The following is a 57,671-nucleotide window of genomic DNA, read 5'->3' on the forward strand; positions in this document are numbered from 1 at the left end:
GCGGTTCCGGTCCTGACCAATATGTCGGCGCCACCGCTGATACCTCCGACCGGCACCTCCCCGCTCTTCGCCCGAGTGCTCGGACGGCTCGCCCCCCCCCCCCCCCCCCCCCCCCGGCCCCCCCCCCGCGCCCCCCCCCCCGCCCCCCCCCCCCCCCCCCCCCCCCCCCCCCCCCACCGGCGTATCCGCTTACGGTCGTCCCGCTGTGAGTCGCCGTCCCGACGGCGGCCGCCACAAGGGAGATCGGGGGTGTACTCGTGCGGATCGGACTCCTCACCGACGGTGGTTACCCGTATGCGACCGGTGAGTCCGGACTCTGGTGCGACCGTCTGGTGCGCGGACTCGCGCAACACGAGTTCGATCTCTTCGCGCTCAGCCACTCCGCCGAACAGGAGGCACAGGGCTGGGTCCCGCGCCCGACGCAGGTGGGCCGGGTGCGCACGGCACCGCTGTGGACGGCCGACGAGGACACTCCGGGCACCCGCGTCCCCAAGGGGCTGCTCGCCCGGATGGTGACGGGCGGGGGCGGTCGCTCGTACGGGCGGCGCGAACGGCAGCGGTTCGCGGCGCACTTCACGGCTCTCGTGACCGCTGTCTGCGCGGCGGGTGCGCCTGGTGCGCCGGGTGGTGACGGCGCGACCGCAGGCGCGGCAGCAGGTTCCGGTGAACGCGCCGACGAGGGGCGCGGGGCCGTCGGCGTCGCGGACACGCGGTTCGCCGAGGGCCTGTACGGACTCGCCGAACTGGCCCGCGAACACGGGGGGCTGCCCGCCGCACTCCGCTCCGAGACCGCCCTGCGCGTACTCGAATCCGTCTGCCGCGCCCCGGGCACCGGACGCATCGTCCGGACCGCCGCCGTCCCCGACCTCCTCGCCTTCGCCCGGGAGATCGACCAGGTGCTGCGCCCGCTCTCCCTCGACTGGTACGACGAGGAGAGCCTCGGGGCGGTCGACCTCTGCCACGCCACGTCGGGCGGGGCCGCGGCCCTGCCGGGACTGCTGGCCAAACACTTCTTCGGGGTTCCGCTGCTGGTCACCGAGCACGGCGTGCGGCTGCGGGAGCACTACCTCGCCATCAGCGACTCACCCCTGAGCGCGCCGGTACGCGCCCTGCTCGTCGGCTTCCACGGGCGGCTGGCCGGCGAGGTGTACCGGCAGGCCGCGATCGTCACCCCGGGCGACACCCACGCCCGCCGCTGGCAGGAACGGTGCGGTGCCGCACGCGAGAAGCTGCGTACCGTCCACGCCGGCATGGAGTCCGGCCGGTTCGCGGCGCTGGGGGAGAGCGGCGACAGCGGACCCGACGACACGCTGGTGTGGGTCGGCCGGATCGAGCCCGCCAAGGACCTGATCGCACTCCTGCACGCCTTCGCGGAAGTACGGAAGGCCGAACCGGACGCCCGGCTGCGGATCATCGGCGCGGCGGCGCAGGGCCCGGACGGCGCCGGATACCTCGCGCACTGCCGGGCGCTCGCCGCCCAGCTGTTCCCCGACGAGGCCACGGACGCACACGCCGTGGGCGACAACCCGGTCTCCTTCGAGGACATCGGCGGAGCCGAGGTGCGGGATCTGCCGGAGGCCTACGCGGCGGGTGGGGTCGTCGTCCTGTCCAGTGTGGCCGAAGGCTTCCCCACCGGTCTGGTCGAAGCGATGTTCTGCGGACGGGCCACGGTGTCGACGGACGTCGGCGCGGTGGTCGAAGTCATCGGCGGTACCGGGCTGGTGGTGCCCCCGCGCAATCCCAAGGCGCTCGCGGACGCCTGCCTCGCGCTGCTGCGCGATCCCGAGCGCCGCGCACGGCTCGGAGCGGCGGCGCGCGCCCGCGCGATCGAACTCTTCACCGTCGAGCAGAACCTCGCGGCATTCCGCGGCATGTACCTGGAGCTGATCTCGCGCGCCCCGGTGCACAGGGAGGCCGACGCGGTGGACGCCGACGGCGAACCGCGCCCGTTCGCCACCCCGCCGGAGGCGCAGGTCCAGGGCCCGTGGACGGTCATTGCCCCTGCCCCGGCCGCCGCAGCTGACCGCTCACCCGGCTGGGCCGTCGAGCCCAGGGCCGTCTGCGCCGGGGCGCGGGGAGCGGGTGGCGGCGATGCATGAACAGGAACAGGGGACGGCCGGTCCGGGCCGCGGCGGCGCCCCCGGACGGTCCGGAGCAGTCGGCGACGATGACGGAGGAATCACCATGGGCCGCCCGACCGGGGTGTCCGACGCACCCGTCGCACCGGCAGCGGGCGGAAGCTGGGACCTCCGCTCCCGGGCCCTGGTCTCCGAGCCCGTTGTGCCCGATGGGGCCGTCGTCGCGGAGGCAGTCGCCGGGGATGACGTCGGCACGGGGCGAGCCGCCGCAGCGCAGTCCGTCGACGTGCCGGGTGCCGGAGAACGGCCCGCCGGAGAGGAGACTTCCGGCGGGCAGCCCACCGGAGAGCCGGCTGCAGCCCCCCGCGCCCCCGAGGTCGTGAGCGCCGCTCCGGTGCGCAGGCTCGGCGCTTCGCGCCGCGGCCCCGCCGACCCCGTGAAAACGCTGATGCACCGCCATCGCGCGCTGTGCGAGCGGGCCGTCGATCCGCTGGAGATCGCCGCCGGGCTCGAAGCCCATGGCGTCACCGACCGGGCCGCCGCCCGCTACCGGCACCGCGATGTCTTCTCGCTCGCCGAGGAGCTCTTCGCCCGGGTACCCGCCGTCACGGGGGAGCCCGCAACAGGACTCCGCACGCCGGAGCGTGACACCGAAACACGCGCCGTCTGGACGCTCCGCGCGTTGGTACCGGGCGCTGCCTGCCTCGCGACCGCCGGAGCGCTGAGGCTCACGGAGGGTGCTCTCGGCGGCCAGGGACGGCTGGTGATCACCCTTATAGGAGCGGTTGTCGCACTCATCGGCCTCGTCCTCAGCCTGCGCAGCGGCCCCCTGCACGCCGGGAAAGGCTCCTCGGGCACCGCCCATGTCTACAGTTGCTGGCTCCTCGGCTACGTCCTCTACGGTGACGCGCTGCTCGGCCAGGTCCTCAGCGGCGGCCCCGAAGGCCCCTGGACGATCACCCCCGCACCGCTGCTGGGGCTGGCCCTCTCCGTCGCCCCGGCCGCCTGGTGCGCGCACCTCTTCTCCGTCCGCGCACACCGCAGACTCAACGGCAGTCGTGCGCTGCAGGAGTTCGCCGCAGGCGTGCGCCCCCTGCTGTTCGGGGCCGTCGTGCTCCACCTGGGCGCCCTCGCCGGGCTGTTGTACCTCGCCCACCTGGGATACGGGGGCGGCGGCTCCTTCGTCGGGGCGGCCGCGCTCGGGGTGCTGCTCCTGCTGGCCCGGCTGCTCAGCCGCCACGGCCTCCCCGGGCACGCCGCCGCCGGACTCGCCGCCGCCTGTGCCGCAGAAGCCCTGGCCCCCGCCCTGGTGCTGGCCGGGCGACTGCCCGGTCTGCACTTCCTCGCCCGCCCCGTCGACGTCCTCGTCGCGGCGGCGGGCACCGGAGCCGTACCCGCCGTCGCCTGTGGCGCAGCCGCGCTCGGGCTGCTGATCACCGCCACCGTCGCCCTCTCCCGGGCATCCGCCCACACCCCAGCCCACGCCGGCGACGAAACCCGCACCACCGCGTAACCACGCGACCGGAGCCGCACCACCCGCACGCCCCGCGGAGCCGACGCCGCGGGTCCTTGTCCCCGTACCGCACCTCACTTCCTCAAGGAGACACCGGACATGACCCCCCAATCCCCCGCACCGGCAGCCAGCCGTCGGCACCAAGGGGGCGCACGATGAGGGTGCTGCTGCTCGGAGCCAACGGATTCCTCGGCCGTTTCGTGGCCGACCGCCTGCTCGCCGACCCCGCCGTGCACCTCACGGCGCTCGGCCGCGGCGACGACGCCGACGTACGGTTCGACCTCGCCGGCGGCAGCCCCGGCGCGCTGACCCGCTTCCTGGACGCCGTCCACCCCGGAGTCGTCGTCAACTGCGCCGGTGCCACCCGGGGCGGGGCCCGCGATCTGACCCGCCACAACACCGTCGCCGTCGCCACCGTCTGCGAGGCGATGCGACGCAGCGGCTGTACGGCCCGGCTCGTCCAGGTCGGCTGTTCCTCGGAGTACGGGCCCTCGCAGCCCGGCTCATCGACCGCGGAGGACGCGATTCCGCGCCCTGGCGGCCCGTACGGCGTCAGCAAGCTCGCCGCCACCGAACTCGTCCTCGGCTCCGGCCTCGACGCGGTGGTGCTGCGGGTCTTCTCCCCGGTCGGCCCCGGCACCCCGGCCGGCTCCCCACTCGGCAGGCTCGCCGAGGCGATGCGCCGGGCCATGCAGTCCGGCGACGGCGAGCTGAAGCTCAGCGGCCTCGGCGTGCAGCGCGACTTCGTCGACGTACGCGATGTGGCGCGCGCCGTGCACGCCGCCTCGCTCTCCGCCGCGCAGGGCGTCGTCAACATCGGCACCGGCCGTGCCGTGCGGCTCCGGGACGCGGCCGCCGTCCTCGCCAGGGTCGCCGGATACGCGGGCGCGCTCCACGAGCTCGACTCGCCCCCGCCCCGGCTGCCCATCGGCGCCCCGCGCACCTCGACCGAGTCGGTCATCGAGCACCTCTCGGCGACCCCGTCCCCCTACCCCGACGGCTGCGGCGCCTGGCAGCAGGCCGACGTGCGCACCGCCAGGGACCGGCTCGGCTGGCGCCCCCGGATCAATCTGGAGGAGTCCCTCGCCGACATCTGGATGGAGGCGGCGTGCCGTATCTGACCCCCACCGGCACCGTCCGCCGGACCAGCGGCGCCGAACAGCTCGGCTTCGGCATCCCCGGATACGCGCATCCGCTGCTCGCCCCGACCGAGTGGGCCGAGCTGGTCCGCCCCGGCACCCCGCTGCACTGGGCGGTCCTCAACATCGACTCCGGCCCCGGCGCCCGCCCCGACCCGCACTGTCTGGAGGCCGCGGGCCGGCTCCGCAACGCACGGGAGCGGGCGGTGCACGGCGATGCCCCGCAGGACTCCGTGCGCGCGGCGGGCGGGCGGCTGCTCGGCCATCTCGATCTGGCCTTCGGCAGCCGCCCGTTCGGGGAGCTGATCGCCGACGCGCAGTCCTTCCTCGACTGGTACCGCGTCGACGGGTTCTATCTCGGCCGGTGCCCGGCCGAGCGTGCCGGACTCCCGGCGGTCCGCCGTCTCACCAGCACACTCGCCACGCTCCTCGAACACGGCGACCGCGGCGAGGGGATCGGTCCGCTGGTGCTGGGGCTGGGCACCCACCCCCACCCGGGCTACGCCGAGGCCGCCGACCAACTGGTCACCTTCTCCGGCCCCTGGACCGACTACCGCTGGTCGCAGGTGGCGGAGTGGACCGCCGCCTACCCGCCGGAGCGGTTCGCGCACTTCGTCCACGGAGTTCCGCGTACCCACCTCGAAGAGGCCATGCGCATCGCCCGCTGGCAGGGCGCGGGCACCATCTTCTTCACGGACCGAGGCGATCAACACGGACAAACAGACCCATTCGCGGCGCTGCCCAGCTACTGGGACGAAATCGTCTCGCGGATCGGACCTGGTATCTCGGAATGAGAAGGGGCGTGGCAGTGTTACCGGAAGAACAACCGTACGTAGATGAAGTACGTAACCGACCACCTGCATTGTTGAGGTTCCTGTGTCGCTGCCACCCCTGGTCGAGCCAGCTGCTGAGCTCACCGTCGACGAGGTCCGCAGGTACTCCCGCCACCTGATCATCCCGGATGTCGGGATGGACGGGCAGAAGCGGCTGAAGAACGCGAAGGTGCTCTGTGTCGGCGCCGGCGGTCTCGGTTCGCCGGCCCTGATGTACCTGGCCGCCGCCGGTGTCGGAACGCTCGGCATCGTGGAGTTCGACGAGGTCGACGAGTCGAACCTGCAGCGCCAGATCATCCACAGCCAGGCGGACATCGGCCGTTCCAAGGCCGAATCGGCCAAGGACTCGGTGCTGGGCATCAACCCGTACGTGAACGTGGTCCTGCACGAGGAGCGGCTCGAAGCCGACAACGTGATGGACATCTTCGCCCAGTACGACCTGATCGTGGACGGCACGGACAACTTCGCCACCCGCTATCTGGTCAACGACGCGGCGGTACTGCTGAACAAGCCGTACATCTGGGGCTCGATCTACCGGTTCGACGGCCAGGCGTCCGTCTTCTGGTCCGAGCACGGCCCCTGCTACCGCTGCCTCTACCCGGAGCCGCCCCCGCCGGGCATGGTCCCCTCCTGCGCCGAGGGCGGCGTGCTCGGTGTGCTCTGCGCCTCGGTCGGCTCCATCCAGGTCACCGAGGCCATCAAACTGCTCGCCGGCATCGGCGACCCGCTGGTCGGCCGGCTGATGATCTACGACGCCCTGGAGATGCAGTACCGCCAGGTCAAGGTCCGCAAGGACCCCGACTGCGCGGTCTGCGGCGAGAACCCGACCGTCACCGAGCTCATCGACTACGAGGCCTTCTGCGGCGTCGTGTCCGAGGAGGCCCAGGAGGCGGCCCTCGGCTCCACGATCACTCCCAAGCAGCTCAAGGAGTGGATCGACGCGGACGAGAAGATCGAGATCATCGACGTCCGTGAGCCGAACGAGTTCGAGATCGTCTCGATCCCCGGTGCCAGGCTGATCCCGAAGAACGAGTTCCTGATGGGCAACGCCCTCCAGGACCTCCCGCAGGACAAGCGCATCGTCCTGCACTGCAAGACCGGTGTCCGCAGCGCCGAGGTCCTCGCGGTCCTCAAGTCGGCGGGTTTCGCCGACGCGGTGCACGTGGGCGGCGGCGTGATCGGCTGGGTCAACCAGATCGAGCCCGAGAAGCCGGTGTACTGAACGATTGCCGTACCGGCACACACCTGCCGAAGGGGCCGGTCCGCGCGCTGCGGACCGGCCCCTCGGACGTGCACACGCCGCGCGTCACGAGCAGGTCTTGCCGTCCGCCGGAACCTTCCCGTCCAGGAAGTACGCGTCCACGGTCGCCGTCACGCACGCGCTCTCGCCGTACGAGCCGTGCCCCTCGCCCTTGTTGGTGAGCATGATGCCGACGCCCTTGCCCAGCTCGTGCGCCATCCTCCGGGCGCCCTCGTAGGGCGTCGCCGGGTCGCCGGTCGTACCGACGACCAGGATCGGACCGGCGCCGGGGGCGCTCGCCTCCGGATGGTCGTGCTCGCCCTTCACCGGCCACTGTGCGCACCAGCCGGCCGTGTCCCATGCCAGAAAGGGCCCGAACACCGGGGACAGTTTCCGGAACTCGGGCAGCAGGGCCCGCGCCTCGGCCGCCGTCGGCCGCAGCCTGCTGTCCGCGCAGGAGATGGCGCGCTGCGAGTGGTTCTGGGTGTCGTAGTGCCCCTTCTTGTCACGGCCGTTGTACGCGTCGGCCAGCTGCAGCAGCATGGTGCCGGTGCCGCTCTTCTCGGCCTCGTCCAGCGCCCGGGTCAGATACGGCCAGCTGCTCTTGGAGTAGAGCGGCATGACGATGCCGGTGAGGGCCAGCGACTCGTTGAGCTCACGGCCCGAGTTCGTCGGCAGCGGCTTCTTGTCGATGCGTTCCAGCAGCCGGGCGATGCGCTGCGTTCCGCTCTTCGGGTCCTGGCCGCGGTCCTTGAGGTAGTTCTCCAGTGCCCGCTGGAAACCGGTCGCCTGGTTGCGCGCGTGCCCGACCGCGTCCGCGGTCGGGTCGACGACGGCGTCCAGGACGGTCCGGCCGACGTGTTCGGGGAAGAGGTGGGCGTAGGTGCCGCCGAGTTCCGTGCCGTAGGAGATGCCGAAGTAGTTGAGCTTCTTCTCGTCCAGCACCTGACGGATCAGATCCATGTCCCGGGCCGCGTTGGCCGTACCGACGTACGGCAGTACCTTGCCGGAGCGGCGCTCGCAGCCGGCGCCGAAGTCCGCGCCGTCCTTCATGAACGCCGCCTCCTCCGCCGGCGTGTCCGGCGTCATGTCGACCTTCCGGTTGGCGTCCTCCGTGTCCTTGTCGGTACGGCAGTTCACTCCCGCGCTGGCCGCGACCCCGCGCGGATCGAAACTCACCAGGTCGTAACGGGTGTTGAGCTTGCTGTACGAGTCGGCGAGCCGCGGCAGCATCGAGACTCCCGAACCGCCGGGGCCGCCGAAGTTGAACAGCATCGCGCCGAGGCGCCGGGCCTCGCCCCGCGCGCTCTTGCGGATCACCGCGATCCCGATGGTGTCGCCGTCCGGCTTCGCGTAGTCCAGCGGCACCTCGACCGTGCCGCACTGCCAGTCGTCGCCTGGTTCGCTGCCGCCCGCAGGGGCCTTGCAGCTGTTCCAGTCCACCTGCTGGGAGGTGAGGGCCGCCGGCAGCCGGGGTGAGCCCGGCCGCCCGTCCGGCGTGGCGGACGAACCGCCGGACGTGGACGCCGCACCGGCGTCCGTCCGGTCGGCCGGTTTGTCGTCCGTACCGCTGTCACAGCCCGCGAGCAGGCCCGTCAGCAGAAGTGCGGCGCCGGCCAGAGCCCCGGCGCGTGCGTGTCCGACCACGTGTGCGTCCTCCCCGATGTGCGGGTTCACAACGACGTACAGAAAGTGCGTCCATGCTAGGCCGTGTGCGGTGTGGAGCCCGGACACCGCCACCACGCCGGAGGACTTCGCCTTTGATCAAGTCCTCCGTGTCGACGACGCTCGTGCCCCATGCATCCAGGGCGTCTCGGGCCGGTCGCTCACTTGCAGACGGCGCCGGCCGCCGGAACCGTACCGTCCAGCAGATAGGCGCTCACGGTCTTCTGCACACAGGCGTTGCCGCTGTTGTACGCGCCGTGCCCCTGGCCCTCGTACGTCAGCTCCACCCCCACACCCTTGCCCAGCGCGTCGGCCATCGCCTTCGCTCCCCCGTACGGGGTCGCCGGGTCACCGGTGTTGCCGATGACGACGATGGGGGGTGCGCCGGGGGCGCTGACGTCCGGGGTCTCCCAGGCGCCCGCCACCGGCCAGCCGGTGCAGGTCATCAGGCCCCAGCCCAGATAGTCGCCGAAGAGCGGCGAGGCGGCGCGGAACTCCGGAAGTCTCGCCTTGGTCTGATCCGCGGTGAAGCGTTGCTTGGAGTCGGCGCAGTTGATGGCGGCGTTGGCAGCCATCGAGTTGTTGTAGCGACCGTTCTCGGAACGGCCGTTCAGCGAGTCGGCGAGGGCGAGGAGCAGCGCGCCGTTCCCGCCGTCGGCCTCGTCCACACCCTGTTCCAGCAGCGGCCAGGTCTCCTTGGAGTAGAGGGCGGCCGCGATGCCGGTGGTGGCCAGGGTCTGTGTCAGCTGCCGGGACCCGAGCCCCGGGACCGGCTTCTTCTCCAGCCTGGCGAGAAGGCCGGAGATCCCCTGCTCGACCTCCTTCCCGGTGGCGCCGGGAAGCTTGCAGGCCTCGCCGCGGGCCGCGCAGTCCTTGGTGAAGTTGTCCAGCGCGAGCTGGAACCCCCTGGCCTGGCTGAGTGAGGACTGCTCATAGTTCTGGGTCGGGTTCACCACCCCGTCCAGCACCGACCTGCCGACGTTCTTGGGGAACAAGTTGGCGTAGACGCCGCCCAGTTCGGTGCCGTAGGAGATGCCGAAGTAGTACAGCTTCTTGTCGCCGAGCACCTGACGCATCAGGTCCATGTCGCGGGCGGCGTTGGTGGTGCCGACGTAGGGGAGTTCCTTGCCGGAGTTCTTCTTGCAGGCCAACGCGTACATCTTGGTGTCCTTGACGAAGGTATTCACCTCGGCGGCGGTGTCCGGAGTGCCGTCGCTCTCGTAGCGGACATCGAGTTGCTGGTCGGTCTCGCACTCCACGCCCGCGCTGCGGCCGACCCCGCGCGGATCGAAGCTGACCAGGTCGTAGCGGGAGCGAAGCTTTTCGTAGTCGGCGCCGAAGGCGGGCAGGGTGGCCACACCGGAGGCGCCGGGGCCGCCGAAGTTGAAGATGAGGGAGCCGATCCGCTTGTCCGTGTTCCTGGCCCTGGCCCGGATGAGTGCCAGCTCGATGGTCTCTCCGTGCGGCTTCGCGTAATCGCGCGGCACCCTCATGAAGGAGCACTCCCAGGGGGTCCCGCCAGGCAGCGGCGTCGGCGCATTCCCGCTGCCCTGTGCCGGGGACGGGGCAGGGCACGGCTTCCAGACGAGCTTCTGGGAAGCGAGGTCGCCGGAGGTGCTCGCGTCGGCGGCGTGCTCCGCGAGGGGAGAGCTCCGGGGCCCGTCCGGGCCGTCCTTGTCGCCGCTCTCCGAGCAGGCGGTGAGGGGAAGGAGCACGGTGACGGCGGCGGCGAGAGCGGCGGCACGCAGGGCGGGGGAGGTCCTCATGGCCCCATCGTGCGGCGGGAACCGGACCGGTGCACGGGGCACGGTCCAAGCGGGTGGCGGGTCTCTCGCCCGATCGGCCGACTGGTCTTGCGGATGTCGGACGCCGTCCCTGCGGACGTCCGACGGGGTCGGGGAGGGCGGACCGGGCTCGCGTCCGGCAGGGCAGGGCTTGCGGACGCCCGGCCGGGGTCGGGGAGGCCGACCGGGCTCGCGTCCGGCGGACCGGTGCCCCGGACGAGCCGTCCGGCCGCCGAGGGGCCGTCAGAGCTCGCCCTTGCGGGTCAGATGGTTGAAGCAGAGCCAGCCGGGCAGCACCGGCAGCCACAGCGTCAGCAGCCGGTAGAGCAGAACGGCCGGTGCCGCGACCTCCTTCGGCAGGCCGACCGCGATCAGCCCCAGCGTCAGCGCGCCCTCGACCGCGCCCATTCCGCCCGGTGTGGGCGCCGCCGACCCCAGCGCGTTGCCGGCCAGGAAGACCACCGCGATGCTCGCGTAACTGAGCCGCGGCACATCGGGACCGCTGAACGCCCGGACCGACGCGTCCAGACACATCACGAACACGCCGGTCAGCAGCAGCATCCCGCCGATGCCCGTCAGCAGCTTCTGCGGACGCTGCACCACGTCGAGCATGCGCGGCACGACTCCGGCGAACAGCGACCGCACCCGTGTCACCACGAACTTCCGCAGGAACGGAACCGCCGTCACCACCAGCACCAGCACCGCGACCGTCAGCAGCCCGGCGATCACCGTCCTGGACGGGGTGAGCGAGGACGGGGTCTTCTCCGTACCGGTCAGATAGCCGAACGCCGCCAGCAGCAGAATGTGGCAGCCGAGACCGAACAGCTGCGAGGCGCCGACACTCGCCACGGCGAGCCCCGGACGTACTCCCGCACGCTGCAGGAAGCGCGTGTTCAGTGCCACGCCGCCGACCGCGGCCGGGGCGACGAGCTTCACGAAGGAGCCGGCGACCTGTGCCAGCACGGTCTTGCCGAACGGCACCCGTTCCGGAACGAAGCCCAGCAGGCTCATCGCCGCCGCGACGTAGCTGAGGGCCGAGAAGCCGACCGCGGCCGCCACCCAGCCCCACTCCGCCTGCTCGACGACCGCGCCGAAGTCGGCCTGGGTGACCTGCGAGATGAGGAAGTACGCGGCGATCGCGCCGGCGATGCAGCTGAACAGGGTGCGTGCCTTGATGCGCTCCAGCCGGACCGGTTCGACCGGTGCCTGCGGCCGGATCAGCAGCACCTGCTGTCGCATCTGGGAGAGCAGATCCTCTTCGCGCGCCTCTTCCAGGGCGTCGTCCATGGCCCGCTTCTCGGCCTGCTTCTGGTTGCGCAGCGACTTCCGGGCGGCCTTGCGCGCGGCATGGTGGTCGGCCGCGCGGGCGGGCCCCGTACCGGCGGCGGCCGTGTCCTGGGCCGCCCCGTGTTCGAGCGCCCTGGCGCGCTTGGCCGCGTCCGACGCGTCGAGCACCGCCTCGCGCTCGCGCTGCGAGCGTTCCCGGGCGAGCCTGCGCAGGGTCGCCCGGGTGGAGCGGCTCAGCGCGATCGGCTGGAGCAGCGGCAGACAGTCCGCGACGGCATCAGGACCGAGCACCTCCAGCGCGCCGGCGACGGCCCGCTCGGCGCCCACCCGCAGGCCGGTGGTGGTGAGCAACTGGGCGACGTCCATCCGCAGGACCAGATCACCGGCCGCGATCTCGCCGCCGCGCAGATCGGTGACGAACACCTTGCCGCAACGGTCGACCAGGATGGCGTCCCCAGTGAGCCTGCGGTGCGCGATCCGCCGCGACTGGAGCGCCTTGACCTGGCGCCAGGCCCCGCGCACCAGTTCGTCGGTGATCTCGGAGTCCTCCAGCGCGTCCAGCGAACGGCCGCCGATGTGCTCGTACACCAGCATCACGGCGTCGGGCCCGAGTTCGGAGGTGGCGATCAGCTTGGGCGCGTTGGCCCCGGCGGCGATCGCCGCGTACGCGAGCAGCGCCTCCTGCTCCAGCGCCTGACGCAGCGACTGGATGGAGCGGCGCTGGGTGATGCCGCGCAGGGTGAGCCTGCGCCAGACCCGGTAGAAGAAGCCCTGGGCCTGTTGCTCACGGTCGACGACCGTCACATCCAGGGGTGGGCCGTCCTCCAGGGTGACCAGATAGCGGCGCCCCCGGTCGTTCTGGTCGCCGGAGTCGGGCGTGTCCTCGGCGCGCATCGCGGTGACCGGGTGGAAGCCGACATGGCGCAGTCCGGCCATCAGGTGCTGGCCGGTCGGCCGTACGTTCGGGGAGCCGACCGCGTACAGCGTGCCGTACGCCACGGTCCAGCCGATCAGCACGGTGAGGACGATCGAGAAGGGGGTCGTGTAGCCGCCGACCAGCATGGCGAACGCGTCGAGCAGCAGCACCACCCACAACACGACCCGCCAGCGCGGCCGTCTCGCCATCCCGACCGCCGTCATATAGGCGATCACGGGAGCGAGATAGCCGTGGACGGGATCGGTGAGCGCGTCACCGGGCTGCGGCTGGGTCAGGGCGTCCTGGATGGTGCCGGGTGCGGACTTCGCCACCCACAGATCGGCGGCGAGCGTGACGCCGTGCGCGAGCACGGCGGCGAGCACGCCGTCCGCGATCCGTAGGCCGTCGCGTTTGATCAGCCGCTCGATGGCGAAGGCGACGGGAACGAGGAGCACGGCGATGCTGGAGACCAGACCGGCCATCTTGATCAGGATGTCGGGTGCCTGGCCGGTGCCCTTGTTGATGTCCTGTTCGAGACCGGTGGTCGTGCCGTGGGCGAACGCGGCGATCGAGAACAGGACGACGATCGCCAGGACACCGATGAGGAGCCGCATGAGATCGGAGGGCCGGTGCACCCGGGCGGGGAGCAGAGGCTCGTCCCCCGAGACGCGCTCGGCCTGTTCCGCCGCGGTGGTCGAGAGCGTCGAGCCGGCCAGATGCCCGGGGAGTGCCTGCTGCCCCGCACCGGGCTTTCCCTGCCCCGCACGGGAAGTCTCCTGCTCCGCACGGGAAGTCTCCTGCTCCGCACCGGGCTCTTCGGCGGGCCCGTCGGGCGTGTCCGGGTGCGGTTCGGCATCAGGGGCGTCCGCCGCCTTCGGTGGCTGCACGCCCTGCTCCTTCGTCGCCTCTGATTGGTCTTCGTGTTCTCGTATCACCGGTCACCGCCCGCACGATGGTGGCACGGCCCGGCGACACAGGAGGGCATCAGGGTGCACTGCGCGGACATGCGAAGCGCAACATACGCTCCTTTGTCCCCGCACGCACGCCCCGTGAAATGACGCTCTCGGATCGCGCCGGACTGTCGGTGGAGTACGGCAGGATGAGCCGGATGAGCCAACACCGGACGAGCGGCGACGGGACGAGCGGCGACCGGACGATCCACGACCGGGCGATCGACGAAGGTGCGATCGACGGCGGTGTGATCGACGGCCGGGCTGTCGACGAGCTGCCCGAGTACGCGGAGCGGGTGCTCGATGTCACCGAGCTGATCCCGCCGGGCCGTGTCATGACGTATGGAGATGTCGCCGAGTGGCTGGGCGACGGGGGCCCGCGCCAGGTCGGCCGGGTCATGGCGCTGTACGGGGCCGCAGTGCCGTGGTGGCGCGTGGTGCGTGCCGACGGGGCACTGCTCCCCGGCCACGAACTGCGTGCGCTGGGCCACTACCGGGAGGAGAGCACCCCGCTGCGCGAGGCGTCGCGCAGCGCGGAGGGCCATCTGCCGCGGCTCGACATGAAGCGGGCACGCTGGGACGGCGTCACCGGCGGCGCGGACGCGGGCGCGGGCGCGGGCGCGAGCGCGGGCAGGGACAAGGGCGAAGGTGCTCACACCTGACAGCTTCGGCCATTCGGGGGCGCAACGGGCGGCGGCGGGCCCGACACGTGATGGGGAACACGACGCGATACGCGGCAGCACCCGTGAGGCGAAGCGTGCCGGGAGCGCCCTCGATACGGCGCGTGGCGACGGTTCCCGCGGCGTGGAGCGTGCCCACGGCGCCCGCGACCCGGCGCGTGGCGATCGCTCCCGCGGCATGGAGCGTGCCGAGGGCGTCGGTGACGCGGAACGTGACGAGGCACGCAGCGGACTCGCCCCGCATCGCGCCCCCGCTGGCGTAGCGTCGTCAGTTCGCGGCACGCACCGCACCCTCCTCACCCGTACACCCACCAGGACCGGCGAACCACGTGAGTTCCTCCTCCTTCACCCGGCACAGTCCGCACCGTCAGGCACGGCAGCGGACCGCGGGCGCGTACCGACTGGTGCGCACCCCGCCGGGCTCCGTGGCTCCCCCTCTTCTGGACGCGGCGCAACGTGCGGTGGTTGAACACGCCGGCGGCCCGCTCCTGGTGCTGGCCGGACCCGGCACCGGCAAGACGACCACGCTCGTCGAGGCGGTCGCCGCACGTGTGGCACGGGGCGGCGACCCGGCACGCCTCCTGGTCCTCACCTTCAGCCGCAAGGCCGCCGTGGAGCTGCGCGACCGGATGGCCGCCAGGCTCGGCGCCGCCCGCGGTCCGCAGGCCACCACGTTCCACTCCTTCTGTTACGCACTGGTGCGCGCCCATCAGGACGCCGACCTCTTCGCCGAACCGATGCGACTGCTCTCCGGACCGGAGCAGGACGTCACCGTCCGCGAACTGCTCGCAGGTCAGCTCGAACTCGACAGGGACGGCTTCGCGCACATCCGCTGGCCCGACGAGCTGCGGGCCTGTCTGACCACGCGCGGTTTCGCCGACGAGGTACGGGCGGTGCTCGCCCGCAGCCGCGAGCTGGGCCTGGGCCCGGACGCGCTGGCCGACTTCGCCCGCCGCACCGGCCGACCGGACTGGGGGGCCGCCGCCGAGTTCCTCGCCGAGTACCTGGACGTGCTGGACGCGCAGGGGGTGCTGGACTACGCGGAGCTGGTGCACCGGGCCGTGCTGCTCGCGGAGCGCCCCGAGGTCTCGGCGTCGCTGGCCGGGCGGTACGACGCGGTGTTCGTGGACGAGTACCAGGACACGGACCCGGCGCAGGTACGGCTGCTGCACGCGCTGGCCGGCAACCGGGGGAGCGGGCCGGGCGCCGGGGGCGGCCGGGACCTGGTGGCCTTCGGCGACCCGGACCAGTCGATCTACGCGTTCCGGGGCGCCGATGTGAACGGCATCCTCGACTTCCCGGAGACGTTCCGGCGGGCGGACGGCACCCCGGCCCCGGTCGGCGTCCTGACCACCTCGCGACGTTCCGGCGGACAGCTGCTGGCCGCCACCCGGCTGCTCACCCGCCGGATGCCGCTGACCCGGCTGCCCTCGGCGAAGGTCCGCGCCCACCGGGAGCTCGTCGCGGTCCGCGAGGGCGGCAACGTGGAGGCGTACACCTACCCGACCGCCTCCGCCGAGCTCGACAACATCGCCGACCTGTTGCGCCGGGCACATCTGGAGGACGGTGTCCCGTGGAACGAGATGGCGGTGCTCGTACGGGCCGGAGGCCGCACGATCCCCTCGGTGCGCCGGGCCCTGACATCGGCGGGCGTACCCCTGGACATCGACGGTGACGATCTCCCCCTGCGCCACGAACCGGCTGTGGCACCGCTCCTGACAGCCCTCCGTGCCGTCGCGACAGCGGCGCTGAGCCGAGGCGCGGAAACCTCCACGACGGAGACCTCTGTGGCAGACGCCCCCGTGACGGAGGCCCTTGTCCCGGAGGCCCCAGTGACGCAGGCTCCTGTCCCGGAGAGCGAGGAGGTCCCTGCTGCGGTGGCGGCGGAGGCATCGGCGGAGGCATCGGCGGAGGCGGAGACAGGGGTCCCCGAGCAGGACCTCGGCCGGGAACCCGATCCGGCTCCCGGCCGGGAACCCGATCCGGCTTTTGGCCGGGCCCCCGCCCCCGAAGCGATCTCCTGGCTGGACACCGAGACCGCCCTGACCCTCCTCGCCTCTCCCCTCGGAGCCATGGACGCGGCCGATCTGCGTCGGCTCGGCCGGGCCCTGCGCGACGAGGAGAGGTCCGCCGGGAACCGCGTACCGGCGCCCTCCGGCGACCTGCTGGCCCGCGCGCTCGCCGAGCCCGAACGGCTCGTCGCGCACGATCCGGCGTACGCCCGCGGCGCCCAGCGCCTCGGCGCACTTCTGCGCAAGGCGCGTGAGCTCCTCGAAGGCGGCGGTACCGCGGAAGAGGTCCTGTGGGAGCTGTGGTCCGGGACCCCATGGCCCGCGCGGCTGGAACGTGCCGCGCTGCGCGGCGGGGCGGGCGGCCGCAACGCCGACCGCGACCTCGACGCCGTCTGCGCCCTCTTCGACACCGCGGCCCGCGCCGAGGAACGCACCGGCGGGCGCGGCGCGCTCAACTTCCTGGAGGAAGTCGACGCCCAGGACATCGCGGCCGACACCCTCTCCAGGCGCGCCGTGCGCCCCGACGCCGTTCGGCTGATGACTGCACACCGGTCCAAGGGCCTGGAGTGGCGCCTGGTCGTCGTCGCGGGAGTGCAGGAGGGGCTCTGGCCGGACCTGCGCCGCCGCGGTTCGTTGCTCGAAGCGGACCGGATCGGCCGTGACGGCCTGGCCGAACCGCTCACCCCCGGCGCCCTCCTCGCAGAGGAACGCCGCCTCTTCTATGTCGCGGCGACCCGTGCCCGGGAACGTCTTGTCGTCACCGCGGTCAAGGCGCCCGCCGACGACGGCGACCAGCCGTCCCGCTTCCTCGCCGAGCTCGGCGTCGAACCGCGCGACGTCACCGGCCGGCCGCGCCGCCCGCTCGCCGTGGCCGCGCTCGTGGCCGAACTCCGCGCCACCACCGTCGACCCCGAAGCCTCCGACACCCTGCGCGAGGCAGCCGCCCGCCGCCTCGCCCGGCTCGCCGCGCTCACCGACGACGAGGGCCAGCCGCTCGTACCCGCGGCCCATCCGTATCGCTGGTGGGGCCTGTACGAGCCGACCCGTTCCACCGTTCCGCTCCGCGACCGGGACCAGCCCGTGGCCCTCTCCGGCAGCGCGCTCGACCAGCTCGCCAACACCTGCGCACTCCAGTGGTTCCTCGGTCGCGAGGTGAAGGCGGACGCCCCCGCGACGGCCGCACAGGGTTTCGGCAACGTCGTCCACGTACTCGCTGACGAGGTGGCGTCCGGACGCACCCCCGCGGACCTGGCCGTCCTGATGGAGCGGCTGGACTCGGTCTGGGACGGACTCGCCTTCGACGCCCCCTGGAAGTCCCGGCAGGAGAAGGAACAGGCCAGGGCCGCCCTGGAACGCTTCCTGCGCTGGCACGTCATGGACCGGGCCGGCCGCACCCCCGCCGCGAGCGAGCACGACTTCGACGTGACGCTGGCGGCGGGGGAGTACGAGGTGCGCATCCGCGGCTCCATGGACCGGGTGGAAGAGGACGCCGAGGGCCGGGCGTACGTCGTGGACTTCAAGACCGGCAAGCAGTCCCCGACCAAGGACGAGGTCACCCGGCACCCGCAGCTCGCCGTGTACCAGCTGGCCGTACGGGAAGGGGCGGTCGACGAGGTCTTCGACGGTCGGCGCCCCGTGCCCGGCGGCGCCGAACTCGTGCAGCTGCGCCAGCCCGCCCCCAAGAAGGAAGGCGGTGACACCCTCCCCAAGGTGCAGGCCCAGGAACCGCTCTCCGGGGAGTGGGTCTCCGATCTCCTGGCCACGGCCGCCGGCCGGGTCCTGGACGAACGCTTCACCCCCACGACCGGCCAGCACTGCACGCACTGCGCCTTCCGGGCCTCGTGCAGCGCACAGCCGGAGGGCCGCCACATCCTGGAGTGACTTTTCCGGCGTTCCCCGGACGGCTGCGGGCGACCACGACGTGGATGTTGATGCGGACCGGACCGGACCGGACCGGACCGGGCCGGGCCGGTGTCCGTGCCGTTTGTCGGTGCGCCCGGTTAGCCTCGGTCGGGTGTCCTCACGTATCACCGATCCCGAGCAGCTCAAGGAACTCCTCGGGATCCCGTTCACCCCGGAGCAGACGGCCTGCATCACGGCGCCGCCCGCCCCTCAGGTGATCGTGGCCGGGGCCGGGTCGGGGAAGACCACGGTGATGGCGGCCCGTGTGGTGTGGCTGGTCGGGACGGGACAGGTCGCCCCCGAGCAGGTCCTCGGACTCACCTTCACCAACAAGGCGGCGGGGGAGCTCGCCGAGCGCGTCCGCAAGGCCCTGATCGCGGCCGGGGTCACCGATCCGGACGCCATCGACCCGGACAACCCCCCGGGCGAGCCCAGCATCTCCACCTACCACGCGTTCGCCGGCCGGCTCCTCACCGAGCACGGGCTCCGGATCGGGCTCGAACCCACCACCCGCCTCCTGGCCGATGCCACCCGCTACCAGCTCGCCGCCCGCGTGCTGCGCGAGGCCCCCGGCCCGTATCCGGCCCTGACCAGGTCGTTCCCCACCCTGGTCAGCGATCTGCTGGCCCTCGACGCCGAGCTGGCCGAGCATCTCGTGCGGCCCGAACAGCTCGCGGAGTACGACACCGACCTCCTCCGCACGCTCGAATCGGCCCGGCTCACCAACGCCGAACTGCGCAAGATCCCCGAGACCGCGCAGGCCCGTCGTGAGCTGCTGCAGCTGACCCGGCGCTACCGCGAGGCCAAGAAGAGCCGTGACCTCCTCGACTTCGGTGACCAGATCGCGCTCTCGGCCGAGCTGGCCCTCACCCGCCCGGAGGTCGGCGCGATCCTGCGCGAAGAATTCCGGGTCGTCCTGCTCGACGAGTACCAGGACACCTCGGTCGCCCAGCGCCTGCTGCTCTCCGCACTCTTCGGCCGACGCCCCGGTTCCGGTTCCGGTTCCGGGACGGAGGCCACGGAGACGCCGACCGGAAGGGCGGTGGCGCGGACGGCGGAGACCGCGGCCGGCGCGCGGACCGCCGAAGCAGCGGGGGCCGGCCACGCCGTCACCGCCGTCGGTGACCCCTGTCAGGCGATCTACGGCTGGCGCGGTGCCTCCGTGGCCAACCTGGACGACTTCCCGGTCCACTTCCCGCACGCCGACGGAACGCCCGCCACCCGCTACTCCCTCGGCGAGAACCGTCGCAGCGGCGGCCGGCTCCTCCACCTCGCCAACGGCCTGGCCGCCCCCCTGCGTGTCATGCACGAGGGCGTCGAGGCGTTGCGCCCCGCCCCCGGCGCCGAACGGGACGGCACCGTCCGCTGCGCCCTCCTGCGTACCCACACCGAGGAGCTCGACTGGCTCGCCGACTCGATCGCCCACCTCGTCAGGACCGGAAAGGCGCCCGGTGAGATCGCCGTCCTGTGCCGCACCGCGGGCGACTTCCCGCAGATCCAGGCCGCGCTGGTGGCCCGTGACATTCCGGTCGAGGTCGTCGGCCTGTCCGGGCTGCTGCACCTGCCCGAGGTCGCCGACCTCGTCGCGGTCTGCGAGGTGCTCCAGGACCCCGGCGCCAATGCCTCCCTGGTCCGGCTGCTCACAGGCCCCCGCTGGCGGATCGGCCCCCGCGACCTGGCGCTCCTCGGCCGTCGTGCCCGCCTCCTCGTCCACCGCGCGGCCCACGGCGACGAGGACGGCTTCGACCCCGACCGCCGCCTCGCCGAGGCCGTCGAAGGCATCGACCCCGCCGAGGTGATCTCGCTCGCCGACGCACTGGACACCTTTCTCGAATCGGGCGGAGGAGAGGACGACGGCCTTCCGTTCTCCACCGAGGCCCGCATCCGCTTCGCCCGCCTGGCCGCCGAACTGCGCGACCTGCGCCGCTCGCTGGCCGACCCCCTCATGGACGTGCTGCACCGCGTCCTCGCCACCACCGGCCTTGAGGTCGAGCTCTCCGCGTCGCCGCACGCCCTGGCCGCCCGCCGCCGAGAGACCCTCGCCAACTTCCTGGACGTCGCGGCCCGCTTCGCCGCCGTCGACGGGGAGGCCACCCTCCTCGCGTTCCTGGGCTTCCTGCGGACCGCCGTCCAGTACGAGAAGGGCCTGGACAACGCCCTGCCCGGCGGGGAGAACACCGTCAAGGTCCTCACCGCCCACAAGTCCAAGGGCCTGGAGTGGGATGTCGTCGCGGTGCCGGGACTGGTCACCGGCCAGTTCCCCAGCAGCCAGTCCCGCGACGCCTGGACGTCCCAGTCCAAGGTCCTTCCGCACGCCCTGCGCGGGGACAGGGCCACCCTTCCCGTCATCCACTCCTGGGACGCCAAGGGGCTCAAGGGGTTCAAGGAGGAGATGAAGGAGCACCAGCACACCGAGGAGCTCCGCCTGGGATACGTCACCTTCACCAGGCCCCGCGGTCTGCTGCTCGGCTCCGGCCACTGGTGGGGCCCGACCCAGAAGAAGCCGCGCGGCCCGTCCGACTTCCTGCACGCGCTGTACGAGCACTGCGCGGCCGGACACGGCGAGATCGAGGCCTGGGCGGACGAACCGGCCGAGGACGAGGAGAACCCGGCGCTCGCCGAGAAGGAGACCGACCGGGCGTGGCCGCTTCCGCTGGACGGCATCGCGCTGACCCGCCGCCGGGCCGCCGCGGACACGGTGATGGCGCATCTGGAGGCACTGGCCGCGTCGGAGGGCGTGCCGGACGCGTACGAGGCGTCGCCCGACGTCCCGGATCCGTATGACGGGCCGTACGACGACGAGGCGTTCCCCGACGCCCCGTTCGTCGACGACGCCCCGTTTCCCGACAGCGAGGCGTTCCCTGACGACGCCGACGACTGGGACGCACTGTCGCCGGAGCCCCCACGGACCGCTGCCCGGCCCTTCCCGGCCCCCGTTCGTCTCCCCATCCCTCCACCCGCCCAGCCCCCCGCCCCCACATCACACGTCCCGGCGGCCCGCGCCCCCGAGCCCGCCGAGGACCGCCGCCTCACCCCCGAGGAGTCCCGCACGCTCGCCTCCTGGGACCGCGACCTCGACGCCCTCACCGGCGAACTGCGCCGCGCCCGCGCCACCGTGCGCGACGTCCTCGTACCCGCGTCCCTCTCCGCCACCCAGCTGTTGCGCCTGGCCGACGACCCCGACGGCTTCGCCCAGGAACTGGCCCGGCCCATGCCCCGGCCCCCGCAGCCCGCGGCCCGCCGCGGCACCCGCTTCCACGCCTGGGTGGAGTCCCGTTTCGAGGAGCTGCCACTGCCCATGCTCGGGCCGGACGAACTTCCGGGCGGAGACGAGAGCGATGCCGAGATCGCCGACGAGCGCGACCTCGCCGCACTCAAGGAGGCCTTCGAGCGCACCCCCTACGCCCGCCGCACCCCGTACCGCGTGGAGACGCCGTTCCAGATCACCCTGGCCGGCCGGGTGATCCGGGGCCGTATCGACGCGGTGTACCGCACCGGGGACACCTACGAGATCGTCGACTGGAAGACCACCCGCGCCCATACCGCCGACCCTCTCCAGCTCGCGGTCTACCGCCTGGCCTGGGCCGAACTGCACGGCCTCCCGCTCACCGATGTCACCGCCACGTTCCTGTACGTACGCAGCGGGCAGACCGTCCGCCCCGTCCGCCTCCCGGGCCGGGCGGAGCTGGAGCGGATCCTGCTGGACGAGCCGCCTCCCACGGGGTAGGCCGGGTCACCGCGGGCGGGCGGACCCCGCTGGGCGAGGCACTAGGCTCAAGGCCATGAGCGACACCCCGGACAGCGCCGTCCGTACGTACACCGAGCAGCACCGCACAGCCTTCCTCGACGACCTCGCCGACTGGCTGCGCATCCCGTCCGTATCCGCCCAGCCGGTCCACGACGGGGACGTGCGACGCAGCGCCGAGTGGCTGTCCGCCAAGCTCAGGGAGACCGGCTTCCCGGTCAGCGAGATCTGGGAGACGCCCGGCGCGCCCGCGGTCTTCGCCGAGTGGCCGTCCGACGACCCGGACGCCCCGACCGTTCTCGTCTACGGGCACCACGACGTGCAGCCCGCCGCACGCGAGGACGGCTGGGACACCGACCCGTTCGAGCCGGTGATCCGCGACGGCCGTATGTACGGGCGGGGCGCCGCCGACGACAAGGGGCAGGTGTTCTTCCACACCCTCGGTGTGCGGGCCCACCTCGCCACCACCGGCCGCACCACCCCCGCCGTCAATCTCAAGCTGTTGATCGAGGGCGAGGAGGAGTCCGGCTCCCCGAACTTCCGCGCGCTGGCCGAAGCACGGGCCGCCCGGCTCACCGCCGACGCGGTGATCGTCTCCGACACCGGCATGTGGGACGAGAAGACCCCCACGGTCTGCACGGGTATGCGCGGCCTCGCCGAGTGCGAGATCGAGCTGCACGGCCCCGAGCAGGACATCCACTCCGGTTCGTTCGGCGGCGCCGTCCCCAACCCGGCGACCGCCGTGGCCCGGCTCGTCGCCGCCCTGCACGACGCGGACGGCCGGGTCGCGATCCCCGGTTTCTACGACGGCGTGACGGATCTCACCGACACCGAGCGCGCGCTCTTCGCCGAACTGCCCTTCGACGAGGCCACCTGGCTGCGTACCGCCAGGTCCCGGGCGGCGTCGGGCGAGGCCGGCTACTCCACGCTGGAACGCGTCTGGGCCCGCCCCACCGCCGAGGTCAACGGCATCGGCGGCGGCTACCAGGGCGCCGGCAGCAAGACGATCATCCCCTCCTCCGCCCTCGTGAAGATCAGCTTCCGGCTGGTCGCCGGCCAGGACCCCGACCACGTCCAGCAGGTCGTACGAGCCTGGGCCGAGGCGCAGATCCCGGCCGGTGTCCGCCACCGCATCACCTTCGCGCCCGCCACCCGCCCCTGTCTGACACCGCTGGACCACCCGGCCCTGCAGGCCGTGGCCCGCGCCATGGGACGGGCCTTCGGCCAGAAGATCCTCTTCACCCGCGAAGGAGGCTCCGGGCCCGCCGCCGACCTGCAGGACGTGCTCGGCGCTCCCGTCCTCTTCCTGGGTATCTCCGTACCGTCCGACGGCTGGCACGCTCCCAACGAGAAGGTCGAACTCGACCTTCTGCTCAAGGGCGTGCAGACGACCGCCCACCTCTGGGGCGAGCTGGCCGTCGCACTCCGCTGAATCCTCTGAACACCCGATCCGTCCCGGGGGAGTAGGAAGCACCTTTGAGCACCTTCGACAACGCCACCGCAGACCGGCCCATCGGTCTCACCGCGCCCAGCGGCATCGACCGCGCGGCGCACCACCGCCTCGACGAGGCGTGGCTGTCCGCCGCCTGGAGCCACCCGACCACCCGTGTGTTCGTCGTCTCCGGTGGGCAGGTGCTGATCGACGACACGGCCGACGGCGGTACGGAGATCGTCATGACCCCGGCCTTCGAGGCCCCGGTCACCGAGACCCACCGCTACTTCCTCGGCACCGACGAGGACGGCGTCAGCTACTTCGCGCTCCAGAAGGACTCCCTGCCCGGCCGCATGGACCAGCCGGCCCGTCCGGCGGGTCTGCGCGAGGCCGGACTGCTGCTCGGCCCCCGCGACGCGGGCCTGATGGTGCACGCGGTGGCCCTGGAGAACTGGCAGCGCCTGCACCGCTTCTGCTCCCGCTGCGGCGAGCGCACGGTCATCGCGGCGGCCGGCCACATCCGGCGCTGCCCGGCCTGCGGCGCCGAGCACTACCCGCGGACGGACCCCGCGGTCATCATGCTGGTGACGGACGAGCAGGACCGCGCCCTGCTGGGCCGCCAGGTGCACTGGCCCGAGGGCCGCTTCTCGACGCTCGCGGGCTTCGTCGAGCCGGGGGAGTCGATCGAGCAGTCCGTGGCCCGCGAGGTCTTCGAGGAAGCGGGCGTCACGGTCGGCGAGGTCGAGTACATCGCCAGCCAGCCCTGGCCGTTCCCGTCCAGCCTGATGCTGGGCTTCATGGCGCGGGCGGCCTCCTCCGAGATCAATGTGGACGGCGAGGAGATCGAGGAGGCCCGCTGGTTCTCCCGTGAGGACCTGACGGCGGCCTTCGAGTCGGGCGAGATCATGCCCCCGTACGGCATCTCGATCGCGGCCCGCCTGATCGAACTCTGGTACGGCAAGCCGCTCCCGAAGCCGGGCGCCGTCGGCTGACGCGCCGGTCTGCATCGGCCGACCGACGGCTCACGAGATACGGGAACGCCCCCTCCGGCGCTGCTCGACCGGAGAGGGCGTTCCCGTACCGCGGAGCGGGTCAGGCGGCCAGTGCCTGCTTGACCTGGGCCAGGGACGGGTTCGTCATGACGGCCTCGATACCCGTGGAGCCGACCACCAGGACGGTGGGAACCGTCTGGTTGCCCCCGTTGGCCTTCTCGACGAAAGCGGCGGACTCCGGGTCCTGCTCGATGTTGATCTCGTTGTAGGCGATGCCCTCGCGGTCCATCTGGCCCTTGAGCCGACGGCAGTAGCCGCACCACGTGGTGCTGTACATCGTCACAGTGCCCGGCATGCTTCGCGCTCCCTTGTCTCATCAGTCTTCTCAGACCTGTCGTCTGACTCATCCATCTCATCCGTCACGCGGAGAAGCTGGAAAGTGCGTCGCCGCACGGAAAGGGAACGTACGCGAGCCGACCACCATTCCCGCTGCCGCCCCTCTGTCGCACGGCGGACCGGCCCCTGGCATCGAACCGTCACCTTCGTATCGAGGAGCACAACCTCGTACTTGGGGCCGCCACCTTCGTACCCCGCACCGCGACCCTCGTACGTCACCGCCACTTTCCTGCCCGGGACTGCGACCCCCGTACGGGACCCTCGTTCCCGCATGGGACCGCCACTCCCGCATTAGTACGACAGACGCTGCCCCCCTGTGGACAACCTTCGCACCGGCCTCTTGCGACCTGGCAGCATGGCGGGGTGACAGCAGCAACGCATTCCTCCCTCTTCCCGCAGGTCCCCGAGTCGGCCGACGCCGTGCTCGACGGCCTGGACCCCGAGCAGCGCGAGGTCGCCATGGCCCTGCACGGCCCGGTGTGTGTGCTGGCCGGAGCCGGTACGGGCAAGACGCGTGCGATCACCCATCGCATCGCCTACGGAGTGCGCGCCGGAATACTTCAGCCGACGAGCGTGCTCGCCGTCACGTTCACCAACCGGGCCGCGGGCGAGATGCGAGGACGGCTGCGCCAGCTCGGCGCGGGCGGAGTGCAGGCGCGGACGTTCCACTCCGCCGCCCTGCGCCAGCTCCAGTACTTCTGGCCGAAGGCGGTCGGTGGTGACCTGCCCCGGCTGCTGGAGCGCAAGGTCCAGCTGGTCGCCGAGGCCGCGGCCCGCTGCCGCATCCGGCTCGACCGCAACGAGTTGCGCGATGTCACCAGCGAGATCGAGTGGTCCAAAGTCACGCAGACCGTGCCCGCGGACTATCCGGCCGTGGTCGCCAAGATCCAGCGGGACGCCCCGCGCGACCCGGCCGAGATCTCCCAGATCTACGCGATGTACGAGCAGCTGAAGCGCGACCGCTCGGTGATCGACTTCGAGGACGTGCTGCTGCTGACCGTCGCCATCCTTCAGGACCGCCACGACATCGCCGATCACGTCCGCCGTCAGTACCAGCACTTCGTCGTCGACGAGTACCAGGACGTCAGTCCTCTCCAGCAGCGGCTGCTCGACCTCTGGCTCGGCGACCGGGACACCCTGTGCGTCGTGGGTGACGCCAGCCAGACGATCTACTCCTTCACCGGAGCAACCCCCGACCACCTGCTGAACTTCCGCACCCGCCACCCCAACGCGACGGTGGTCAAGCTGGTCCGGGACTACCGCTCCACCCCCCAGGTCGTCCATCTGGCCAACAGACTCCTCGGCCAGGCCCGCGGCCGGGCAGCCGAGCACCGGCTGGAACTGGTCTCGCAGCGCGAACCCGGCCCCGAACCCGTCTACACGGAGTACGCGGACGAGCCCGCGGAGGCGGAGGGCACCGCACGCCGCATCCGTGATCTGATCGCCGCGGGAGTCCCGGCCGGCGAGATCGCCGTGCTCTACCGGGTCAACTCCCAGTCCGAGGTCTACGAACAGGCCCTGGCCGACGCGGGCGTGCCGTACCAGCTGCGCGGAGCGGAGCGCTTCTTCGAACGGGCGGAGGTCCGCGAAGCGGGCGTCGCCCTGCGCGGCGCGGCCCGCGCAGGGGGCAACGACTCCCTGCTCGACGACGCGGAGGGGCTGCCGGCGGAGGTCCGCGCGGTGCTCTCCACCAAGGGGTGGACCACGGAGCCGCCCGCGGGATCCGGGGCGGTGCGGGACCGCTGGGAGTCCCTGGCCGCGCTGGTCCGGCTCGCCGAGGACTTCGAACAGGCCAAGCCGGGCGCGACGCTCTCCGATCTGGTGGCGGAGCTGGACGAGCGCGCCGCCGCCCAGCACGCCCCCACGGTCCAGGGGGTCACTCTCGCCTCGCTGCACTCGGCGAAGGGCCTGGAATGGGACGCGGTCTTTCTGGTCGGGCTGACCGAGGGCATGATGCCGATCACCTACGCCAAGACCGACGAGCAGATCGAGGAGGAGCGCCGACTGCTGTACGTCGGCGTCACACGAGCCCGCTTCCACCTCTCGCTGTCGTGGTCGCTGTCCCGCTCGCCCGGCGGCCGCGCCGGAAGGCGCCCGAGCCGTTTCCTCAGCGGACTGCGCCCCGGCTCCGTGCCGCTCGGTGCGCGCGGCACGGCTGGTGGCGGCGGAATCGAACGGGGCCCCGGCCCGGTCGCCAAGCGGGGTCGGCGTGGCCCTGCCCGGTGCCGGGTCTGCGGCAGGACTCTGACCGACGCGGGCGAGATGAAGCTGATGCGCTGCGACGACTGCCCCTCCGACATGGACGAGGCGCTGTACGAGCGGCTGCGCGACTGGCGGGCGGTCCGGGCGAAGGAGATCGGCCAGCCCGCGTACTGCGTGTTCACGGACAGGACACTGATGGCGATCGCCGAGGCGGTGCCGGGCAGCGCGGGTGAGCTGGCCGGTATCTCCGGCGTCGGCGCGCGGAAGCTGGACCGCTTCGGGACCGCGGTACTCGCCATTTGCGCAGGTGAGACGGTGGAGGACGAGCTTGCGGACGACGTTGACGAGGTGTGAGAAAAACTCGTCGAAAAAATAGTTTGCGCCCGCCCCAGTCATCACCATAGGTTCTTAACCACGGGAACAGCGACTTCTCTGAAGCCCTGGCCCTGTGCTGTACTTATCCGAATACGTAGGATCGGCCCGCCGGTCCCCCCGAGACGCCGAGAGGAGGCGATTGAAGTGATCAGCATCATCAAGACCAACAAAATGACCGATCTCTCGGTCGTCTCCGCCTGCTCGCTCGGCCTCGCCTGCTCTTCGAAGTCCTCGCTGCGTGGCACCGGTATGTCCGGCATTTCCGCCGTCAGCCCGCTGTCCCTGTCGAGCCTCCCCGTGCAGGAGCGCAATGAGCGACCGACCCAGGCACCGGCAGCAGCAGTAGCGAAGGGACAGGCCCAGGCCTATGCCTTTGCGGCCGTCGGTGCAGGAGCGGAATCCGGCGCCAAGAAGCAGATGACGCACCACACGATGTGGGCCTTCCGTGGGCCTGAACCCTGGAGTGATCCAGCCTGATTTATCGTCAGGCCGGCGCCTTCAGGGCCGCGGAACCCCACTCGGGATCCGCGGCCCTTTTGTTTTGTCCAAACGGACGAGACGGCGAGAAGGAGCCTCGGGACAAGCAACACCCGGTACCAGCCGCCCCCCGGCCAACAGGCCGGAACGACCAGACGAGGACACCACCCACCGTGCAACTCGAAGCGCACGCCCCGTCCGTACCGCCTTCCGACACGATCCCGCCGCCCGGCCTCACGGAGGACTCCGCCTTGACCCCCCTCACCGCGCTCACCGCGCTCGACGACGCCATCGAGAACCTCGGCGTGCCCGTGCCCTGCCGCTCCTACGACCCGGAGGTCTTCTTCGCCGAGTCGCCGGCCGACGTCGAGTACGCCAAGTCCCTCTGCCGCACCTGCCCGCTCGTCGAGGCGTGTCTCGCCGGCGCCAAGGAGCGCCGGGAGCCGTGGGGCGTCTGGGGCGGTGAGCTCTTCATCCAGGGCGTCGTCGTCGCTCGCAAGCGGCCGCGTGGTCGTCCGCGCAAGAACCCGGTCGCGGCGTGATCGCCGGACTGGGGGTCACGGCCCCCAAACCCATGAAGCGCGTCGGAACCATCGACCGTCCCCACACCCACGATCCCCGAAACCAGGCCCCGATGTCCGTCCCCACGAATGAGCCCGTCGGCTCCGCAACACCGAACGTCACCATCATCGGCGCGAACGACTCGCGTCAGAACAGGACCCGCGAGATGCAACTCATCCCAGAAGCCCTGGCGCGTGCGCATATGCACGACCGCCTGAGGGAAGCCGACACGCAACGCCAGGCCGTACGCCTGGTCGCCGCGCGCCGGATGCAGCGCCGGGCGGAGCGCGCCTCGATGCGCGCCCGCCGTGCGCTGGCCATGGCGGTCATGCACTAGTCAGGCCGAACTCCAGCAGCACCCGCTGCCGGGCAGCCGCTCTGCCCGGCAGCAGACAGTACCCACAGTCAGTACCCCTTCCGCGGGGCCGGTCCGGACGGACCGGCCCCGCGGTCGTGCTGTGTGGTGCCGCGCGGCACAGCGGCGACGGAGTTATCGTCACGAGGTGGACGAGGAGACTCATCACCGGATTCAGCACGTCGCACGCAGGGACGCAGCAGAGATCACGTGTGCTCTGTGCGACACCTCCGCCGACAGCGAGACCGCACCGCCGACCTGGATCTGCTCCGTGGAGAACGGCAGGCGCCAGTACTTCTGCGAGAAGTGCGCCCGCACCCACATCAGAGCCATCGAGAGCCGTCTCGACTCCGCCTGGTGGTGACGCCGGGTGGTGACAGCCCAAGGGGTGTCGCTCAGGGAGGGGACCGCCGGGCGACACAGCCGGGCAAGGAGCCCGAATCAGTCATGCGACGGCGTGATGCCCCGGGCTCCGCGCCAGGTGCCCGACCGCCTACGCGCCGATGGCCCCGTCGCCCGCCAACTCCTCGATCACGGACCCGTCCTGATCTTCGATCAGGAATCCCGGGAGCCAGGATTCGAGTTCGTCACGCAGCCGTACCGTCGCACCCAGCTGGCACAGCACCCCGATCGTGCTCAGCGTCACCCGATGTATCAGCAGATAGGCGGGCGGCAGATTCAGCTGCTTGCCCAACTGATGGGCGGGGGAGCGGGGGTCGGCGATCCGCGCCGCCTGATTGCGCATCCAGCTCCGGGTGAAGGTGAACTCCTCCACCTGAGCCGGCTCGATGATCGGGAGGAGGTAGTCGAGCACCGCATCCGGGTCGAGGTCGATCGAGTCCTTGACGAATCCCTCCCCGCGCAGGAGCTCGTACACCGTCACCGCCTCACCCGCCAGCGTCAGCCGCAGAGAGTTCCCGATGATCTGCGGCAGGCCGCCCGGCAGCCGGTCCACCGTGCCGAAGTCCATCACTCCGAGCCGCCACTGCCCGTCCTCGCCGGCCTCCGCGTCCGGAGGCAGCAGCCGGAAGTTGCCCGGATGCGGGTCCGCGTGGAGCAGACCGGTGCGCGCGGGCCCCGAGAAGAGAAAACGCGCCAGCAACTGACCGGCCCGGTCCCGCTGCTCCGGCGTGCCGTCCGCGATCACGTCGGCGAGCGGAACACCGTCCATCCACTCCGTCACCAGCACCTGATCGGACTGGTGCACCACACCGGGGATCACGACATCCGGGTCGGCGGCGAACTCCTCGGCATGGTGACGCTGCGACCGTGCCTCCTGTTCGTAGTCCAGTTCCTCCGCGACCCGGTCGCGCAGCTCCGTGATGAGCGGCTTGATGTCCATACCGGGGACCAACGGGCCGAGCAGCCGTGCGAACCTGCTGAGTTGAGTCAGATCCGAGAGCAGCGCCTCTCCGGCGCCCGGATACTGCACCTTCACCGCCACGTCCCGCCCGTCGTGCCACACCGCCCGGTGCACCTGGCCGATCGAGGCGGCGGCCGACGGCTTGTCCTCGAATTCGAGGAACAGTTCCTGCCAGTCCTCGCCGAGCCGTTCCTCCAGTACCGCGTGCACCGTGGCGCTGGGCAGGGGAGGTGCGGCTTCCTGCAGTTTCGTCAGCGCCGCCCGGTACGGTCCGGCGACCTCCTCCGGCAGTGCCGACTCGAAGACGGACAGGGCCTGACCCAGTTTCATCGCCCCGCCCTTCAACTCGCCCAGGACCTTGAAGAGCTGATCCGCGGTGCGCTGCTGCACCTCCCGGGCCACCAGCTCCGCCGACTTCCCACCGATCCGCTTGCCCAGACCCCACGTGGCGCGGCCGGCGAAGCCCAGTGGCAGGGCGGCCAATTTGGCGGTACGGGTGACCGCTTTCCGGGGAAGATCAGACATGAGCCCCTCCAAATCCCAGACTGCCGTACCGCGTGCGGCGGTTACCCGGCCATTGTGTCGTGCGCCGCGTCGACCGCGGAGGCGCGCTCCCTCTCAGTGTGCCCAGCCGCTCCGCAGGAGCAGTCGAGGTGCGCCGGGATCCGCTCGGACCGCCAGTCCAACAGAGGCAGCGCCGCTTCCCACCGGGTGCCCGTACTGGCGGGCAGCTCCCCGTCCAGAAAGGACAGCGCATGCGAGGCCGCGAGGCCTGCCACCGCCGTCGCCAGCGCCAGATCGCAGGCCTGCACGGCGGTGCGCCGCCCGGACTGCCACTGGGACAGCATCCTGGTCCACTGCTCGTCCCCATCCGCACGATCCAGCGCCAGACAGCCCGCGCATGCCGTACCCCCGGGCAGGACCAGGGGCCCGACCACTCCCGTCGCCTCCATCACTCCGGCATAGAGATGGGGTGTTCCCGAAGTGATCCAGGGTTCGGCCGTGCGCGGGTCGGGGACGTACACCCCGAGCCCGTCGCGAGGGGCGACCACGATCAGCGAGAGACCCGGCTCGCCACCCGCGGAGGAAGCCGCCGCTTCCGCTTCCCGAGGAGCCGAACCGGCGGCGGCTCTGCGCACCAGTTGCCGGGCTGCGGTGTCCCTGCGTTCCCCGACCGCTGCCGGTGGCAGTCCGCCGGGTGAGACGTCCCACGCCTCCGTGTGCCCGCCGTCCAGCACCTCCACCCGGCCCACTCCGGAACCGGACAGCACCGCCGCGATCGCGGCACCGACCCGCCCGGCGCCCCGGACCTGGACCCGCATCGCCCGGCGGGCGGCCAGCCGCCGCATCCCGCCGCCCGGCTCCGGATGCACGACGGAGAGCGACGCCAGATCGGGGCGGTGCCGCTCCAGGACACCGGACCGCTTCCGTAGCGCATCGATCTCGGGGCCGGCGGGCCGCACGTCGTCGATCAGGCCGGCCGCCGTCAAGCGCCCGACCAAAGTGTCCATTTGATGGTCCGACAGGTTCAGTGCCCGCGCTTCTTCGCGCAGCAGCGGAAGACCGCGCGTACCGTCGAGCAGTTCCAGAAAACAGCCCGTGGCGATATCCATCGGACCGAGCTTGACCGCATGAGCGGGTGTCACCCCGAATTGCACGGTGCCTTGGCCGCGCCAGGCGCGGCGCAGTGCGGGCTTCAACATCGGATGCACGGCTTCCCCCGGTCTGTGTTCCTTGATCTCTGTGCGTGGGCTGTGTCCGGATCTTCACGAGATCCGTTGTCAGAATGCAGGCAGCCGTCGAAGTGTGCAGAAAGTTATCCACAGGTGTGGGGTATTAGTCGTTCAAATGGTGCATGCCGCCGAGCGGATCACGCGCGAACCGTCCCGGAGGCGGGACTTCCCCCACTGACAACGGGTAACGTCGTGGCGTGCCCGCCGACCCGTCACCCGGAATCGCCGGGGAGTCCCGCGCGCGCAGCGCCGGAACCCATCAGCGCAGCGCGGCAGACCGTCCGCCCCGCGCCTCGGCAACGAGCGCGGTCGAGGTCCGCAGGAGCGACCGCCGCAGCAGAACGGTCTCCGCGTACCGGGAGGGGAACCGCACCATCGTGCTCATCCCCGCCCGGATGTCGGCGGCCGAGGAGCAGCGGTGGGTGAACGTGATGCTCGACAAACTCGCGGCCCAGGAGAGCAAACGCGTACTCGGCGACAGCGAACTCGCCGAGCGGGCCGAGCGGTTGTCCGCCCAGTATTTCGAGGGCCGGGCCAGACCCGTATCGGTGCGCTGGGTGACCAATCAGAACACCCGGTGGGGGTCCTGCACCCCGGCGGAGGGCAGCATCCGGCTGTCGCACCGGCTGCAGGGCATGCCCGAGTACGTCGTCGACTACGTACTGGCCCATGAACTGGCCCATCTGCTCGTCCCCGGCCACGGTCCACGCTTCTGGCGGCTGCTGGAGGCGTATCCGCGCACCGAACGCGCCCGCGGCTACCTGGAGGGCGTGGTGGCGGCCGACCGGCTGCCGCATCTGCCCGCCGCACGCGGTGAGTGACGTTCGGCGATTCTGTACCGGGTGTGTACCGGCTTGGCCCAACGTCGGAGATTGCGGTTAGCCTGGCGCGACGCATTCACATTCGGGATGGGGGACGGTCGTTACGCATGGCCAGGGAATTCCAACGCGGCCACAAGGCCAAGATCAGCGATCTCACACCGGGGACGGACCTGTACGTAGGTGTGCAGATCGCCGGCCCGGGACTGACCTTTGACATCAGCTGCTTCGGGCTCGATGCCAATGAGCAGCTCTCCGACGACCGGTATTTCATCTTCTTCAATCAGCCTAAATCGCCCGAGGAGTCCATTCAGCTCCTCGGCGCCCAGGCCGGTGACACCGAGTCGTTCCGCGTCACCCTGGACCGCATTCCGGCGAACATCCACAAGCTGTCGTTCACCGCCACGGTCGACGGCGCGGGTCAGATGTCCCAGGTCGGTCCCGGATACATCCGAATCGTCGCGGGCGGCGAAGAAGTCGTCAGGTACGCCTTCACCGGTTCGGAGTTCACCACCGAGCGCGCGGTGATGCTGGGCGACTTCTATCTGAAGGACGTCTGGCGGTTCGCCGCCGTCGGGCAGGGTTTCGACGGCGGTCTGGAAGCGCTGCTGAAGAACTTCGGTGGCGAGGTCGCCGAGGAGGAGCCGGCCGCACCTCAGCCGCAGGCCGCCGTCCCGTCGTTCGCGCCGCCCGCCCAGACCGCCGCACCGGCGCCCGCCCCGTCCTTCGGTGCTCCCGCCGCACCGCAGGCGCCCCAAGCTCCGCAGCCGGCCCCGTCCTTCGGCGCCCCCGCCCCCGCCCCGCAGCAACAGATCCACAACGCGCCGACGATAGCGGCACCGATGGCCCCGATGGCCCCGCAGGGCGGCACCGTTCCACCGCCCGCACCCGCGCCCGCGCCGTACGGACAACCGGGCGGGCAGCCGCAGTTCGGTCAGGTTCCCGGCCGACCCGCGCCGGCGGCACCCTATGGCCAGCAGACTCCCGCCCCGTACGGCCAGCCGGCTCCCGCGCCCTACGGCCAGCCGGCTCCGGCTCCGTACGGGCAGCAGTCTCCCGGCATGGCCCCGGGGGTTCCGCAAGGCGTGCCGCAGTCCGGTGGCGGGCTTCAGGCGGCCGTCAACCTCTACAAGGAGGTGCCGACGGGCCGGCGCTGGACGGCGCAGAACAAGCAACTGGTGCGTGTCGACCTCGGGGAGGACGGCGCCCCCGTCCTGGCCCGTCAGGGCAGCATGGTCATGTACCAGGGCAAGGTCGACTTCGGCTACAAGGGAGCGGGCTTCGCAGGCCGGATCGTCGGGAACGCCACGGGCCAGGAGATGCAGCTCATGCGCTGCACCGGCCGCGGCCAGATCTTCCTCGCGGAGGACAGCGCCCATCTGCACCCCATCGAGCTGCAGGGCGACAGCATCTGCGTCTCCGCCGAGCGTGTCCTCGCCTTCGACGAGTCCCTTCAGTACGAGGTGCGGAGGATCGAAGGGCACGGCATCCCGGGCGGCGCGCTGTTCACGATGCTCTTCCAGGGAACCGGCACGGTCGTGGTGATGACGCACGGCACTCCGGTCGTCCTGCCCGTGACGCCCACGACCTTCGCCGACAGCGACGCGATCGTGGCCTGGTCCGCCGCATCGCAGGTCATCGTCTCCAGCCAGGTGCGGCTGCGCTACAACGCCTACCCGGGACACAGCGGGGAGTCGGTGAACCTTCAGTTCCGGGGCGCCCCGGGCAACTTCATCGTCGTTCAGCCGTACGAGGTCTGAGGAAGCCGAGGAATGAACCAGCAGCTCGCGGGGTACGCCCCCGCACCTGTCACAGCCCGTATGGAGAATCACGGCAGCGCCATGCTGAAGGTGGCCATGGCCACGGGGCAGGACCTCCTCGCCCGGGTGGGCTCGATGGTCGCGTACGAGGGATTCATCCAGTACGAACCGAATCCGCCCGCCGTACGTCAGATCGCCCGTGACTGGATCACCGGTGAGGGTGCCCCGCTCATGAAGTGCAGCGGGGACGGACTGCTGTACCTGGCCGACTACGGTGCCCATGTCGTCGTCGTTCACCTCAACGATGAGGCGCTGTCGGTCAACGGCACGAACGTCCTCGCCTTCGACGCCCAGCTCCAGTGGGGCGTCGAGCGCGTCAAGGGGATGGCCAAGTTCGCCGGCCAGGGCCTGTGGAACGTGTCCGTCTCGGGCACCGGCTGGGTCGCCCTGACCTCGCGCGGAACCCCTGTCGTCGTCAACTGCGGCAGCGGCGAGGACGAGACGTATGTCGACCCCGACGCGCTGGTGGCCTGGTCCCCGAACCTCAAGGTGAAGGGCAAGCGCAGCTTCAAGGCGGCCTCCTTGATCGGCCGCGGCAGCGGCGAGGCATTTCAGATGGCCTTCTCCGGTCAGGGCATCGTCGTCGTACAGCCGAGCGAGGACAGCACCGACCGCCTGCGGGCCCGGGGCTGAGGGGAGCGAGAAGACACCATGCAGAGTCCGCTTTTCCACCACACCGAACAGCAGTCCGCGGACCGCTACGTCCTGCAGAACGAGCAGATGCTCCGGGTGACGCTGGGCGGTCACGACGACATCCTGGCCCGCAAGGGCAGCATGGTCGCGTACCAGGGACTGGTCGAGTTCGACGGGGAGTACCAGTCACGGGGCCAGAGCCACTCCCGCGCCCACACCGGTGAAGGCCTCGATCTCATGCGGTGCTCCGGCCAGGGCACCGTCTTCCTCGCCAACCTCGCGCAGTACGTGCACGTGGTGGACGTCGACCACGACGGGCTGACCGTCGACAGCGCCTATGTCCTCGCACTGGACTCGGGGCTGCATCACGAGGTCATCGCGGTGGACAGTCAGTACGGCATCGCCGGCACCGGCAAGTACCAGCTCAACATCTCCGGGACCGGCAAGGTCGCCCTGATGACCTCCGGTCAGCCGCTGATGATGCAGGTCACGCCGGACAAGTACGTCAACGCCGACGCCGACGCGATTGTCGCCTGGTCCAGTTCTCTGCGGGTGCAGATGCAGGCCCAGACGCACTCTTCGGGCGTCTGGCGGCGGCGCGGAAACACCGGCGAGGGCTGGGAGCTCAGCTTCCTCGGCCAAGGCTTCGCCCTGGTCCAGCCGAGCGAGGTGCTGCCTCCGCAGAGCGCCCAGATCGGCCAGGGAATCCGTGCGCAGTACGGGATGGGCCAGCAGGGCGCCCACGGCCAGAACCAGAACAACGCCTGGAACTGACCACGAACGACGCACCGGTACGGGCGAGGGGCGGTCTCCGTGGAGACCGCCCCTCGCCCGTACCGGCATTTCGTCGCTACCGGCGCTGCTCCAGCGCGGCGCGGGCCCGCGTCATCAGCTGTACGACCGAGGTGTCGGCCACCGACGCGACCTCGTCGTACGCGAACCAGCGCAGGTCCAGCGACTCGTCGCTGATCTGCTCCGTCGCACCCGTCGGTGCCACCGCCGCGTACTGCACGTCCAGATGCCAGTGGCAGGGCGCGGGGATCCGATGGCGGTCCAGCGTCACCGGGCCGCCCGCCAGCAGGGTGAGGCCGCTGATACCGGACTCCTCGGTGGCCTCGCGCAGCGCCGCGGCGGCCAGCGTGGTGTCCTGTCGTTCACAGTGGCCGCCCAGCTGGAGCCACATCCGCAGCTTGCGGTGCAGGGTGAGCAGCACGCGCCCGCGCTCCGGGTCGACGACCAGTGCGCTGGCTGTCAGATGTCCGGCTCCGCAGGCCTTCCACATGCCGTCGGGATGCTCTGCCAGATGGTCCAGATAGACCTGGCGCAGTGCCTCCTGGGCCGGATCCAGCGGGTTCTCGTACCCCTTCAGTACGAGAACGGCGTCGTCGTACAGGCTCACCGGTCGCTGTCGCCCTTGCCTTCGCTTTCATGGTCGCCGGTTCCCTCGGCGCCGGGCCCGTCCGTGTCGGCCCCGGGCTTCTGCGGACCCTTCGCGGCCTCGCCGAGCATCTTGTCCAGCTCGGAGAAGTCCAGCTGCTCGTGGTGCACAAACCCGTCCGGATCGTCCAGGTCCTGGGCGGTCGGCAGCATGTCGGGGTGCTCCCACAAGGCGTCACGCCCGTCGAGACCGCGGGCGTCCGTGAGCGACGCCCACAGGCGCGAGGCGTCGCGCAGCCGCCGCGGACGCAGCTGAAGGCCGATGAGCGTGGCGAACGTCTGCTCGGCCGGCCCACCGGAGGCGCGGCGCCTGCGCATGGTCTCGCGCAGCGCGTCCGCCGAGGTCAGACGGGACTTCGCGGCCTCGTGCACCACAGCGTCCACCCAGCCCTCGACCAGTGCGAGCGCCGTCTCCAGCCTGGCCAGGGCGGCCTTCTGCTCCGGTGTGTCCTCCGGCTGGAACATGCCCTGTTGGAGGGCGTCCTGCAACTGCTCGGGCTGTGACGGATCGAACTGGCCGACCACGTCCTCCAGCTTGCTCGTGTCGACCTTGATACCGCGGGCGTATCCCTCGACGGCGCCGAACAGATGGGAGCGCAGCCACGGAACATGAGCGAAGAGCCGCTGGTGGGCGGCCTCGCGCAGGGCGAGATACAGCCGCACCTCGTCCTGCGGCACGCTGAGGTCCTTGCCGAACCTCTCGACGTTCAACGGAAGGAGCGCGGCCTTGCCCGCCGGGCCCAGCGGCAGCCCGATGTCGGTCGAACCGACCACCTCGCCCGCAAGCACGCCGACGGCCTGCCCGATCTGCTGGCCGAACATCGCGCCGCCCATCGACCGCATCATGCCGATCAGCGGGCCCGCCATCGCCTGCATCTCCTCGGGCAGCACATCGCCCATGGCCAGACCGACGCGCTCGGCCACCGGGTCGACCAGCTTCTGCCAGGCGGGGAGGGACGCCTCGACCCACTCCGCGCGGCTCCACGCCACGGTGGAGACCGAACCGGAGGGCAGCGACGTCACACCGTCCAGCCAGAGGTCGGCCAGCCGCAGCGCCTCGTCGACCGCGGACCGCTCCGACGGGCCCACGCTCGCGTCCTTGGTGCCGTCCGGTGTGCCCTGCGAGACCGTCTGGCGGGCGATCTGCTTGGCCATGTCCCAGTTCACGGGGCCGCCCTCGTAGCTCAGCATCTGGCCGAGTTGCTGGAAGGCCGCCCCCAGGTCGTTGGGGTTCATCGTGCCGAACATCGCCGCGAACGGGTTGTCCGCGCCCGCGCCCGGACCGAATCCGAACGGGTTCGCCGGCCCGCCCGAACCCTGCCCACCTCCGGTGGGGTCCTTCTTCTTGCCCTCGTCGCCGTGCTCCGGCTCCTCCGGCGGAAGGCCGAATCCGAATGGGGTGTCACTCACGGGTTTCCTCGGCTCGTAGGGCCGCCGGCTCGAACCGACGGCGACTGCCCGACATCACCATCCAGCGTAGACACCAAAACTCCGCTCGGGGCCTCGGTGCTCCGCCGGCTCCCGGCCTGCGGCAGGATGGACGCCACCTGGTACGTACGCGTCATTCGGGTACGTACTGAAGACAACCGCTGGAGACGCCCGGTGAGTTCCCCAGATCCTCAGGTTCGCGCAGCGCGAAACCTGTCCGACCCCTCGACCGCGGACAAGCCCGCAAAAAGCCGCTCCAGGAACCGTGGCCCCGTCGTCGCGGTCACCGGTGCCGCGGGCGGCGTCGGTGAACTGCTCACCGCCCGCCTCGCGGCATCCGAGGAGATCAAGCAGGTCATCGCCATCGATGAACGCCGCGGAGACGTCTCCGAGGCGACCTGGCACATCCTCGACGTCCGGGACCCCGCGATCGCGGAGAAGCTGCGTGGCGCAGATGTCGTGGTGCATCTGGCACTCGATCTCGACCTGGAGACCGACCCCGCGGCCCGTACCGCCTACAACGTCCGCGGCACCCAGACCGTGCTGACGGCCGCCGCGGCCGTGGGCGTCCACCGGGTCGTGCTGTGCACCTCGGCGATGGTCTACGGAGCGCTGCCCGACAACGACATCCCGCTCGCCGAGGACGCCGAGCTGCGCGCCACGGCCGAGGCCACAGGCGTGGGCGACCTCCTGGAGATCGAACGGCTCGGCCGTCGCGCCCCCCGTGCCCACCCGGGGCTCAACGTGACCGTGGTCCGGCCGACCGTCCTGGTCGGCGGCACCGACACCGCGCTGACCCGCTATTTCGAGTCGCCCCGCCTCCTGGTCGTCGCCGGATCCCGGCCCACCTGGCAGTTCTGCCACGTCGACGACCTGGTCACGGCCCTGGAGTACGCGGCGCTGGAGAAGATCGACGGCGAGTTCGCGGTCGGCTGCGACGGCTGGCTGGAACAGGAGGAGGTCGAGGAGCTCAGCGGCGTCCGCCGGATGGAGCTTCCCTCCGCCGTGGCCCTCGGCGCCGCGGCCCGGCTGCACCGGATCGGCCTCACCCCGTCCCCGGCGGGTGATCTGGCATACACCATGCACCCCTGGGTGGTGAGCGTGAGCCGGCTGCACGACGCGGGCTGGCGCCCGAGCTGGACCAACGAGGAGGTGCTCGCCGCGCTCCTCGAGGAGGTCGAGGGCCGGCACACCGTTGCTGGGCGTCGTCTCGGCCGCAAGGACGCCACGGCGGCGGGCGCCGCCGGGGCGACCGTGGCGCTGCTCGGCACCGCCGCCCTGGTCCGCCGCGCCCGCAAGGCCCGCCGCCGCATCTGAGGCAGTCCCGCGCTCCCTGAAGGATCGGCCCGCGGAGCCGGATGCCGTGCGGCACAAAGCGCAGGAGCGTCCTCCTGCCGGGCGCGGCCGGACGGCCCGACGCCTCGACGGGCTGCCGCGGCCGTCGTCGTACGCCCGCCGGAGATCAGGGACGGCCCCGGCGGGAGCTCGGGACGTCTGTAGAAGGCTCCAAGGTCAGGGGCGGTCCGCCGGTGGAAAACGCTATTCCGGGATGTCGGTGCGGTACGGCACCATGGGCCCATGGCTCCCACCCACGACCACCCCGGCGAGCAGGCGGCGATCGACCCCATCCGGCTGCTGGCCATCCGCGACACGCCGTTGTCGGTCGACGAGATCTTCCGGGCCGTCGGGGACGACGCCGCGGGCGGCACCGCGCTCTTCGTCGGCACGGTCCGCAACCACGACGGTGGTCAGGACGTCGGTGCGCTCGGCTACTCCTGCCATCCCTCGGCGCAGGACGAGATGCGCCGGGTGGCCGAGAAGGTGGTAGCGGAATTCCCGGTCCGGGCGCTGGCCGCCGTCCACCGAGTGGGTGACCTCCAAGTGGGCGATCTCGCCGTGGTCGTCGCCGTCTCCTGCCCGCATCGCGCGGAGGCGTTCGAGGCGTGCCGCAAGCTCATCGACGACCTCAAGCACGAGGTGCCGATCTGGAAGCACCAGCGTTTTTCGGACGGCACCGAGGAGTGGGTCGGAGCCTGCTGAGTGCAAGCCGATCGGGTGGTCATCCGCCCCGATTTGCGTAACCGCCCCCCTGCCGTGAGCGTTGATCCTGCAGATGGTTAATCTGCTGATCGGTCAGTTGCGGTCGCTCACGGGGTAGGGAGGTCGTAATGGCAGCACTCGCCTGGTTGCTGATTCCGCTTTTCGCTGCGCTCGGTGCCGCGATATGGGGAAGCTGGGCCGCCCGTAATCGCACGGCCGGTGATGGTTCGGAACTCGCCGGGTATGCCCGGTTCCGTGAGGCGATGGAGAAGTCGCGTTCCGGTTCCGATGTTGTCTGACCCTCCTTCGAACGTACGCAGTCGCCAATCCGCAACGCGCCGCTGAGCGCCGACGCCCCCGGCACGGCTCCGGGTCCTCCTTCCCGCCTCGCCTGGACGGGCCCCGACGGGGCACTTACGTACCCTTCCCGTACTGTCGTTCCATGCCACGCCGCACCGCGACGATGCTCGCCTCCACCCTGATCCTCATCGCGCTGCTCTGCGCAGGCGTGCTGATCAAAGTGCCGTATTCGGAGATGTCTCCCGGGCCGACCGTGAACACTCTCGGCAAGGTCGACGGTGAACCCGTCCTGCAGATTTCCGGGCACAAGACGTATCCGACGTCCGGCAATCTCAATATGACGACGGTCAGAGTCACCGGGGCCGACTACCGGATGAATCTCGTCGAGGCCGTCTACGGCTGGCTGGCCCACGACAGTGTCGTCGTACCGCACGACACCCTTTACCCCGACGGCAAGACCGAGAAGCAGTCGACGCAGGAGAACGCCGAGGAGTTCAGCCAGTCCCAGGAGAGCGCCAAGGTCGCCGCTCTGAACGAGATGGGGATCACGGTGCCGTCGCGCGTCGTGGTCTCCACGGTCATCAAGGGCAGTCCGGCCCAGGGCAAGCTGCACGCAGGCGACGTGATCAAGCAGGTCGACGGTACGGCGGTCAAGCAGCCCGAGGACGTCGCGAAGCTCGTCACCCGCCACAAGCCCGGCGAGGAGGTCACGTTCACGATCATCCCGGCGAAGACGGCGCGGGCGGCGGAGAAGTCCGGCAAGGAGCCGGAGGGCACCCGGAAGATCGCCATCACCACCGCGAAGGCGCCCAAGGAGAACCGGGCGATCGTCGGCATCCAGGCCGGGACGGACCACACGTTCCCGTTCAAGATCGACATCAAGCTCGCCGACGTCGGCGGTCCGAGCGCCGGGCTGATGTTCTCCCTGGGCATCATCGACAAGCTGACGCCCACCGACCTCACGGGCGGCAAGTTCGTCGCAGGCACCGGCACGATCGACGACAAGGGCAAGGTCGGCCCGATCGGCGGCATCAACATGAAGCTGGTCGGCGCGCGCGACGCGGGCGCCCGCTACTTCCTGACGCCGGCCGAGAACTGCAAGGCCGCTGCCTCCGACACCCCGAGCGGACTGAAGCTGGTGAAGGTCAGGGGGATCGACGACGCGAAGAAGTCGCTGGAGAAGATCCGGGCGGGGGACACGGCCGACCTGCCGAGCTGCTCGGCAGGCTGACCGCGTCCCCCGTGGGGTGGCGGGACTCAGGCCTCGAAGGTCGCGGCCAGTGCGTCGGCCAGGCCGGGTACCAGACCGGCGCCCGTCCGCACCTCGCTCGGGGAGTCCTTCTCGCGGAGCCGTACGGCCGCCTCGCGCGTACCGTCCCGGAGGACGGCCACGGTCATCCGCACCTCCTGGCGCTCCGGGTGCTTGGCGACCCACTTCGTCAGCTGGGCGTCGCTGAGCCCCTCCGGCACGGAGGCCTCGGCGGACGGCGGCAGCATCAGCCGCTCCACCGTCATCGCACACCCGATCACCGCGTCGGGCCAGGCGATCGTGGCGAGGAACTCGTCCAGGGCGGTGCCCGGCGGCAGCTCCTCCTGCTCGATGGGGGTGAGTGAGGCGGTCGGGGAGTCTGCGCTGTCGAGACCGAGCTGGGCGGCGAGGCCGGGCTCCTGGGCGCGCAGCCTGGCCGTGTCGACGAGAGCGAAGAGCCGGGCCGGCTGGTCCCAGCCGAGGCCGGAGATGTATGCGTCGATTTCGAGGACGGCGACGGTGAGAGGGCTCGCGGCCATCGGGGGGCCTGAGGGGGAAACGTTGGGCATGGCCAATATCCTGCCTCCTTCCGCCCCGGGAACGGGAACTAGGTAAAGCCTCAGTAAGTTGCATAGGTGGGCCCTACGATCGCTGGGCCCGCTCCACACGACCCGCGAACTTCGAGGTGCGCACGTTGGCTTTCCAGATGCCGGACCGCGGCGGAGGCCCGACCGGGCCACGGATCAGAGTCGGCCGCCCGTCCCGGCGCGCCCGTACCCTGCTCATGACACTGGGCGTCCTGGCGGTCCTCGCCATGGCGTTCGTCATGTTCGCCGGGTTCTGGACGGACTGGCTCTGGTATCGGTCGGTCGCGTATTCGTCCGTCTTCACCACCACTCTGTGGACCAAGATCGGGCTGTTTCTCGTCTTCGGACTGCTGATGGCGATCGCCGTCGGTCTGAACATCTGGCTCGCGTACCGGCTCCGGCCGCCGCTGAGCGCGATGTCGCTGGAACAGCAGAGCCTGGACCGCTACCGGATGGGTCTCGCCCCGTACAAGAAGTGGGTGCTGCTCGCGATCACCGCGCTCGTCGGACTGATCGCCGGAGCATCCGCCTCCGGCCAGTGGCGTACCTGGCTGATGTATGTGAACGGCGTGGCGTTCCACCAGAAGGACCCCCAGTTCCACCTGGACGTCTCCTTCTACGCGTTCGACCTGCCCTGGTACCGCTTCCTGCTCGGCTTCGGCTTCGCGGCAACGGTGCTCTCGCTGATCGCCGCCGCGCTGACCCACTACCTGTACGGCGGACTCCGCATCACCAGCCCCGGCGCGCGGGCGACCGGCGCGGCCACCGGCCATCTGTCGGTGCTGCTCGGTGTCTTCGTCTCGCTGAAGGCCGTGGCGTACTGGCTGGACCGCTACGGTCTGGCCGTGAAATCCAGCGACTTCAAGGCCACGGACAACTGGACCGGCCTGCGGTACGTCGACGCCAACGCCTACCTTCCGGCGAAGACCATTCTTTTCTGCATCGCCGCGATCTGTGCTGTGCTCTTCTTCGCGACGCTCTGGCGCCGCACCTGGCAGCTCCCGATGATCGGCTTCGGCCTGATGGTGCTCTCGGCGATCCTGATCGGTGGGCTGTACCCGGCGATCGTGCAGAAGTTCCAGGTCCAGCCGAACGAGCAGGCCAAGGAAGCCCCGTTCATCCGGAAGAACATCGAAGCGACGCGTGACGCGTACGACATCGACAACGCGCAGGTGCACGACTACTCGGGCAAGAGCACGACGGACGACGACGCCAAGCTGCGCGCGAGCGCGGACGACGCCGCCAGTTACCGGGTGATGGACCCCAACGTCGTCTCCCCGGCCTTCCAGCAGCTCCAGCAGAAGAGGAACTACTACCAGTTCCCCAAGACGCTGGACGTGGACCGCTACAAGGACGCCGCAGGCAAGGACCAGGACACGGTCATCGGTCTGCGTGAGCTCAACCTCGACGGCATCCCCAAGCGCAACTGGATCAACGACCACTTCACCTACACCCACGGCTACGGGGCCATCGCGGCCCGGGGCACGACGACCGGCAAGAACCCGAAGGGTTCCCCGGACTTCACCGAGGCCGGTCTGCCCACCACGGGCGATCTGGGCACGTACGAGCAGCAGATCTACTACGGCGAGAAGACCGAGCAGTACTCCATCGTCGGTGGGCCCCAGAAGGAGCTCGACTACGAGGAGGACGGCGAGAAGACCACCAGCTATCAGGGCAACAGCGGGGTCAGTCTCTCCAACGCCTTCAACCGCGCCGCCTACGCGGTCGCGTTCAGCGAGCCGCAGATCCTCTACTCGGGGGCCATCGGCGACGGCTCCCGGATCCTCTACAACCGCACGCCCAAGGAGCGCGTCGAAGCGGTCGCCCCCTGGCTGACCATCGACGGCGACGCCTACCCGGCCGTGGTGAACCACCGCATCCAGTGGGTCGTCGACGCGTACACCACCACCAACGGCTACCCGTACGCCTCGCGTACGACGCTCGGCGACACCACGGCCGACTCGCTGACCACCAACCAGCGTGCGGTCGTCGCCCAGCAGAACCAGGTCAACTACATCCGCAACTCGGTGAAGGCCACCGTCGACGCGTACGACGGCACGGTCAAGCTCTACGAGTGGGACACCAAGGACCCGGTCCTCAAGACCTGGCGCAAGGCGTTCCCGGGGACCGTGCAGCCCAGGGCGGACATTCCGCAGCAGCTCATGGACCACCTGCGGTACCCGCAGGACCTGTTCAAGGTGCAGCGCGAGCTGCTCACCCGTTACCACGTCACGAACCCCGCCCAGTTCTACAGCGGCAGTGACGCGTGGCAGGTCCCGGACGACCCGACCAACAAGGAGTCCGGCGCCGTCCCGCCGTACTACCTGAGCATAAAGATGCCGGACCAGCCGGCCCAGAAGTTCTCGCTGACCACGACGTTCACCCCGAAGGGGCGGCCCGACCTCGGCGCGTTCATGGCGGTGGACGCGGACGCGGCGAGCAAGGACTACGGCACGATAAGGCTGTTGAGAGTCACCACCACGGTGAAGGGTCCCGGTCAGGTACAGAGTGAGCTCAACGGCAACGACGACGTGGCCGAGTTCGTGAGGAACCTCAAGGGGACCGACTCCGACATCGAGTACGGCAACCTGCTCACCGTGCCGCTCGAAGGGGGCTTCCTCTACATCGAGCCGGTGTACACGCGCGGTGGCACGCAGAACTATCCGCTGCTGCGCAAGGTCGCCGCCTCGTACGGGTCGAAGACCGTCTTCGAGAACAGTCTCGGGGAGGCGCTCAACTCGGTCTTCGGCGTGACGGGCTCGGGCACCACCCAGCCACCCGCGGAGACCACCCCGCCACCGGGCACCACGCAGCCACCGGCCACCGGTGACGCGGCGCTGAAGAAGGCGATCGCGGACGCGCAGAAGGCCTACGCGGAAGGCGAGGCAGCCCTGAAGAAGCAGGACTGGGCCGCCTACGGCAAGGCCCAGGCGGATCTGCAGGACGCGCTGCAGCGTGCGGCGGCCGCCCAGCCCAAGCCGGGCTCCACGAGCGATACGGGTAATTCCAGCAAAACGGATAAACCATCCGGAGCCGGTGATGGCTGAGTAACGCGGTAAAGGCTCATCCCCGTGTCGTGGTACGGTTTCACCACAACGACGCGGGGTGGAGCAGCTCGGTAGCTCGCTGGGCTCATAACCCAGAGGTCGCAGGTTCAAATCCTGTCCCCGCTACTGAAAGACGAAGGCCCGGATCCTTTCGAGGATCCGGGCCTTCGTCATGTTCTTGCGACTTTCTTGTGCGGGGTGCGTGAAGGGCGGTTCGCGGGGCACGAGTTGGGTCCGGGCGTGTTTGACTTATCTCTCTGTGGGCATGTCGACAAAACGCTGAAGTGACCTCACTGGCCGCGGTATACGAGCTGTACGCGGGTTGCAGGTGGTGCGACGATGGTATTTATGGGGGACAGGGCAACTCTGTTGGAGACAGGGCGGTTTGTGCAGCGTCGCGTTCATCGGCCGGATAGCGTGATGAATGAGGCTTTTGGTGTTGCCGCCGGGGAGAACAGCGAGACCGCCGAGAACACTGGGATCATCGGGACGACCGAGACCGCCGAGACTGCGGGGTGTGCCGCGACCGTCGAGAGCACAGAAAGCACGGAGAGCGCGGAGAGCGCGGGGAACGCCGTGACCACCGGGAGCGCCGGGTCCATCGGGGCCGGGGACGGCCCGGGGGTCCAGGAGACTTCCGAGAGCCCGGAGAGCGCCGAGAGCGAGGAGCGTCACCGTCGCGCAGCCGACGCCGGGGACACCACGGCGATGAGCGTCCTCGGTGCCCTGCTGCTGCGACGCGGCGATCTGGACGGGGCCGAGCCGTATCTGCGCGGGGCCACCGCCGACGGCGACCGGGCCGCGGCCAACAACCTGGGTGTCCTCCTCCACCAGCGCGGATACACGGACGACGCGGCCGGCTGGTGGCGTATCGCGGCCGTCGCCGGTTCCGCCGCCGCCGCGCACGCCCTCGGCCGCCACTACCGGGAGCGCGGTGACGAGCCCGGTGCCGAGTACTGGCTGCGGCAGTCCGCCGAACAGGGCCACGCGCTGGGCGCCTACGCCCTCGCCGATCTGCTGGAACACCGCAGCGACGTCGGCGCCGAGCGGTGGCTGCGTGCCGCCGCCGAACAGGGACACCGCGAGGCCGCCTACCGCCTCGCACGCATGCTGGACCGCAACGCGGCCGACGACCCGCACGACGCCTTCGGCCGCCCCGGGCTCAGCCCCGGCCCCGGCGCGGGCACCGAGCGCCCGGGTGCGGTCGGCCGGTCCGGGGCGCGCAAGGACGACGGCCCCGTGGAGGGTCCGGCGACCGGGCGCGTGGGCGAGGCCGAGCAGTGGTACCGGCAGGCCGCCGCGCGCGGCCACCGGCGGGCCGCCCTGCACCTCGGCGCCATCCTCGAACAGCGCGGCGAGCCCAAGGAGGCCGGCCGCTGGTACCTGATCTCCGCGAAGGCCGGGGAGGCGCGGGCCGCCTGCGCGCTCGGATTCCTGCTGCGCGACGCCGGTGACGAGGAGAGCGCCGCCGTGTGGTGGCTGCGTGCCGCCCAGGACGGCGACGGGAACGCGGCCAACGCCCTGGGCGCCCTGCACGCCGCCCGCGGTGAGCAGCAGACCGCCGAGCGCTGGTACCGCGCCGCCATGGACGCGGGCGACGTCAACGGCGCCTACAACCTGGGGCTGCTCTGTGCGGCGCAGGACCGTACGCCGCAGGCCGAGCAGTGGTACCGCCGTGCCGCATACGCGGGTCACCGCGAGGCCGCCAACGCGCTCGCCGTGCTCCTGCTTCAGGCGGGCGACGCGACCGGCGCCGAGCCCTGGTTCTCCAAGGCCGCCGAGGCGGGCAGCGTCGACGCGGCGTTCAACCTCGGCATCCTGTACGCCGGGCGGGACGAGGACCGTACGGCACTGGTCTGGTACGAGCGCGCCGCGGCTGCGGGGCACACCGAAGCCGCGCTCCAGGTCGGCATGGCCCTGCTGCACCACGGCGAGGAGCAGGAGGCCGAGCGCCATCTGCGCTGCGCGGCGGGCGGCGGCAGCGCCGAGGCCGCCTTCCGGCTGGCCGGGGTGCTGGATTCGCGGCAGCCGCCTCCCGGCCCTCCGGCGCTCGGCGAGCCGATGCCGGAGAAGACCGAGTGCGAGGAGTGGTACGAGCGGGCCGCCGAGCAGGGACATCGCCGTGCCCAGGTGCGCGTCGGGATGCTCGCGGCGGCCCGCGGCGACGTGGACAGCGCGGCCCGCTGGTACCGCGAGGCCGCCGAGTCGGGCAGCCGCAACGGTGCCTTCAACCTCGGACTGCTGCTCGCCCGTGAGGGCAGCGAGCGGGAGGCCGCGCTGTGGTGGAGCCGCGCCGCGAACGACGGGCACGGGCGGGCCGCCCTGCGCCTCGCCCTGCTGGCCGCCCGCCGCGGCGAGCTCACCGAGGGGCAGCGCTGGTGCGCGCGGGCGGTCGAGCTGGGTCCGGCGGAGGTCGCCGAGCGGGCCGCCCGGCTGCGGGAGGCGCTGCACCAGGAACTCACCGCGTAGGCGGGGCGGGGCGTCGTCGTAGCGGCCCCCGGCGCCCGCGCGTGGGGCTGGCGGAACCGATTTGCGCTGGTCCGGAGCGGTGACGTACGGTGGGGAACACAACGACGCGGGGTGGAGCAGCTCGGTAGCTCGCTGGGCTCATAACCCAGAGGTCGCAGGTTCAAATCCTGTCCCCGCTACTGAAGGCGGAAGGCCGGATCCTTTGAAGGATCCGGCCTTCCGTGCATCATCCGTCCGGGCTCCGCGCTCAGAGTCTGTGACCCACCGCCTCCGAGTACATCGCCCGGTCGACGGCCTTCGCCTCCGGCACCGCGGCACCCTTGAAGACCCCCGCGTCCGCGTACGCCTTCTGCAACCGGTCCGTCGTGCCTTTGCGTATCTCCCAGTCCATCCGCATCGACGGCGTCGCCCGCAGGGTGGCCTCGTCGGTCTTCATCAGCCTCGCCAGCTCGGTGACGAACGCGGGGTCCGCCTTGTAGTCGCCGGCGAAGTAGGTGTTCACCGTCCGGATGTAGGCCCGGAGGAAGGCGACGCCCGCGTCCGGGTCCTTGTTCAGCAGCGTCGGGCCGAAGAGCAGACCGCCGAGCGGTTCGCCGAGCGGCTGGCCGCCGAGGAACGCGTACTTCCGGTCGCCGTCCACCTTGCGCCAGACCGGGTCGAGCAGCCAGGCCGAGTCCACGCCGCCGTTACGCAGCGCGGTCAGCACGTCCGCGGAACCGAGCTGCTGGAAGCTGATCCTGTCGAGGCCGCCGCCGTGCTTCTTCAGGGAGGTGTCCATCGGGTACGCGATGACCGAGCCCTTGCCGATCATCGTGCCCATCTTCCGGCCCGCCATCTCGACGTGATCGGCGCTCTCGCCGTTCTTGAGCCGCACCCACAGGCCGCTCTTCGAGGTGGGGTCGGGGGAGAAGTTCCCCGCCACCCACTTGATGTCGAAGCCGCCGTTGATGCCGTTCATCACGGCCGCCTCGGGCGCCGCCCACTGGGCGTCCACATCGCCCCTGGCGAGCAGTGGCAGGGCGTCCGGGGTGGGCAGCACCTTCAGTTCGACGTCCAGCCCCTCCTTCGCGAACTCGCCCTTCGCCACCGCGACCTGGAGCGGAGCGACGTACTCCGCGCTCAGGGTGCCGGTGGCGACGGTGAGCTTCCGTTTCTTCGCCAGGGGGCGGGGGCCCGGCGCGCCCTTGTCGCAGCGGGCCGGTTTCCGGTCGGCGGCGAGGTCGGCCGGGTCGGTCCAGGCGGCGGAGCCGCAGCCCGCGACGGGCTTGACGGTCCGCGGCGCGGCAGGGGCGTCGCGGTCGCCGGCGGAGTCCTTCCCGGCACAGCCCGCCGCGCCGAACAGGGATGCGGTGACGAGTACGACAGTGCAGGTGAAAGGGGTACGTGTACGCACAGTGCCTCCGTACGAGGAACGAGGGGAGCCGTTCAGGACCGGCCGCGATCGCGCGGGGCCCACGGTGTGAGCAACCGCCCGGCGACGCGTACCACTTCGGAGAAGACGACGCCCAGGAGCGCGACACACACGATGCCGACGAACATCACGTCGTTCTGGAACAGCGCCCGGGAGTCGAAGATCAGATGCCCGAGCCCGTCGGCCGCCGCGATCTGTTCCGAGGCGACGATGACCAGCACGGCCACTCCCGCCGCGATCCGCGCCCCGACCAGGACGGCGGGCAGCGACGCCGGCAGCAGCACATGGCGGAACATCTGCCAGGGAGAGGCGCCGAAGACCTCACCGGCGTCCCGGTGGCCGGCCGGGACGGCGAGCACGGCCGCCATGGTGGAGATCCAGACGAAGAAGAAGACGGTCGCCGCGACCAGGGCGATCTGCGGCCCCTCGCCGAGACCGAACATATTGAGGAAGACCGGCAGCAGGGCCAGCTTCGGTACGACGTACAGGGCGTCGAGCAACGGCTCCAGCGCGGCCCGTACGAGGGGGAGCGAGCCCATCAGCAGTCCGAGCGCGTATCCCGCGACGGTGCCGATCGCGTAGCCGCCGAGGACCCGCTTGAGCGTGGCCCACACATCCGGCCACAGCTCACCTGCGCCCGCCCGGTCCCAGCCGTCCGCCAGGATGGTGGAGGGAGCGGGGTAGACCCGGTCGTCGATCCAGGACCGTTCGGCGGCCAGTTGCCAGAGCAGCACGAGCACCAGCGGTACGGCGACGGCGAGCGAGAGTTCCAGGGCGCGCCGCCTGTGGTGGGTGCGCACCGGACGCAGTTCCTGCGGACCGGGCCTGCGGACCAGTACACCCTCGTCGGGTTTGGTGGCGCTCACGGTGGGGCTCATGCCGGGAGCACCTCCCTTCGCACCTCGCCGCGCAGCAGCTCCCACAACTCGCTCTTCAACGCGGTGAACTCGGGTGCCGACCGGATCTCGTCGCCGGTGCGAGGCCGGGCGAACGGCGGACGGCGCTCGGCGATGATCCGGCCCGGTCCGGCGGACATCACCAGCACCCTGTCCCCGAGCACGATCGCCTCTTCGAGGCTGTGGGTGATGAAGAGGGTGGTGGTACGGGTGTTCTGGGTGAGATCGAGCAGTTCGTCCTGGAGGATCGTGCGCAGTTGGGCGTCCAGTGCCGCGAACGGCTCGTCCATCAGCAGCATCTCGGGTTCGACGGCGAGGGCGCGGGCGATGGCGACGCGTTGCCGCATCCCGCCGGAGAGAGCGGCCGGATACGCCCCCGCGAAGTCCGAGAGCCCCATCCGGGCCAGCCAGTCGCGAGCCCTGGCGTCGGCCTCCTTGCGTGGTACGCGCTGGATGTCGAGGCCGAAGCGGACATTGGCGAGTACGGTCTTCCAGTCGTGGATCCCGTAGTCCTGGAAGATCATCGCCGCCGGGCGGTGCGAGGCCGTACGGATGGAGAGCTCGCCCGAGCTGGGGCGGAGCAGCCCGGCGGCGATCCGTAGCAGCGTGGACTTGCCGCAGCCGGAGGGGCCGACGATGCAGGTGAACTCACCCGGTGCGACGGAGAGATCGACCGGACCGAGGGCGGGAAGGGCCTTGGCGCCGCGTCCGAACGAACGGGTGAGCGCGTCGGCGCGGAGTTTGGGACGGGTGGCTGGGGCAGGGGGTGTGGTCGGGTGCGGAACTCCCACGGGTCTCTCCTCGCGCGTATCGAGGTGCGGATCCGCCGCGGGGCGGACGTGATCGCCGCCGACGATATGACGGCCCGTCAGATCAGGGAAGGGGGTGCGCGCGTGGTCAGGTCGAGGGCGCGGGGTGTGACGGGTCCGCCCGGTGCCCGTTCCGTCCTCGACCGTGGGCGGGGCGGCCGCGGCGGTCCGAGGCGCTCGGCGCCTCCGCGGCGACCGGTCCGTGCGTTGTGCCGGCCGGCTCGCGGGCGCGTGGTCCGTGCGTCCGGCAGGCATGCGAAAGGCCCCGGTGGGCAGGATGCTCGCACCGGGGCCCTTCGTGGGGGGACTCAGCTCGTCGCGGCGCAGTTCGGGCAGATGCCGCGGTAGGTGACCTCGACGCCGGAGACCGTGAATCCGAACCGCTCGTTGCTCGGCAGGTCCGCCAGCGGGTCGCCCGCCGGGTGCACGTCGCGGATGATGCCGCAGTTCGCGCAGACGAGGTGGTGATGGGGACGGTGTGCGTTCGGGTCGTAGCGCTTGGCCCGGCGGTCCGTGGAGACCTCGATGACCTCACCGAGCGTCACCATCTCGCCCAAGGTGTTGTAGACGGTGGCGCGGGAGATCTCGGGCAGCTTGGCGACGGCCCGGGCGTGGACCTCGTCGGCCGTCAGGTGCACATGGTCCCCGTCGAGGACCTCGGCCACGACGCGCCGCTGCGCAGTCATGCGCCAGCCGCGTCCGCGAAGTCGTTCCAACAGGTCACTCATAGAACAAGCCTAACAGTGAGGGGATCAGGTCCCGAACGGGTGTGACTTTGGATGTTCACTTGACTTGGACAATGTCTATTGTAGGATCGGGACCGGCATAAGCCAAGGGGCAGGCTGTGCAGGACATGACGAATGTGCAGGAACGACGCAGGAGGCGCACGTGACGCAGGGACCGCTCACCACGGAGGCCGGCGCGCCGGTCGCCGACAACCAGAACAGCCAGACCGCGGGCGTCGGCGGGCCGGTGCTGGTGCAGGACCAGTCGCTTCTGGAGAAGCTCGCGCACTTCAACCGTGAGCGCATCCCGGAGCGGATCGTGCACGCCCGCGGCGCCGGTGCGTACGGCACGTTCACGCTCACCCGCGACGTCTCCCGGTGGACGCGGGCGAAGTTCCTCTCCGAGGTCGGCAAGCAGACCGAGACGTTCCTCCGCTTCTCGACCGTCGCGGGCAACCTCGGTTCGGCCGACGCGGTGCGCGACCCCCGCGGCTTCGCGCTGAAGTTCTACACCGAAGAGGGCAACTACGACCTCGTCGGCAACAACACCCCGGTGTTCTTCATCAAGGACGCCATCAAGTTCCCGGACTTCATCCACACCCAGAAGCGCGACCCGTACACCGGCTCGCAGGAGGCGGACAACGTCTGGGACTTCTGGGGTCTGTCGCCCGAGTCCACCCACCAGGTGACCTGGCTCTTCGGTGACCGCGGCATCCCGGCCACACTGCGCCACATGAACGGGTACGGCTCGCACACGTACCAGTGGAGCAACGAGGCCGGCGAGGTCTTCTGGGTCAAGTACCACTTCAAGACCGACCAGGGCATCAAGAACCTCACCCAGGACGAGGCCAACAAGCTCGCCGGTGAGGACCCCGACAGCCACCAGCGTGATCTGCGCGAGGCGATCGAGCGCGGCGACTTCCCGTCCTGGACGGTGCAGGTCCAGATCATGCCGGCGGCCGAGGCGGCCACGTACCGCTTCAACCCGTTCGACCTCACCAAGGTGTGGCCGCACGAGGACTACCCGCCGATCGAGATCGGGAAGCTGGAGCTCAACCGCAACCCGGAGAACATCTTCGCCGAGGTCGAGCAGTCGATCTTCAGCCCCGCGCACTTCGTGCCGGGCATCGGCCCGTCCCCCGACAAGATGCTCCAGGGCCGTCTCTTCGCGTACGGCGACGCCCACCGCTACCGCGTCGGCATCAACGCCGACCACCTGCCGGTCAACCGCCCGCACGCCACCGAGGCGCGCACCAACAGCCGTGACGGCTACCTGTACGACGGCCGGCACAAGGGCGCGAAGAACTACGAGCCGAACAGCTTCGGCGGCCCGGCCCAGACGGACCGGCCGCTGTGGGAGGCCACCCCGGTCGCGGGCGAGATCGGTACGCACGAGGCCCCGAGCCACGCCGAGGACAACGACTTCGTGCAGGCCGGAAACCTCTACCGGCTCTTCTCCGAGGACGAGAAGGTCCGGCTGATCGACAACCTCGCCGGGTTCATCGCCAAGGTGTCGCGCGACGACATCGCCGAGCGCGCGATCAACAACTTCCGCCAGGCGGACGGCGACTTCGGCAAGCGTCTGGAGGCCGCGGTCCAGGCCCTGCGCGGCTGAACCGACGCCTGTCGTCGACGGTGGGCCGGTTCCCTCTTCGGAGGGGACCGGCCCACCGGTCGTTCCCGGGGCTCAGCCGACGAGTTCCGCGTGGTGGCGGCGCCTGATGGGCGCCCAGCAGCGCAGGATGTCGCGGACCGAGACGATGCCGACGGGTCCGTGGTCGTCCAGCACGATCAGATGACGGAAGCCGCCGTGCGTCATGGCCTCCGCGGCCTCTTCCAGGGTCCAGGTGGGCGCGGCGAAGACCACATCGGTGGTGGTGTGGGTGGAGGCCGTCTCGACATCGGGGTTCTTGCCGGAGCCGACCGCGTCGAGGATGTCGCGCTCGGTGAGAATGCCGAGTCCGCTGGTGTCCTGGTCGAGGACGACCGCGGCCCCGACGCGGCGGACCGACATCAGCTGGGCGGCCTGGCGGAGCGTGTGGGTCGGTCCGATGGTGAGGACCAGCGTGCTCATGGCGTCACGGACGAGCATGAAGGGAGCCACCTCCTTCGTGAAGCGACCATGTGAGTCGGTTCACAAGTTCACAAGCGGGGGGACTCTCAGAGTTGCACCGATGCGGAACCGGAACAAGGGGCGGCGGGAGCGTCCGAGGGGCGTGCGGTGGTGCGCGACGCCCCTCGGGGGCGCGATCCGGATCAGTAGCGCTGATTCAGATAGCCCAGCAGTTCGTGGTGGAGCTGTCCGTTCGAGGCCGCCGCGTTGCCGCCGCCGGGGCCGGAGACCCCGTCCAGGCTGGTGAACCTCCCGCCGGCCTCCTGGACGATGATCGCGTTCGCGGCCATGTCCCAGAGCGAGAGCTCGGGCTCCGCGCAGATGTCGACCGACCCCTCGGCGACCATCATGTACGGCCAGAAGTCCCCGTAGCCGCGCGTGCGCCAGCAGGCCCTGGTCAGATCCAGGAACCCGTCGAGCCGGCCCTGCTCCTCCCAGCCGCTCAGCGACGCGTACGCGAACGAGGCGTCCGCGATCCGTTCCACCTTCGACACCTGCAGCCGGGTCGCCGAGGTCAGACTGCGGCCGGAGAACGCGCCCGCGCCCTTCGCCGCCCACCAGCGCCGGTTCAGGGCGGGGGCCGAGACCACGCCGACCACCGGCTGGAAGCCGTCCTCCCCTGCCTCCATCAGGGAGATCAGCGTCGCCCAGACCGGTACGCCCCGGACGTAGTTCTTGGTGCCGTCGATCGGGTCGACGACCCAGCGCCGCGGGCCGGTGCCCTCGATCCCGAACTCCTCGCCCAGAATCGCGTCGCGCGGGCGTGCCCGATGGAGGTGGCCGCGGATCAGCTCCTCGGCGGCCTTGTCGGCCTCACTCACCGGCGTCATGTCCGGCTTGGTCTCGACCTTGAGGTCCAGAGCCTTGAACCGGTCCATCGTCGCCGCGTCGGCGGCATCCGCCAGCACATGGGCGAGGCGCAGATCATCGTGGTAATCGGGCATGCCGTCACAGTATCGACCGCAGGTGAACGGAGCCACAGGGGTCCGCGGCGGCCGGACCATTGACAGTCCCCGGCGGCACGTCAACTCTGGAACGCAGGCCCCATGGCGCGGGAGGCGACGATGCCCACGGCGCGAGACGCATTGCTGGACGCCGCCCTCTCGGCGCTGGCCACGCTGCCCTGGTCGGCGGTGCGCATGGTCGATGTCGCGTCCGCCGCCGGGGTCTCCCGGCAGACCCTCTACAACGAGTTCGGCGGCAAGGACGGCCTGGCCCGTGCCCTGGTCCGGGGTGCCGCGGACGGCTACCTGGCAGGGGTCGACCGGGCGCTGCGATCGGTCGCCGACCCGAGGGACGGGCCGGCCGCCACCGCCGCCTGGACCGTCCGTGCCGTACGGACGAACGCGCTCGTCCGAGGGTTGCTCACGGGCTGCTGGAGTGAGCGATTACCCCGTCCCGCACGCCCGGCGGCGCCGACCTCGTCGTCGGTTCCCGCCCAGCGGTGGGCCGATGCCGGAACGCCGACGCCCGCCGAACTGCTCGGCCAGGTCAGGGACCGCATGGTGGCCGCCCTCGCCGGGGACCGGCCGTCGCACGACCCGGAACCACTGGCCGCGACCTGCGAGATCGTGCTGCGGCTCGCGCTGAGCTACGCGCTGGTGCCGGCTTCCCTGGGCGAGACGGCACCGCTGGTGCGCACGGTGGTGGAGGGGCGGTCGGCCGGATGAGGACCGGGCCCGCCGCTGCTGGTCACGGCGTGAGCCCGCCGGGCGGTCAGTGCGACGAGCCCGAGAGCTGCAGACCGATCACGCCGAGGATCACCAGGGAGATCGAGATCAGCTTGAGGGTGGAGACCAGGTCGTCGAGGAAGACCATGCCGTAGATCGCGGTGCCCGCCGCGCCGATGCCGGTCCACACGGCGTAGGCGGGCCCGACGTCGAGCTTCTTCAGTGACAGCGTCAGCAGACCGAAGCTGCCGAGGGCGAAGACGCAGAACGCGACGGTCGGCCAGAGCCGGGTGAATCCGTGCGAGAGCTTCAGACAGACGGCGAAGCCGGTCTCCAGCAGCCCCGCTACCACGACCAGCAGCCACGCCATCGTCAGTGCCCTCCCACTTCGGTGACCGCCTTGCCTCGCTGGGTGTGATTATGCACGTGCCGACGACGGCGGATCGCAAACATTGCCCGGTTCAGTCGCCCTCGCGCCGCTCCCGCGTGGACAGCAGCCGCCGCAGAGAATCCAGTCGCGCCGGATCGGCGTGGCCGTCCGCCACCCAGGCGTCCAGGGCGCACTCCGGCTGATTGCCGTCGTGGGTGCAGCCGCGCGGGCAGTCCTCGGTGCCGGGCTCCAGGTCCGGGAACGCGTGGATCACCCGGGACGGATCGATGTGGTTGAGCCCGAAGGAGCGCACACCGGGGGTGTCGATCACCCAGCCGCGGTAGTCGGGCAGGGGGAGCGCCAGCGCCGATGTGGTGGTGTGCCTGCCCCGGCCGGTGACCGCGTTGACGACGCCGGTGGTACGCCGCCGGTCCTTCGGCACGAGCGCGTTGACCAGGGTCGTCTTCCCCACACCGGAGTGGCCGACGAAGGCGGTGACCCGGTCGTTCAGTTGCTCGCGGACCCGCTCGGCCGCGTCGCCGTTCTCCAGTTCCTCGCGGCTGGTGACGATGAAGGGGACGCCCAGCGGGGTGTACGCCTCCAGCAGTTTGTCCGGGGAGGCGAGGTCCGACTTGGTGAGCACGAGGAGCGGGGAGAGCCCACCGTCGTACGCGGCGACCAGACAGCGGTCGATCATCCGCGGCCGGGGTTCCGGATCGGCCAGCGCGGTGACGATCGCCAGCTGGTCGGCGTTGGCGACGACGACCCGCTCGTACGGATCGTCGTCGTCCGCGGTACGGCGGAGCACCGAGCGGCGCTCACCGATGCGGACGATGCGGGCGAGGGTGTCCTTGTCGCCGGACAGATCGCCGACGATGGAGACGGTGTCACCCACCACGGCGGCCTTCCGGCCCAGCTCACGGGCCTTCATCGCCATGACCGTACGGCCGTCGACGAGACAGGTGAGGCGGCCCCGATCGACGGTGAGGACCATGCCGTCCTCGGCGTCCTCGTGCTTCGGGCGGGTATGGGTACGGGGCCGGTTGCCCTTCGGGTTGGGGCGGAACCGGATGTCGTCCTCGTCGGGGTTCTTGCCGTAGCGGCGCATGTCTCAGGCCCCGAGCATTCCGGTCCACATCTGCGGGAAGTCCGGCAGGGTCTTGGCGGTGGTCGCCACGTTCTCGATCTCCACTCCGGGGACGGCGAGGCCGATGATCGACCCCGCGGTGGCCATCCGGTGGTCGTCATACGTATGGAAGGTACCGCCGTGCAGCGGCCTGGGCCGGATGTGGAGCCCGTCGGCGGTCTCCGTGACATCGCCGCCGAGCTCGTTGATCTCCTTGGTGAGCGCGGCGAGCCGGTCCGTCTCGTGCAGCCGCAGATGGGCGACGCCGCTCAGGGTGGACGGTCCGTCCGCGAGGGCCGCGACGGCCGCGATGCCCGGGGTGAGCTCGCCGACCTCGCCGAGGTCGACGTCGATGCCGTGGATGCGGCCCGAACCGGTGAAGGTGAGCCCGTGCTCGGTCAGCTCGCAACTGCCGCCCATCGCGGTGAAGATCTCCCGCAGCGCGTCGCCCGGCTGGGTGGTGTGCTCGGGCCAGTCGGGGATGGTGACCCGGCCGCCGGTGACCAGCGCGGCGGCGAGGAACGGCTGGGCGTTCGAAAGATCGGGCTCGATGGTGAGATCACGGCCGAGCAGGGCGGAGGGCGAGACCCGCCAGACGTTCGGCTCACCGCCCGTCTCCGGCTCGTCGACCTGGGCGCCGACGGCCCGGAGCATGTCGACGGTCATCCGGATGTGCGGCATGGAGGGGAGCCGGGCGCCGGTGTGACGCACCTCCACCCCTTGGTTGTAGCGCGGCGCCGACAGCAGCAGCGCCGAGACGAACTGCGAGGACGAGGAGGCGTCGATCTCCACCGCGCCGCCGTCCAGGGCGCCGCTGCCGTGCACCGTCAGGGGCAGCGCGCCGCGCCCGTCGTCGTCGATCCGCGCGCCCAGCACCCGCAGCGCGTCGATCACGCCGTTCAGCGGGCGTTCGTACGAACGGGGGTCGCCGTCGAAGTGGATCGGGCCGTCGGCCAGCGCCGCGACCGGCGGCAGGAAGCGCATGACCGTACCGGCGTTGCCGACGTCGATCGTGGTGGGGCCGTGCAGCCCGGCCGGGATGACCCGCCAGGCCTCACCGGCGGCGTCCGGGGCGTCCGCGACGGACGAGCTG

45 protein-coding genes and 2 tRNA genes (1 of these 47 running past the window's edge) are annotated in these 57,671 nt (G+C 71.0%); 29 read left to right on the forward strand and 18 right to left on the reverse strand.

Annotated elements, in window-relative coordinates:
• Nucleotides 1-257: 257 nt before the first annotated feature.
• The 5 genes from ACF1B9_RS32770 (at nucleotide 258) to moeZ (ending at nucleotide 6,785) form a co-directional block, all read left to right on the forward strand.
• Complete coding sequence (locus ACF1B9_RS32770) at nucleotides 258-2,099, forward strand: DUF3492 domain-containing protein (RefSeq protein ID WP_391741610.1); 1,842 nt, start codon at nucleotides 258-260, stop codon at nucleotides 2,097-2,099.
• An 85-nt stretch (nucleotides 2,100-2,184) separates the two neighbouring features.
• Nucleotides 2,185-3,591 carry a hypothetical protein gene (locus ACF1B9_RS32775; protein WP_391741611.1) on the forward strand — a complete coding sequence of 469 codons (1,407 nt, stop codon included), beginning with the start codon at nucleotides 2,185-2,187 and terminating at the stop codon, nucleotides 3,589-3,591.
• Nucleotides 3,592-3,746: 155 nt separating this feature from the next.
• Nucleotides 3,747-4,712, forward strand: a complete 966-nt coding sequence (locus ACF1B9_RS32780) for an NAD-dependent epimerase/dehydratase family protein (protein WP_376217821.1) — start codon at nucleotides 3,747-3,749, stop codon at nucleotides 4,710-4,712.
• The gene (locus ACF1B9_RS32785; RefSeq protein WP_391741612.1) at nucleotides 4,700-5,524 is read left to right on the forward strand and encodes a spherulation-specific family 4 protein; all 825 of its coding nucleotides are present in this window, start codon (nucleotides 4,700-4,702) and stop codon (nucleotides 5,522-5,524) included. The genes ACF1B9_RS32780 and ACF1B9_RS32785 overlap by 13 nt, the downstream gene beginning before the upstream one ends.
• Before the next feature lie 82 nt (nucleotides 5,525-5,606).
• Nucleotides 5,607-6,785, forward strand: coding sequence for an adenylyltransferase/sulfurtransferase MoeZ (gene moeZ / locus ACF1B9_RS32790; RefSeq protein ID WP_114246509.1), 1,179 nt, complete (start codon nucleotides 5,607-5,609; stop codon nucleotides 6,783-6,785).
• A gap of 84 nt (nucleotides 6,786-6,869) precedes the next feature.
• Here moeZ and ACF1B9_RS32795 read toward each other — a convergent pair whose 3' ends face one another.
• The 3 genes from ACF1B9_RS32795 to ACF1B9_RS32805 form a co-directional block, all read right to left on the reverse strand.
• Nucleotides 6,870-8,450: an alpha/beta hydrolase gene (locus ACF1B9_RS32795; RefSeq protein WP_391741613.1), complete on the reverse strand. Its 1,581-nt coding sequence runs from the start codon at nucleotides 8,448-8,450 to the stop codon at nucleotides 6,870-6,872.
• A gap of 179 nt (nucleotides 8,451-8,629) precedes the next feature.
• Nucleotides 8,630-10,234 carry an alpha/beta hydrolase gene (locus ACF1B9_RS32800; protein WP_391741614.1) on the reverse strand — a complete coding sequence of 535 codons (1,605 nt, stop codon included), beginning with the start codon at nucleotides 10,232-10,234 and terminating at the stop codon, nucleotides 8,630-8,632.
• Nucleotides 10,235-10,495: 261 nt separating this feature from the next.
• Nucleotides 10,496-13,342, reverse strand: coding sequence for a YbhN family protein (locus ACF1B9_RS32805; protein WP_391741616.1), 2,847 nt, complete (start codon nucleotides 13,340-13,342; stop codon nucleotides 10,496-10,498).
• A 212-nt stretch (nucleotides 13,343-13,554) separates the two neighbouring features.
• Between ACF1B9_RS32805 and ACF1B9_RS32810 the strand changes: the two genes are divergently transcribed.
• The 5 genes from ACF1B9_RS32810 (at nucleotide 13,555) to nudC (ending at nucleotide 24,168) form a co-directional block, all read left to right on the forward strand.
• On the forward strand, nucleotides 13,555-14,067 hold the full coding sequence (locus ACF1B9_RS32810; RefSeq protein WP_391741895.1) for an MGMT family protein: 513 nt from the start codon (nucleotides 13,555-13,557) through the stop codon (nucleotides 14,065-14,067).
• Between the two features lie 347 nt (nucleotides 14,068-14,414).
• The gene (locus tag ACF1B9_RS32815) at nucleotides 14,415-17,978 is read left to right on the forward strand and encodes an ATP-dependent helicase (protein WP_391741617.1); all 3,564 of its coding nucleotides are present in this window, start codon (nucleotides 14,415-14,417) and stop codon (nucleotides 17,976-17,978) included.
• Nucleotides 17,979-18,111: 133 nt separating this feature from the next.
• Nucleotides 18,112-21,726: a UvrD-helicase domain-containing protein gene (locus tag ACF1B9_RS32820; protein WP_391741618.1), complete on the forward strand. Its 3,615-nt coding sequence runs from the start codon at nucleotides 18,112-18,114 to the stop codon at nucleotides 21,724-21,726.
• Nucleotides 21,727-21,781: 55 nt separating this feature from the next.
• On the forward strand, nucleotides 21,782-23,176 hold the full coding sequence (locus tag ACF1B9_RS32825; RefSeq protein ID WP_391741619.1) for a dipeptidase: 1,395 nt from the start codon (nucleotides 21,782-21,784) through the stop codon (nucleotides 23,174-23,176).
• 44 nt (nucleotides 23,177-23,220) lie between these two features.
• Nucleotides 23,221-24,168 carry an NAD(+) diphosphatase gene (gene nudC, locus ACF1B9_RS32830; RefSeq protein WP_391741620.1) on the forward strand — a complete coding sequence of 316 codons (948 nt, stop codon included), beginning with the start codon at nucleotides 23,221-23,223 and terminating at the stop codon, nucleotides 24,166-24,168.
• Between the two features lie 100 nt (nucleotides 24,169-24,268).
• Here the strand turns inward: nudC and ACF1B9_RS32835 are convergent, their stop codons facing one another.
• Nucleotides 24,269-24,523: a mycoredoxin gene (locus tag ACF1B9_RS32835; protein WP_391741622.1), complete on the reverse strand. Its 255-nt coding sequence runs from the start codon at nucleotides 24,521-24,523 to the stop codon at nucleotides 24,269-24,271.
• A 404-nt stretch (nucleotides 24,524-24,927) separates the two neighbouring features.
• Here ACF1B9_RS32835 and ACF1B9_RS32840 point away from each other — a divergent pair, with 404 nt between their 5' ends.
• The 5 genes from ACF1B9_RS32840 (at nucleotide 24,928) to ACF1B9_RS32860 (ending at nucleotide 28,898) form a co-directional block, all read left to right on the forward strand.
• Nucleotides 24,928-27,120 carry an ATP-dependent DNA helicase UvrD2 gene (locus tag ACF1B9_RS32840; protein ID WP_391741624.1) on the forward strand — a complete coding sequence of 731 codons (2,193 nt, stop codon included), beginning with the start codon at nucleotides 24,928-24,930 and terminating at the stop codon, nucleotides 27,118-27,120.
• Nucleotides 27,121-27,285: 165 nt separating this feature from the next.
• Complete coding sequence (locus ACF1B9_RS32845; RefSeq protein WP_351075454.1) at nucleotides 27,286-27,618, forward strand: hypothetical protein; 333 nt, start codon at nucleotides 27,286-27,288, stop codon at nucleotides 27,616-27,618.
• Nucleotides 27,619-27,791: 173 nt separating this feature from the next.
• Complete coding sequence (locus ACF1B9_RS32850) at nucleotides 27,792-28,160, forward strand: WhiB family transcriptional regulator (protein ID WP_351075452.1); 369 nt, start codon at nucleotides 27,792-27,794, stop codon at nucleotides 28,158-28,160.
• Nucleotides 28,161-28,192: 32 nt separating this feature from the next.
• Nucleotides 28,193-28,516 carry a hypothetical protein gene (locus tag ACF1B9_RS32855; protein WP_391741897.1) on the forward strand — a complete coding sequence of 108 codons (324 nt, stop codon included), beginning with the start codon at nucleotides 28,193-28,195 and terminating at the stop codon, nucleotides 28,514-28,516.
• 166 nt (nucleotides 28,517-28,682) lie between these two features.
• Nucleotides 28,683-28,898, forward strand: a complete 216-nt coding sequence (locus ACF1B9_RS32860; RefSeq protein WP_376286697.1) for a hypothetical protein — start codon at nucleotides 28,683-28,685, stop codon at nucleotides 28,896-28,898.
• A 129-nt stretch (nucleotides 28,899-29,027) separates the two neighbouring features.
• Here the strand turns inward: ACF1B9_RS32860 and ACF1B9_RS32865 are convergent, their stop codons facing one another.
• Nucleotides 29,028-30,422 carry an ABC1 kinase family protein gene (locus tag ACF1B9_RS32865; protein WP_391741625.1) on the reverse strand — a complete coding sequence of 465 codons (1,395 nt, stop codon included), beginning with the start codon at nucleotides 30,420-30,422 and terminating at the stop codon, nucleotides 29,028-29,030.
• Nucleotides 30,423-30,463: 41 nt separating this feature from the next.
• The gene (locus ACF1B9_RS32870) at nucleotides 30,464-31,609 is read right to left on the reverse strand and encodes a ThiF family adenylyltransferase (protein ID WP_391741626.1); all 1,146 of its coding nucleotides are present in this window, start codon (nucleotides 31,607-31,609) and stop codon (nucleotides 30,464-30,466) included.
• Between the two features lie 218 nt (nucleotides 31,610-31,827).
• On the opposite strand from ACF1B9_RS32870, the gene ACF1B9_RS32875 reads away from it, so the two are divergent.
• The 4 genes from ACF1B9_RS32875 to ACF1B9_RS32890 all read left to right on the forward strand — a co-directional run bounded on the left by ACF1B9_RS32875 (nucleotide 31,828) and on the right by ACF1B9_RS32890 (nucleotide 35,675).
• On the forward strand, nucleotides 31,828-32,451 hold the full coding sequence (locus tag ACF1B9_RS32875) for a M48 family metallopeptidase (protein ID WP_391741627.1): 624 nt from the start codon (nucleotides 31,828-31,830) through the stop codon (nucleotides 32,449-32,451).
• 107 nt (nucleotides 32,452-32,558) lie between these two features.
• Nucleotides 32,559-34,208 carry a TerD family protein gene (locus tag ACF1B9_RS32880; protein ID WP_391741629.1) on the forward strand — a complete coding sequence of 550 codons (1,650 nt, stop codon included), beginning with the start codon at nucleotides 32,559-32,561 and terminating at the stop codon, nucleotides 34,206-34,208.
• A gap of 12 nt (nucleotides 34,209-34,220) precedes the next feature.
• Entirely contained in the window at nucleotides 34,221-34,901 is a 681-nt protein-coding gene (locus ACF1B9_RS32885) for an AIM24 family protein (RefSeq protein WP_391741630.1), read from the forward strand.
• Nucleotides 34,902-34,919: 18 nt separating this feature from the next.
• On the forward strand, nucleotides 34,920-35,675 hold the full coding sequence (locus tag ACF1B9_RS32890) for an AIM24 family protein (RefSeq protein ID WP_391741631.1): 756 nt from the start codon (nucleotides 34,920-34,922) through the stop codon (nucleotides 35,673-35,675).
• Between the two features lie 76 nt (nucleotides 35,676-35,751).
• Here ACF1B9_RS32890 and ACF1B9_RS32895 read toward each other — a convergent pair whose 3' ends face one another.
• Both ACF1B9_RS32895 and ACF1B9_RS32900 read right to left on the reverse strand, forming a co-directional pair.
• Nucleotides 35,752-36,300 (reverse strand): NUDIX hydrolase, encoded by a 549-nt coding sequence (locus tag ACF1B9_RS32895; RefSeq protein ID WP_391741633.1) that lies wholly within the window; start codon nucleotides 36,298-36,300, stop codon nucleotides 35,752-35,754.
• Nucleotides 36,297-37,748 carry a zinc-dependent metalloprotease gene (locus tag ACF1B9_RS32900; RefSeq protein ID WP_391741634.1) on the reverse strand — a complete coding sequence of 484 codons (1,452 nt, stop codon included), beginning with the start codon at nucleotides 37,746-37,748 and terminating at the stop codon, nucleotides 36,297-36,299. Before ACF1B9_RS32900 ends, ACF1B9_RS32895 begins: the two co-directional genes overlap by 4 nt.
• Before the next feature lie 192 nt (nucleotides 37,749-37,940).
• Between ACF1B9_RS32900 and ACF1B9_RS32905 the strand changes: the two genes are divergently transcribed.
• The 4 genes from ACF1B9_RS32905 (at nucleotide 37,941) to ACF1B9_RS32920 (ending at nucleotide 41,337) form a co-directional block, all read left to right on the forward strand.
• A complete protein-coding gene (locus ACF1B9_RS32905) occupies nucleotides 37,941-39,083 on the forward strand; it encodes an SDR family oxidoreductase (protein ID WP_391741635.1) in 1,143 nt (380 codons plus the stop codon).
• 261 nt (nucleotides 39,084-39,344) lie between these two features.
• A complete protein-coding gene (locus ACF1B9_RS32910) occupies nucleotides 39,345-39,806 on the forward strand; it encodes a molybdenum cofactor biosynthesis protein MoaE (protein ID WP_391741636.1) in 462 nt (153 codons plus the stop codon).
• A gap of 128 nt (nucleotides 39,807-39,934) precedes the next feature.
• Nucleotides 39,935-40,105: a hypothetical protein gene (locus ACF1B9_RS32915; protein ID WP_351075429.1), complete on the forward strand. Its 171-nt coding sequence runs from the start codon at nucleotides 39,935-39,937 to the stop codon at nucleotides 40,103-40,105.
• A gap of 143 nt (nucleotides 40,106-40,248) precedes the next feature.
• Nucleotides 40,249-41,337, forward strand: coding sequence for a PDZ domain-containing protein (locus ACF1B9_RS32920; RefSeq protein WP_391741638.1), 1,089 nt, complete (start codon nucleotides 40,249-40,251; stop codon nucleotides 41,335-41,337).
• Between the two features lie 26 nt (nucleotides 41,338-41,363).
• Here the strand turns inward: ACF1B9_RS32920 and ACF1B9_RS32925 are convergent, their stop codons facing one another.
• Complete coding sequence (locus ACF1B9_RS32925; protein ID WP_391741639.1) at nucleotides 41,364-41,924, reverse strand: PPA1309 family protein; 561 nt, start codon at nucleotides 41,922-41,924, stop codon at nucleotides 41,364-41,366.
• A 137-nt stretch (nucleotides 41,925-42,061) separates the two neighbouring features.
• On the opposite strand from ACF1B9_RS32925, the gene ACF1B9_RS32930 reads away from it, so the two are divergent.
• The 4 genes from ACF1B9_RS32930 to ACF1B9_RS32945 all read left to right on the forward strand — a co-directional run bounded on the left by ACF1B9_RS32930 (nucleotide 42,062) and on the right by ACF1B9_RS32945 (nucleotide 47,637).
• A complete protein-coding gene (locus ACF1B9_RS32930; RefSeq protein ID WP_391741898.1) occupies nucleotides 42,062-44,989 on the forward strand; it encodes a UPF0182 family protein in 2,928 nt (975 codons plus the stop codon).
• A gap of 52 nt (nucleotides 44,990-45,041) precedes the next feature.
• Nucleotides 45,042-45,115 (forward strand) — tRNA-Met (locus ACF1B9_RS32935).
• Between the two features lie 213 nt (nucleotides 45,116-45,328).
• Nucleotides 45,329-47,458 (forward strand): tetratricopeptide repeat protein, encoded by a 2,130-nt coding sequence (locus tag ACF1B9_RS32940; RefSeq protein ID WP_391741640.1) that lies wholly within the window; start codon nucleotides 45,329-45,331, stop codon nucleotides 47,456-47,458.
• Between the two features lie 105 nt (nucleotides 47,459-47,563).
• Nucleotides 47,564-47,637 (forward strand) — tRNA-Met (locus ACF1B9_RS32945).
• Between the two features lie 68 nt (nucleotides 47,638-47,705).
• Here ACF1B9_RS32945 and ACF1B9_RS32950 read toward each other — a convergent pair.
• The 4 genes from ACF1B9_RS32950 to ACF1B9_RS32965 form a co-directional block, all read right to left on the reverse strand.
• The gene (locus ACF1B9_RS32950; RefSeq protein WP_391741642.1) at nucleotides 47,706-48,851 is read right to left on the reverse strand and encodes an ABC transporter substrate-binding protein; all 1,146 of its coding nucleotides are present in this window, start codon (nucleotides 48,849-48,851) and stop codon (nucleotides 47,706-47,708) included.
• Between the two features lie 32 nt (nucleotides 48,852-48,883).
• On the reverse strand, nucleotides 48,884-49,747 hold the full coding sequence (locus ACF1B9_RS32955) for an ABC transporter permease (RefSeq protein WP_391741643.1): 864 nt from the start codon (nucleotides 49,745-49,747) through the stop codon (nucleotides 48,884-48,886).
• Nucleotides 49,744-50,556, reverse strand: coding sequence for an ABC transporter ATP-binding protein (locus ACF1B9_RS32960; RefSeq protein WP_391741644.1), 813 nt, complete (start codon nucleotides 50,554-50,556; stop codon nucleotides 49,744-49,746). The genes ACF1B9_RS32955 and ACF1B9_RS32960 overlap by 4 nt, the downstream gene beginning before the upstream one ends.
• A 326-nt stretch (nucleotides 50,557-50,882) precedes the next feature.
• A complete protein-coding gene (locus tag ACF1B9_RS32965; protein WP_391741645.1) occupies nucleotides 50,883-51,302 on the reverse strand; it encodes a Fur family transcriptional regulator in 420 nt (139 codons plus the stop codon).
• A 160-nt stretch (nucleotides 51,303-51,462) separates the two neighbouring features.
• Between ACF1B9_RS32965 and ACF1B9_RS32970 the strand changes: the two genes are divergently transcribed.
• On the forward strand, nucleotides 51,463-52,914 hold the full coding sequence (locus tag ACF1B9_RS32970; protein WP_351075418.1) for a catalase: 1,452 nt from the start codon (nucleotides 51,463-51,465) through the stop codon (nucleotides 52,912-52,914).
• Between the two features lie 72 nt (nucleotides 52,915-52,986).
• On the opposite strand, the gene ACF1B9_RS32975 is transcribed toward ACF1B9_RS32970, so the two are convergent.
• Nucleotides 52,987-53,391 (reverse strand): cyclic nucleotide-binding/CBS domain-containing protein, encoded by a 405-nt coding sequence (locus ACF1B9_RS32975; protein ID WP_391741646.1) that lies wholly within the window; start codon nucleotides 53,389-53,391, stop codon nucleotides 52,987-52,989.
• Between the two features lie 164 nt (nucleotides 53,392-53,555).
• Entirely contained in the window at nucleotides 53,556-54,356 is an 801-nt protein-coding gene (hisN, locus tag ACF1B9_RS32980) for a histidinol-phosphatase (protein WP_391741647.1), read from the reverse strand.
• A 120-nt stretch (nucleotides 54,357-54,476) separates the two neighbouring features.
• Between hisN and ACF1B9_RS32985 the strand changes: the two genes are divergently transcribed.
• The gene (locus ACF1B9_RS32985; protein WP_391741649.1) at nucleotides 54,477-55,082 is read left to right on the forward strand and encodes a TetR/AcrR family transcriptional regulator; all 606 of its coding nucleotides are present in this window, start codon (nucleotides 54,477-54,479) and stop codon (nucleotides 55,080-55,082) included.
• Nucleotides 55,083-55,128: 46 nt separating this feature from the next.
• Here ACF1B9_RS32985 and ACF1B9_RS32990 read toward each other — a convergent pair whose 3' ends face one another.
• The 3 genes from ACF1B9_RS32990 to aroA form a co-directional block, all read right to left on the reverse strand.
• Nucleotides 55,129-55,452, reverse strand: a complete 324-nt coding sequence (locus tag ACF1B9_RS32990; protein WP_361441030.1) for a multidrug efflux SMR transporter — start codon at nucleotides 55,450-55,452, stop codon at nucleotides 55,129-55,131.
• Nucleotides 55,453-55,543: 91 nt separating this feature from the next.
• A complete protein-coding gene (gene rsgA / locus ACF1B9_RS32995) occupies nucleotides 55,544-56,560 on the reverse strand; it encodes a ribosome small subunit-dependent GTPase A (protein ID WP_376220542.1) in 1,017 nt (338 codons plus the stop codon).
• Between the two features lie 3 nt (nucleotides 56,561-56,563).
• On the reverse strand, nucleotides 56,564-57,671 hold the 3' portion of the coding sequence (gene aroA, locus ACF1B9_RS33000; protein WP_376220540.1) for a 3-phosphoshikimate 1-carboxyvinyltransferase. It continues 233 nt past the right edge of the window; only the last 1,108 of its 1,341 coding nucleotides appear in the window; the start codon falls outside the window, past its right edge; the stop codon is at nucleotides 56,564-56,566.

The sequence above is a fragment of the Streptomyces sp. NPDC014727 genome (assembly GCF_043083485.1).
Taxonomy (GTDB): Bacteria; Actinomycetota; Actinomycetes; order Streptomycetales; family Streptomycetaceae; genus Streptomyces.

What these genes read in the sequence shown, in the direction of transcription:
- ACF1B9_RS32915 (WP_351075429.1), top strand. Translation starts at nt 39,935, where the DNA reads ATGGCAGCACTCGCCTGGTTGCTGATTCCGCTTTTCGCTGCGCTCGGT.
- ACF1B9_RS32985 (WP_391741649.1), top strand. Translation starts at nt 54,477, where the DNA reads ATGCCCACGGCGCGAGACGCATTGCTGGACGCCGCCCTCTCGGCGCTG.
- ACF1B9_RS32810 (WP_391741895.1), top strand. Translation starts at nt 13,555, where the DNA reads ATGAGCCGGATGAGCCAACACCGGACGAGCGGCGACGGGACGAGCGGC.
- ACF1B9_RS32885 (WP_391741630.1), top strand. Translation starts at nt 34,221, where the DNA reads ATGAACCAGCAGCTCGCGGGGTACGCCCCCGCACCTGTCACAGCCCGT.
- rsgA (WP_376220542.1), bottom strand. Translation starts at nt 56,560, where the DNA reads ATGCGCCGCTACGGCAAGAACCCCGACGAGGACGACATCCGGTTCCGC.
- ACF1B9_RS32925 (WP_391741639.1), bottom strand. Translation starts at nt 41,924, where the DNA reads ATGCCCAACGTTTCCCCCTCAGGCCCCCCGATGGCCGCGAGCCCTCTC.
- ACF1B9_RS32930 (WP_391741898.1), top strand. Translation starts at nt 42,062, where the DNA reads ATGCCGGACCGCGGCGGAGGCCCGACCGGGCCACGGATCAGAGTCGGC.
- ACF1B9_RS32835 (WP_391741622.1), bottom strand. Translation starts at nt 24,523, where the DNA reads ATGCCGGGCACTGTGACGATGTACAGCACCACGTGGTGCGGCTACTGC.
- ACF1B9_RS32800 (WP_391741614.1), bottom strand. Translation starts at nt 10,234, where the DNA reads ATGAGGACCTCCCCCGCCCTGCGTGCCGCCGCTCTCGCCGCCGCCGTC.
- ACF1B9_RS32880 (WP_391741629.1), top strand. Translation starts at nt 32,559, where the DNA reads ATGGCCAGGGAATTCCAACGCGGCCACAAGGCCAAGATCAGCGATCTC.
- ACF1B9_RS32855 (WP_391741897.1), top strand. Translation starts at nt 28,193, where the DNA reads ATGAAGCGCGTCGGAACCATCGACCGTCCCCACACCCACGATCCCCGA.
- ACF1B9_RS32975 (WP_391741646.1), bottom strand. Translation starts at nt 53,391, where the DNA reads ATGCTCGTCCGTGACGCCATGAGCACGCTGGTCCTCACCATCGGACCG.
- ACF1B9_RS32825 (WP_391741619.1), top strand. Translation starts at nt 21,782, where the DNA reads ATGAGCGACACCCCGGACAGCGCCGTCCGTACGTACACCGAGCAGCAC.
- ACF1B9_RS32890 (WP_391741631.1), top strand. Translation starts at nt 34,920, where the DNA reads ATGCAGAGTCCGCTTTTCCACCACACCGAACAGCAGTCCGCGGACCGC.
- ACF1B9_RS32910 (WP_391741636.1), top strand. Translation starts at nt 39,345, where the DNA reads ATGGCTCCCACCCACGACCACCCCGGCGAGCAGGCGGCGATCGACCCC.
- ACF1B9_RS32955 (WP_391741643.1), bottom strand. Translation starts at nt 49,747, where the DNA reads ATGAGCCCCACCGTGAGCGCCACCAAACCCGACGAGGGTGTACTGGTC.
- ACF1B9_RS32780 (WP_376217821.1), top strand. Translation starts at nt 3,747, where the DNA reads ATGAGGGTGCTGCTGCTCGGAGCCAACGGATTCCTCGGCCGTTTCGTG.
- ACF1B9_RS32965 (WP_391741645.1), bottom strand. Translation starts at nt 51,302, where the DNA reads ATGAGTGACCTGTTGGAACGACTTCGCGGACGCGGCTGGCGCATGACT.
- ACF1B9_RS32940 (WP_391741640.1), top strand. Translation starts at nt 45,329, where the DNA reads ATGGTATTTATGGGGGACAGGGCAACTCTGTTGGAGACAGGGCGGTTT.
- hisN (WP_391741647.1), bottom strand. Translation starts at nt 54,356, where the DNA reads ATGCCCGATTACCACGATGATCTGCGCCTCGCCCATGTGCTGGCGGAT.
- ACF1B9_RS32865 (WP_391741625.1), bottom strand. Translation starts at nt 30,422, where the DNA reads ATGTCTGATCTTCCCCGGAAAGCGGTCACCCGTACCGCCAAATTGGCC.
- ACF1B9_RS32990 (WP_361441030.1), bottom strand. Translation starts at nt 55,452, where the DNA reads ATGGCGTGGCTGCTGGTCGTGGTAGCGGGGCTGCTGGAGACCGGCTTC.
- ACF1B9_RS32775 (WP_391741611.1), top strand. Translation starts at nt 2,185, where the DNA reads ATGGGCCGCCCGACCGGGGTGTCCGACGCACCCGTCGCACCGGCAGCG.
- ACF1B9_RS32920 (WP_391741638.1), top strand. Translation starts at nt 40,249, where the DNA reads ATGCCACGCCGCACCGCGACGATGCTCGCCTCCACCCTGATCCTCATC.